The following is a 57,671-nucleotide window of genomic DNA, read 5'->3' as shown; positions in this document are numbered from 1 at the left end:
ACCAGCAACTGCGGGTATTGAAAGATATCGAGGCAGGCAAGCCCCAATTCGACAAGGTACCTGCCAAAACATTCTTTGGGTTCCTATTGAAAACCACGAAAGAGGGCTATTTCGCCGATCCCATTTATGGTGGCAATAAAGATATGGGCGGCTGGAAGATGGTGGGATTCCCTGGAGCACGCGCCGACTTTCTGGACTGGATCGACAAGCCGAACGTGAGGTATCCGTATGGGCCGGTGTCAATTTCAGGAAGGAAGGGTTGAGATGGCGATTAAAAAAGACAAAGTAGATGTTGTGCTGATCGGCTTCGGGTGGACCGGCGCGATCATGGGTATGGAATTGACGGATACCGGCATGAATGTTCTGGCGCTGGAGCGCGGCGAATTTCGCGATACGCCCACCGACGCCGCTTACCCGAAGGTCATCGACGAACTGGCGTATTCCACTCGTGGCAAGCTGTTCCAACAACTGTCCGGCGAAACCTGTACGATTCGTCACAACATGCAGTTGACCGCAGTGCCTTACCGGCAACATGGTTCTTTCCTGCTGGGTAACGGCGTGGGGGGCGCGGGTTTCCACTGGAACGGCATGATGTATCGCAATCTGCCCGAAGAACTGGAGATGAAGACGCGTTACACCGAGCGTTATGGCAAGAAGTTTGTCCCAGATGACATGTTGTTACAGGATCACGGCGTTACTTATGCCGACCTGGAGCCGTATTACGACTTCTCTGAAAAACTGATGGCGGTGTCTGGCAAGGCCGGCAACATCGACGGCAAGAAGACGGGGGCTGATGGGGGCAATCCGCTGGAAGCCCCGCGCACCGACGAATTCCCGACCGCACCGCTGCAGAAGCAATATAGCGGCATGCTGTTCGAGAAAGCCGCTCGGGAAACAGGCTTCCACCCTTACATGGCACCTGCGGCCAATGCATCAGAGCCTTATACAAACCCATATGGGGTACGGATCGGACCGTGTAACTACTGCGGTTTTTGTGAGAACTACGGGTGCTATATGTACTCGAAGGCATCTCCCCAAACAACGATCATGCCGGTGCTGCTGAAGCGCAAGAATTTCGAATTACGCACCGAATCCCACGTCCTGAAAGTGAATCTCGATAATACGGGCAAGAAAGCCACTGGCGTGACGTATATCGATTCGCAAGGGCGCGAAGTCGAGCAGCCTGCCGATCTGGTGATCCTTACCGCATTCCAGACGCATAACGTGCGACTGATGTTGTTGTCCGGTATCGGCAAGCAATACGACCCGTTGACAGGAGACGGCACGGTCGGCCGCAATTTCGCCTATCAGATGAACGGCGGTATCAATGTCATGCTGCCGAAGGGTACAGCGCTGAACCGCTTCGCCGGGACGGGCGCGGGTGCCGTCGGCATGGACGACTTGAATGGCGACCAATTCGACCATGGGCCGTTGGGTTTCGTTGGTGGTGCCAGCATCCGTACCTTGAGCACCGGTGGCCGACCAATCGGTCAGGCACCAACCGTCCCGGGCACGCCGTCGTGGGGAAGCGATTGGAAAAAGGGTGTCCAAGATGCCTACCAGCGCTATATGACCATCGGTATCTCCGGCTCCGTGATGGCTTATAAGGACCGCTATTTGGATCTCGACCCTACCTACAAGGACAAGTACGGACTTCCGCTATTGCGTATGACGTTCGACTGGCATGACAACGAGTTCGCGATGCTTGGCCATATGGGCGACGAGATGGAAAAGGTTGCAAGGGCCATTCCGAACGATGGCGTCTATCGTGCGATTCGCAAGAAGGGCGCGCATTGGGATACCCGGGTCTACCAGAGCACACACTTGACCGGTGGTGCCATCATGGGCGCGAACCCGATGGAAAGCGCTGTCAATCGCTACTGTCAGAGCTGGGACGTCTCGAACGTGTTCGTCACGGGTGCGTGCCTGTTCCCGCAAAACATGGGCTATAACCCTACCGGTCTGGTCACGGCGCTGGCGTATTGGTCGGCGAAGGCTATCCGAGAACAGTACCTGAAGAGCCCGGGTCCGCTGGTGCAGGCATAAGGGGTCGATGATGAAAAAAAATACCAAACGCGCCGCGGCACCGGTCCGTAGGATGCGCGCATCGGTCGTTCTGTCGTCATTGGTGCTCACGGCGATGATGGGATTGACCGGTGCCCCTGCCACAGTCCATGCCCAAACGGCGCAATCATCCCCGGACGGTGATCAGGCGCAACAGATCAAGCAGGGGGCGTATCTGGCGAGGGTCGGTGATTGTATTGCATGCCATACGGCCAAGGGCGGTAAGTCGTTTGCGGGAGGCCTGCCGATGGCGACACCCATCGGTACGATCTACTCGTCGAACATAACGCCGGACAAGATCAACGGCATCGGCACCTATACGCTCGAGGATTTCGATCGCGCCGTGCGACATGGCGTGGCGAAAAATGGTAATACGTTGTACCCGGCGATGCCTTATCCGTCGTACGCGAAGGTCAAGCCGGCCGATATCAAGGCGCTGTATGCCTACTTCATGAATGGTGTCGCACCGGTGGCGCAAGCCAACAAGGCACCGGATATTCCCTGGCCCATGTCAATGCGCTGGCCTTTGGCCGCCTGGCGCAAACTGTACGCGCCCGATGTCGTGACCGAGGACACGCCGATCCAAGACGCCGACCCGGTGGCACGTGGCCGTTACCTGGTCGAAGGGTTGGCACACTGCTCGGCGTGCCATACGCCACGCAAGGTAACCATGCAGGAATCCGCCTTGACTGATGACGGATCGATGTTCCTGTCAGGTGCGGTGATCGACGGCTACCTCGCGAAGAACCTGCGTGGTGATGTCAATGATGGCCTGGGGAAGTGGACCGAGGCCGATATCGTGTCATTCCTCAAGGGGGGGCGTAACGCCCATTCCGCGGCATTCGGCGGCATGGCTGAAGTGGTCGAGAACAGCACACAGTTCATGACCGACGATGATCTTGGTGCTATCGCAACGTATCTGAAGACGCTGAAGGCCGTGCATCCAGATCAGGTTCCCCTGGTCTATAACAACGCCACCGAGCAAATGTTCCATAACGGCCAGGCGAGCAGCAACGGCGCCATCCAGTTCTTGAACAACTGCGCGGCATGCCATCGAACGAATGGGCTGGGTTGGAAAGAAACGTTCCCGGCCTTGGCGCTTAGCACGACGGTCAACACCCAGGACCCGACGTCATTGATCCACATCGTGCTCGCCGGCGCTGAAATGCCGTGGACAACGTCCGCTCCGACGCATTACGCCATGCCGGCATTTGCGTCGCGTCTTGACGACCGCGATATCGCCGAGCTGCTGACCTTTGTTCGTTCCGGTTGGGGCAACGATGCGCCTGCTGTCACACCGGACATGGTCGCGAAGGTCCGCCAGACCCTGCCGGCGACGCCAACGGAAGCGGCGCAAAAACGGGTTTCTCCGGTGGCGAAACATTGATCAGCAAAACCAGAACGGCGACTTTCGGCGCCGTTCATGATCGATGTCGGAAAGGTTAATTCGTCTTACAAAACACTTTCATGCAACAGCCAGCGCGACGCATCCTGTCCAGGGTGTGCCGTGCCAATCTTTAGCCACGCCGGGCACCGAGGGAGAAAGGATTGCTCCCCGATGCGAACTCGCAGGTCCATCATGTATCATAATGTCGACGGTCATGCGCGGGCCGTGCGCGCCCGCGCTATCGGCCAATGCAAGTTCATCAGGCGGCTCATATAAAGATTGAAATGGGAAAACAACTGCAGCGCGTGCAGAGCGGCGTGCCCGGCCTGGATACCATCCTGTGCGGGGGGGTGATCGCCGGATCGTCATACATTATTCAGGGCATGCCCGGGGCAGGTAAGACGATCCTGGCCAATCAAGTGGCGTTCGGTCAGGCGCGTGCAGGAAGTAAGATCCTCTACGTTACGCTGCTGGCGGAGTCGCACGACCGGTTGTTCCAGTCCTTGTCGACGCTCGATTTCTTCGATGCTTCGGTCATCGGCACGGAACTCGTCTACATCAGCTTGTTCCAGACACTGCGCGATGAAGGATTGTCAGCGTTGGTGGCCGTGCTGCGCAAGGAACTGTCTCGCCAGCAATGCTCGATGTTGGTCATGGATGGGCTGCTGAACGCACGCGATCGGGGCGACACCGATTTGGATGTCAAATCTTTCGTAGCCGAACTGCAAGGCCACGCGGCATTTACGCATTGCACGGTGCTGTTTTTGACTAGCGCACGAATCGATGACGCCAGCCCGGAACACACAATGGTTGATGGTGTGATCCAATTGCAGAGCGAGGAAGTAGGGTCGCGTACGATTCGTCAATTGAAGGTGACGAAATCGCGCGGCAGCGATGCGATCAACGGCATGCACCAATACAACATTGCCTCGAATGGGATATCCGTCTATCCCAGGCTCGAGGCGGTGCTGGCGCGACCGAGCAATCTGGAGTCTCCCGAGTCCTTGCGTGTTCCAAGCGGTATTACCGGTCTGGACCCGTTGATTGGTGGCGGTCTGCCAGCTTCGTCGGTCACATTGTTGCTGGGGCCGTCGGGAAGTGGCAAGACGACATGCTGCCTCAATTTCCTGACAGCGGCAACGCCCGAACATCCAGCGCTGTATTTCGGCTTCTATGAGACGCGTGCGCGTCTGACGCTCAAAGCCGCGGCGTTCGGAATTGATCTGGAGGCACTGATCGCATCGGGTGCGGTTTATATCATGTGGAATCCGCTGACTGAAAACCTTCTCGATGCGCTTGGCCATCAATTGCTTGAGGCGGTGCGGCAGTTTCGGGTTCATCGTGTGGCAATCGATGGTTTTGGTGGGTTTGAGCGGGCCGCCGGAAATGGGGGGCGTCTGCCGGAGTTCCTGTCAGCGCTCAGCAACGAATTGCGCGCTCTGCGTGTGACAACGGTGGCCACACTTGAATCACGCGTGGTATCCGGGGCGGGCTATGGTGCGGCCGCACCGGCCTTGTCGTCGGTGATGGACAATCTGTTACTGATTCGACAACGTGAAACGCCGCAAGGTATCGCGCGCGCCATGATTCCTGTAAAAGTGCGCGATAGCGTATTTGACTCATCTGCGCGTAAGCTTTTCTTCAATGATCGTGGCCTGTTCGTTGATGGCCTGCTCGATTTGCCTTTCCTCGAGGGGGAGCGGAACCACGAGACGCCATCCGGCGGCCTTGACAACGCTGGAACGTGATGGCCGACTCTCTCGCGTACCGTCCGCCCAAGGCCAAGCTCGTCATCGTCGACGATGAATCGTTGATTGTCGAGTCCCTGGCGTTCGTACTGGAGGACGAAGGTTATGAGGTGTACGCCGCATCGAACGGCAGGGCCGCGCTCGACCTGATCAAGGCCGTGTTGCCTGCGCTGGTGATTACCGATTTCATGATGCCGGTGATGTCGGGTCAGGAGCTTGCGGAAGCGCTGAAATCCGATCCCTTGTTCGCTACGATTCCCGTGATCCTCGCCAGCGCGGTGCAGAGCGATCAGGCGCGCAAAAGGCAGGATCTGTTTGACGCGGTGTTCGACAAGCCCTATCGCTTGCCGTTGCTGATCGATACCGTTGCGTCCTTGTTGCAACGGCAATCCTCACACGCCACGATAGACGGCCACGTGGTAAGCGCTATCAACGATGAGGCGGCAGGGTTGTTCCCCATAGGCCAACAGGCCATCCCGGCTTTTCAGTTTTCGTTTCTGTTTCAGGGTCGGCATTACCGCGTATTAGTGACGGACGATTTTCTGAATCGTCATGCGGACGCACTGAGCGTGCTAGGTGGTCGCGATCATATACTGAGCAAATACCGAAAGACATTCGAGGCCATCGCGATCGGCAAGATTTTGCGCGGCGACGAAGAGCCGGTACGTGTTGTTGGCGATGATCTAGCACCGAAAAACGGTTCCGCGCGCTAGCCGCATGCCGGTTGAACTTGCGCTGCGTGATCGGAATCCGTGGGCATTGATCCACTGCGGAGTCATCCAGAATCGGTTGCGCAGTATGATCAGGCATGCCATGCATTTCATGTCCTATCCGGCTTACGAATGACCCGTGTCGGCGGCGTGAGCGGCGAATACAGGCCGGTGCGATCCGGATCGTCGATCTGGTGCGTGATGGATTCCCGCATCATCTCGGTAAATCGCCGGAGTTTCGCGGGGTAAAAACGCGCATAAGGATAAACCAGGTAGACCGGCAGCGGGGCCGCCTGCCATTGCGGCGCCAATTGCACCAGCGCGCCCACGGCAATGTCTTCCCCCACGACCCATGACGACGCGACACAGACACCCAGACCTTCCAGTGCCGCCGAGCGCACCGCATAAAGACTATCGGTTGTCATTCGCGGGCGAAACGTAATGTGCCTTGTCGCACCCGTCAGTGCATGCGTCAACGTCAGGTCTTTGCGATAGAATTGCTGCAACGACAGCCAGGGCAGGGCAGTCAACGCCTCCGGATCCTGCGGAATCGGGTGACCCGCCAGCACAGCTGGCGCGGCCACGATGATGCGTGGCACATGCGCCACCAGAATCGCCACCAGAGACGGGTCATGCAACTCGCCGATATGGATCGCGCAATCCACGCCTTCCGCGATGAAATCCGCGGCGCGGTCGTGCAGTAGCCATTCGATCTGCACGTGGGGATAGCGCTGCATGAAACGCGCGAGTCCTGGAATGAAGCGCTGCTGTCCGAATGCGTGCGGCGCGATGACACGCAGCAACCCGGCAGGTTCCGCATCCGCACCACGTACATCGGCTTCGAAGGTGGCCCAGTCCGCCAGCAATTGCTTTGCGCGGTCATAGCAGCGTTCGCCGTCATCGGTCAGCTTCATCGCATGGGTCGTACGCTGCAAAAGTCGCACGCCAAACGTTTTTTCCAGCCACTGCAGGCGTCGGCTCACCGTCGGTTGTGTCGTACCCAACTGCGCCGCGGCAGCCGACAGACTACCCGCCTCGACGATCCTGACGAAGGTCTGCATGATCTCGATTCGGTCGGTTGCGAGTATCGGGCGTGAGGTATGAATGTCGCGTCTGGTCATACGTCTAGCGTATAACAATTCTGCTTGCGAGGCCACTACGCAAATCACGAGAAGATTGCGACACTGCTTCCACTTCGTCGCAATCGACTTTTCGGTTTTTTTTAATCATGTCCCCCATTTCTGCTCGTTCCCATCCGACACCTTCGTCGATGTTGATCCTTTTTCTCGCGACAGGCGCCGGTCTTGCGGTCGCCGCGCTGTATTACAACCAGCCGATGCTCGGCATCCTCGGCGCCGATCTGCACGCCGACTCCCGCACGGTGGGACTCGTGCCGATGCTGACGCAGTTGGGTTATGCGTTGGGCCTTCTGCTGTTGGCGCCGTTGGGAGATCGCTATGATCGTCGCACGATCATTCTCTCGAAGGCGGTGGTATTGGCGCTGGCGCTGGCTGGGGCTGCGATCGCCCCAGGCGTCCATGCCTTGTTATTCGCCAGTCTCGTCGTAGGCTTGTCCGCCACGCTGGCGCAGGACATCGTGCCGGCGTCCGCGGCACTAGCGCCGGAGGCACGGCGAGGGCGGGTCGTCGGCACGGTGATGACCGGCTTGTTGCTGGGTATCCTGTTGTCGCGCGTCGTCAGCGGCATCATGGCCGCGAATGTCGGCTGGCGCGCGATGTTCGTGGTGGCGGCGGTCAGCATCGCGTTATTCACCGTCATCGCCTGGCGGCAACTGCCGCGCCTCGCACCAACGACGCAGTTGGGGTACCTGAAACTGCTCGCATCGTTGGTCAGCCTCTGGCACCGTCATCCGGCGCTGCGTCGAGCAGCGTTGGCGCAGGGGGCATTGCAGGTCGCATTCAGCGCATTCTGGTCGACGATGGCGATCATGTTGCATGCCGCGCCGTTTGATATCGGCAGTGCCGGCGCCGGGGCATTCGGACTGGCGGGGGCTGCCGGCGCATTGGCCGCGCCCATCGCGGGCCGGATCGCGGATAGCCGAGGCGCACATTTTGGTACCCGCCTGGGAACGTTGATCGCGACGGTGTCATTTGCCGCGATGTTCTGTATGCCGTTGTTATCCGTGCACGGACAGTTGATCCTGCTTGCGCTCAGTGCGATTGGTTTCGATCTAGGCGTGCAGGCCACGCTGGTATCGCACCAAAGTATCGTCTACGGTCTCGAACCGGCCGCGCGGAGCCGGCTAAACGCGGTGTTGTTCGTGACGATGTTCCTGGGCATGGCGCTGGGAGCCGTGCTTGGCAGTAGTCTGCTGGCAGTGGGGGGCTGGCCGGCAGTCGTGGCGCTGTCTACCTTGGGCGCGGCACTCGCTTTCGTTATCCGGATGTGGCCGGCAACGGTTGAAGCAGTCTGCTAGGAAAGGCGCACGGCGCGACAAAATGCCTGCCACACGCTGAGATGAATCGACGACAGACCCGTTCCTGGAGCCGCGATCGTTACTGCGTGCGCCGCACCGTCTCAGGAAACGATGGGCAACATCGCCAGGGTATATCGATGCGTCAGACGGCGGTCCAGTACCGGATCGGTCAGTTCCAGCACGAAACTGTCTCCATCGGTCATCGTCGCCAATTCACCATGCACGGCAAGCGTGCCGCTATACATCGCCGTATGCGCCGGCAACGCGGGAGGGGGCGTTGCCATGCGTGCGCCTGCCGCCTGACCATACATCGACCACAACGACGGTGGCTGCAAGAGGCCCGCGACAGTGCCGGATTGATAATGCCGCCGCGTGCCGTCGGCCTTGATCAGCCACGACTGCATCTGCAGTTGATCCCAATGTGCGGCAACGTCCGCGTAGCGCCATGCGGTGCGCGATATCGGCTTGGCGCATACCTGCTTGGATACCGCCACGCCATACGCCTCGATCTCGCGATCGGTATGGTCGGAGCCAATGGCGACCAGGATGCCGGCCGGGGAATCCATCAAGACACATTCGATCTCCCCGCCGGAACGCGCCCCCAACATCTGTACAACAGGCGACTGCGTCAGCAGCGTGTCGGCAACGCGATAGAAGCAGGGCGTGGACGACGGCGGCGCCACGCCGATGGCGGCGAGTTCATCGATATGCGCCTGGATCGCGACGGGGTCTCGACCAGCCCATCCGGCGATCACGAGATGATCGACTTGAACCGGTATCGGCGTGCCCCCCGTGCTCGCCGTGCCGGCGGCATGCACTTCGAACGTTAACGTGCTCATTGCAATTCCTTACTGTTCCAGGGGCTTACGGGCGGTCTCACGGGCACAGAGGAGTGCGATGATCGTGATGGCCAAGGCTGCGGTGACATAGAGGGACACCGCCACGGTCGACTGGTAATGCTTGTACAGACTGATGATGATCAGCGGCGCAAATCCGCCCCCGACGATACCGGACAAGGTATAGGTCAAGGATGAGCCGGCGTACCGGACGCGGGTGGGAAACTGCTCGGTCACGAACGATGCCTGCGGACCATACATCACCGCATGCAGTGTCAGCCCGCCGACGACAGCGAGTGCGATCAGCGCCGGGTGCGCGCTATCCAGTAGCACGAAGAAGCCATACGCCCAGATCACCGCACCAATCGCCCCGCACAGATACACCGGCTTGCGGCCGAATCGATCCGACAACGCACCAAAGAAGGGGACGACGGCGGCGTTGACGGCGGTACCGAGTAAAACAGCCGTCAAGGCAACGCTACGGGGCAGCTTCAGAACCGTGGTGACATATGTCAGGGTGAAGACAACCATCAACGCGTACAGGACATCCGAACCGACGCGCGCCGCACCGGCCACCAGCAGGCGTCGCCAGTAATGGGAGAGCACCTCGGCGACCGGGACCTTCACGACTTCATGGGCCTGTGTCAGCTTTTCGAATGCAGGTGTCTCGGACACCCCGCGACGAATCCAGAAGCCGAATCCAACCAGCAGCAGGCTGGTCAGAAAGGGCACACGCCAGCCCCAGGCGAGGAAATCATCCGATGATACGGACAGATTCAACAGCGCGATCAGTCCGGTGCCGAGCAGCGTCCCGAACGACGGGCCCATCTGTGTCCACGATGCGTTCAAGCCACGTTTCTTTTGGTCCCCATGCTCTACCGCAAGGAGTACCGCGCCTGCCCACTCTCCACCGAGGGCAATGCCTTGAACGAACCGCAATGCGACAAGCAGGATCGGGCTGGCAATGCCGATGGACGCATACGTCGGCAGCGCGCCCATCAATGCCGTGCACACGCCCATCAAGATCAATGTCAGCATCAGCACCGCGCGTCGGCCAATCTTGTCACCCAGATTACCGAAGAAAAAACCGCCCAGCGGACGCGAGACATAGCCCACGGCGTAGGTTGAAAACGCCAGAATCGTGCCGGCGAGCGGATCGACGGACGGGAAAAACAGCTTGTTGAACACCAATGCCGACAAGGTGTTGTAAATGGTGAAGTCGTACCATTCAAGCGAGGTGCCGATCATGCTGGCGCCTGCAAGGCGGCCACGCCCAACGCGCGGCGCGGCGTGCGCCGGGCGGGCCGCGGCAGTAGTATCGGGCGGCAGGGCTGTATTCATCGGGTTCTCCAGTTTCCGCAGGATGCAAATGGGTGCAAACGCCAGTGTTACGGCGGACCCGGATACGGTCCAACTAGAAAAAAAATTCGGAACAAAAAGATTTGCTTATTGCCAAACCATGGAAGCGCGATTCCTTACCAACACGGGCGGCGTCGGTCAATGCGCATAGTGGCTGGCGATTTCACGACTCAGCTCGGCGATGCGCTCGGCAATTGGATGGCTTCGGGTGCGATAGGCCGCAAGTAACGGTAGCGGTGGAAACGGGGCATCGACGTCGAGCACCACCAACATGCCGTCACGCAACTCACGCTGGATGATCGCTGGCGGCAGCGCGGCGACGCCGAAACCATCGGCCACGAGCCGGATCATCGCCGCAACGGAGGTAATGCAATTGATTCGCGCCGGACGTTCGACCGCGCTTGCGAATAACTGCTCGATGGCGGCGTGCGGCCCGGAATGACGCGAGAAACTGACGATAGGATAGGCGGCGAGGTCGGCCAGCGTCAATGTCCGGGAGGGAAAGGCAAGCGCCGGGCTGGCAACCCATCGAACCGGAAATTCCAGTAAGGGCAAGCTGGTGAATTCCGGCGGCGGTAGGCGATCGGTCTGGAGGATCAGGTCGACCGCATCGGCATGCAGCAAGCGTGCGAGATGGATGGTCGTGTCGCTAGTGACTTCTATTTCAAGGCGTGGATAGCGGCTCCGAATCGCGGACATCAGCGCCGGGAAAAAACTGTGGACGATCGATTCGATCACGCCGATGCGCAGTAGCCCCGCGCCTTCGTCTGCGTCGTCCGCTTCGCGACGCATCTCATCGTGGAGTCGGACGATCCGCTCCGCATACGCCAGCATGCGCCGGCCTGCGGGCGTCAGGTTCGCCGCCCGGGAGTTTCGATCGAACAGGCGCACATCGAAATTCTCTTCGAGTGCGGCAATACGGCTTGATATCGCGGCCTGGGTGGTGTGCAACTTCTCCGCGGTCGCGCGGAAATTCTGCAGCTTTGCGAGCCAGACGAAGGTTTCCAGGAAACGAATATTCATGCGGGATGGGTAAGGTCGGCCAGGCAGTTGGCGTAGGTGCCACAACGTGAACAAGCAGTGTGATTGGCGTGGGCCGGTACCGGTGGAGGGTGGTCAGGACGACATCATAGTGCGCCTTAATAAGGCGCACCCGATTTCGAGGCCGGTCATGCTGTCGCACGGCCGATGGCCGTCCAAAGATAGCGGATCGATCTGTGGACGACTGGATTGCCGCTGAGCCGCGATGGATCGGTCACTACGCGAATCACGCACTGCCCCCGACCGTAAAGAGTCAACAATCATATTTGATTGATTCAATCAAAATGAGGTCGGCCGGCATGTTGGTTGGGGCTAAATTTGATTGATTTATGCGTATCCAGGGTTTTTACTGATCCTTTCGTTCTTGCTAACTGTTTAGAATGATTGAAACGAGCAAATTGATGCTCTATTTTGATCGATCCAGACAGTGACTGCCACCTCGCCACGGCCACGCAGGCAGGCCACCCGGTGCTGACAGGAGAACAATATGCAGCGCTTTTCCCCCGCATCGCCGCTTCATACCGCAGCATCCGACCTTGGTGGCGGCGGCGCGGCTATCTCGGCCAAGCAGCCCTTCATGCCTCGCGGTATCGTGCCCGCGCTGATTACACCGATGACGGCGACGGAAGACGTCGATGAAGAGGCCCTGCGGCTGCTCGTGGAGCGCTTGATCGAGAAAGGGGTGCACGCCATCTTCGTGCTGGGCACCAATGGGGAATTCATATCGCTGAACGAGCGCGAGAAGTTGCGCATTGCCGCAATTGCCGTAGAGCAAGCGCGTGGGCGTGTTCCGGTGATCGCGGGCACCGGTGCCTACGCCACCCGCGAGGTCATTACGTTGACGCAGCAGATGCAGGACGTCGGCGTGGATGCGGCGTCGGTCATAACGCCGTATTTCAACGGCGCATCCCAGTCAGAATTGGTTGCTCATTATACGAAGATCGCGCGATCCACTTCGTTGCCGTTGATGCTTTATACGATCCCGGCCAAGACGGGCGTGCAGTTATCGATCGATTCTGTGCGCCGCCTGTCGGAGTTGCCGACGATCCGCGGGGTCAAGGATAGTGGCGGCGATTTCGATCGCTTGCTGCAATTAATCGGTTTGCGCCGCGACGACTTCGCCGTGCTGACCGGCACCGATTCGATGATTCTATGGACGTTGATCGCCGGTGGCGATGGGGCAGTGGCCGCGACGACGAACGCCGTGCCGGATGTGGTCATGGCGATCTGGCAGCAATTCCAGGCCGGCAATATTCCGGCGGCGCGGCGCGCGCAAGAAGCGCTACGGCCGCTGCGCGACGCGTTTGGCTGGGCAACGATGCCGGTCGTGTTGAAGACCGCCGCGGGTCTGCTCGGCATGCCATCCGGTCCTGCCCGTGCGCCCGCATTGCCGCTCGATCCACAGACGCGTGAAAAGCTCGCCATTGCCCTGGAGGTCTACCGCGACTGGAGGGTCGAGGCAACTGCGCCATTGCACAAGGGAGGCGTCGCATGAGCCAGACCATGCCATCGCAAGCCGCAAACGCCGTCATCCGTCACGTTGTCACCGCACCGCATCTGGTGCATGGTTGCGGCAGTCTTGACAAGTTGCTCGATTATCTGCCGTTGCTGAATCGCCCAATCCGTTGCATCACGGTGATTACGCAGCCCTCGATGGATCGCCTAGGTGTGACGGAGCGTGTCGTATCGATGCTGCAAGGCGCCGATATCCAGACGACTGTCGTTCGCGGCGTGATGCCGGAGCCGACGATCGACAATATCGAAGCCGTGTTCCAGGAGGACATCGCACCGGCGCGACCGGACGCGATTCTGGCCGTGGGCGGCGGCAGCGTGCTCGACGCGGCCAAGCTATTTGCCGTGCGCCTGACGAATGGGCAGGTTGGCGAGACCACGCCATTGCGGGACTGGCTGGGTATCGACAAGATTGCCGTTCCGGGCGTGCCGCTGATTGCGGTACCGACGACCGCGGGCACTGGCTCCGAAGTCACGCCGAATGCGATCGTGACGTTGCCCGATGAAGCACTGAAAGTCGGCATCGTTAGCCAGCACCTGATGCCGTACCTGGTCCTGCTGGACGCAACGCTGACCGTCAGCGTCCCGAAAGCGATCACGGCCGCTACCGGCATGGATGCGTTCGTGCATGCACTGGAATCGTTTATCTCGACAAAGGCGAACCCGGTCAGCGATATGTACGCGATGGCGTCAATGCGATTGATTGGCGCGAACCTGGTACAAGCCTACGAGGACGGCTGCAACCTCGCCGCGCGCGAAGCAATGCTGCTTGGCTCGACGTACGGTGGCATGGCACTGACGGCTGCCGGTACAGCAGCGGTACACGCATTGGCCTATCCGCTGGGTGGCATGTTCGACGTGACGCATGGCGTGGCGAACGCGATGCTGCTGCCGCATGTGATGGCGTTCAACCTGGATGCGATCGAACCGCGTCTCGCGGAGGTCGCACGTGCGCTGACGTTGTCCGCGACATCGGACAGCGATACAGACGCGGCACGAAAGTTGATGGAGCAGATCGTGTCGTGGACCGCCGCGTTACAGATTCCCCAGGACCTTACCGCCTATGGCGTACGCGACGAGCATGTTGACGCGCTGGCGGTGGCCGCTTCGAAAGTGACGCGGCTGCTTGGTAACAATCCGAAGACATTGACGCTCGAGGATATGCGGGCGATCTATCGCCGCCTGCTGCCATGATTGCCTTGTTCGATGCGGTGCAACCCGCCGATCCAGACCGTGCGCATCGCATGCCGAAAGAAATCGGATTGGTGCAATCCACATCGTTACTGATCCTCGCCGACGACCTCTCCGGCGCTGCTGACTGTGCCGCCACGGCGGTGCGATATGGCGCTCACGCGCAGGTGGTATTGGCGTCGCCTGCCGCGCCACCCGCATTGTCACGGCTATCTGGCGATACCGGGGCAGCGCCGCGTACCGTGCCCCACGTGCTGGCGATCGATCTGGATTCGCGTCGGATGACCCCATCCGAGGCCGCACGGATACATCGCGACGCAGTCATGCGAGGCAATAGCGGCGTCAACGCGTGCGCATCCGACAATGCAGGTGCACCGGGAATTTTCAAGAAAGTTGACTCGACATTGCGAGGACATCTCGCTGCCGAGGTTGCCGCACTCGCGCCGCTACTCGGTCTGGCGATTGTCGCGCCGGCGCTGCCGGAAGCCGGTCGCACCACGGAAGGCGGCCGTCAACTGCTGCACGGCATCCCGGTCGAGGACACCGAGGTATGGCGTAACGAGCGTTTGTCGGGTACCGGCGATCTGGTTGTGATGCTGAGCGCCACGGGCTTGCGCGTGCGGCATCAGCCGGTTTCCTCGTCTCGAGCGAATGCGCGCGATGCATGGCGGCATGCGGTTCACGCAGCACGTGTCGACGGCATGCAGGCCCTGGTGTGCGACGCGGTCTCTTTGGATGATCTCGATGCCATCGCAAACGCCACGGCTTCGATGCGCGATGTCTTCTGGGTGGGCTCCGCAGGTCTGGCGCGATCCCTGACGCGGGCTTTGGGCGAGGCAGGGGTGTTCAGCAGGGTAGTCGGAAAGGCAGCAGACGCGGATGCATCGATCAGCGCTGATACCGCCCGCGCGACGGCACGTACGAGGCAGGGCGCATTGTTCGTCGTCGGCAGCATGTCTAGCGTGTCACATGGACAAATCGCCGACTTGCAGGAAACGGCCGGTGCCGGATTGGTTCATGTCGCAATCGAGGTGTCCGCGTTGTTGGATACCGCGCAAACGGACGATGCGGCGTCATTGCGTCGTTCCGTCCTGGCGCGCGTGTCGGATACGCTATGCGCCGGCCACGACGTGGTGGTGTCGCTCGCACAGCAAGACCGGTCACGCGTTGGCGACGGATATCGGCTGGCGCAGGCGTTTGGCGCATGGCTGGCGCCAATCGTGACCGACGCGTCTGCGATATTCGCAACCGGGGGGGAAACTGCTCGCGCGTTGCTGTGGGCGGCAGGCATCACCGCATTTACATTGGAGCAGGAAATTGCGCCTGGCGTGCCGGTTTCCTGGACCACCACCACGACCCGTGATCCGTGCACGTCGCGGCGCTTGCCCATTGTCACGAAGGCCGGCGCCTTTGGTGATCAAGGAACGCTGGTGCGGGTCTGGCGTCATCTGAAAAAGAACAGGCAGGATTCTTGAAGCAAAAAACGCATCGCGTCCGGAATGACCATCGACTGGCATTTTCATCCCGCACGGCATCGTGCCCTGCGGTGAACAACAAGCAATAAACGCGCATAGAGGAGTGACCGTCATGACCTACCGTCCGGTGATTGGTATCACGATGGGGGATGCGGCAGGCGTCGGCCCCGAGATCATCATGAAAAGCCTCGCGCACGCGAGCGTCTACGAACAATGCCGCCCGTTAGTGATCGGCGATGCGGGACGTCTGCGCGACGCCGCCCGCCTTGCTGGCGTCACGCTGGACGTGCGCACCATTTCACGTCCAGCCGAGGCGCGGTTCACGCAAGGGGTGGTCGATTGCATCGACCTCGGCCTGATTCCGGCGGACCTGCCATACGGCACGTTGTCGTCCGTCGCGGGCGACGCGGCTTATCAATTCATCGCGAAAACCGTCGAGCTCACCTCGGCCGGTGAACTCGATGCGATCTGTACCGCGCCCTTGAACAAGGAAGCACTGCATGCGGGCGGCCACATTTTCCCAGGCCACACGGAAATGCTCGCGCATCTGACCGGTATCGACGAAGTGTCGATGATGCTGGTTGCACCAAAGCTCCGCGTCATTCACGTAACCACGCATATCGGCCTGCTCGACGCGATTCGCAAGATCGAACCGGGCCTCGTGCAACGCACCATCGAACGCGGACATCAGACGCTGGTCCGTGCCGGGATCGCCAACCCGCGCATTGGTGTCTGCGGCATCAATCCCCATGCGGGTGAGAACGGATTGTTCGGCTATGGCGAGGAAGAAGAGAAGATCATCCCGGCAGTTCAGGTGGTGCGCTCGCGTGGATGGCACGTGGAAGGTCCGTTGCCCGCTGACACCCTGTTTTTTCGCGCCGGTCGCGGGGACTTCGACCTGGTTGTCGCCATGTATCACGATCAAGGCCATGGCCCGGTCAAGGTGATGGGTCTCGAAGCAGGCGTCAATGTGACCGTCGGCTTGCCGGTGATTAGAACGTCGGTGGACCATGGTACGGCTTTCGACATCGCCGGTTCCGGCGTGGCTGACGAAGGCAGCATGCTGGAGGCGTTAAGGCAGGCGCAGGAACTCGCCACGCGACGCTCGGCGGAGAAAATGACGGAGCAGGGACAGCCGCGGTTGAATGCGTTGTCCTCATAAGCCGGCAATAAAAAAATAAACGTGATCCGGTAACGCCGATCTCGGCCCGCCGGGCGATCTGAATCCGTGAGCCACCACCACGAGGCGTGCCACGGTATCGCACAAGGAGACAGGAATGGACACGTCGAACCTGGGTACCACCACGCTGATCATCGGCATGGTGGCCGTTTATATCGTTATCACGAGTATCGTCAGCGTGCGATTGCGTAGCCGCAATGCGTCACAATTCATGGTGGCGGGCCGCTCGATGCCGGTGCTGCTGGTGGCCTTCCTGATGATGTCCGAGTTTATCGGCGCCAAATCAACGGTGGGTACCTCGCAGGAAGCGTTTAACGTGGGCATTGCCGCATCGTGGTCGACGATTGCCGCATCCATCGGATTCCTGCTCTTCGGGCTGTTCATGGCCCGCCGGTTCTACAACTCCGGCGAATTCACGATCTCCGGGTTCATCGCCAATAAATACGGCCGCACGGCCAAGACGATCGTCTCGGCAATCATGATCTATGCGCTATTCCTTGTGAACGTCGGAAACTATGTCAGCGGCGCGGCGGCGATATCCACCGTACTGAAGACAAATCTGGCCACCGCCGCAATCATCACGGCCATCGTGAGTACGATTTACTTCGCATGGGGCGGCCTAAAAAGCGTCGCTTACATGACCGTTGTTCATAGCGCGTTCAAGCTGCTGGGTATTTCGATCCTCGTGGTCGTGGCATGGAGGATGACCGGCGGCATCGCACCGATGCGCGCGGCCATGCCCGAGCACTACTTCACCTGGCAAGGTTCACTGAAGGTCGGTACGATCGGTGCCTGGGTCATTGGTACCGCCGGTGCCATTTTCTCGACACAGTTCATCCTCCAAGCAATTTCTGCGACACGCACTGCCTCCGCCGCACGGGCGTCGGCATTGTGGTGCGCGTTGCTGTGTATTCCGATCGCGCTGTCGCTCGGTTTTCTCGGCGTTGCTGCAAAGTTCCTGTTCCCAGGGATCAAGAGCCTGTACGCACTGCCGACTTTCCTCGAGCATATGTCGCCGATCATGGCGGCCGTCGTCACCACGTCGCTGGTGGCATCGAACTTCGTGAGTGTCAGCACTGTCGCGCTGTCGATCTCGTCGTTGGTCGTCAAGGATTTCTACGTACCGCGCTACAACCCAACGCCGGAACGGGAATTTCAGATGTCGCGCTGGATCTCGGTGGTCGTCGGCATTATCCCGCTGGTGTTCGTGCTGTTCGTCCCGCAAATCCTGGCACTGTCATTCTTCACGCGCGCATTGCGCTTGACGGTTTCGGTCGTGGCATTGATCGGTATTTATTTGCCGTTTTATAACAGCGCGCGCGGTGCCTGCCTCGGCATGATCACGGCGACCATCGCCACCACGGTCTGGTACCTGCTGGGCAATCCATTCGGCATCGATAACATGTATATCGCCCTGGCCGTCCCGGCAGTCGTGATCGTCGTCGAACGCTTGCTGTTCCCGTCGAGCAGCAAGTCCGCCAACGCGAACATGTCCGGCAATACCGCGGGAGCCTCGCGGTTGGCACGCCATGACGCGCACTGAACAACTGAAGGAGCCGCAAATGGGAGTTGCATTGTCCAATACCGACGCACGCGCGATCGACGCCACGGATGCCGATGTCCGACCACTGACTGGTGCGCCGCGTTGGGACGGCACCGAACTGGCGACGCATTTCGCAGACTCGGGTCGTATCGAAGCATTCCTACCTAGCGCCTGCGTCCAGAATCACGCCGCAAATCTCCACCGGCTGGCGAATGGTGATCTGCTCTGTGTGTGGTTTGGCGGGACCCAGGAGGGTATTCCCGACGTGTCGATCTACGCATCGCGACTGGCGGCAGGTACGACACGATGGAGCGAGGCCGTCAAGCTATCGGACGATCCGACCCGATCAGAGCAGAACCCGGTGCTGTTCACGGCCCCGGGCGGTGCGTTATGGCTGTTGTACACCGCGCAGAAGTCCGGTAACCAGAACACCTCGATTGTTCGGCGACGTATCTCCCGTGATCATGGCACGACGTGGGGCCCGATCGAGACCCTGTTCGAGCGGGCAGGCACCTTCGTGCGGCAGCCGCTGTTGGTGTTGGCCGATGGCAGTTGGCTTTGCCCCGTTTTCTTCTGCCGCAGCGCACCGGGTGAGCGTTGGAGCGGCAATGACGATATCAGCGCGGTCATGGTGTCGCGTGATGGCGGTGTGAGTTGGAGCACCCATGAGGTACCAGATAGTACCGGTTGCGTACATATGAACGTGCAACAATTAGCCGACGGTACGCTACTGGCCCTGTATCGCAGCCGCTGGGCGGACACGATCTACGCAAGCCGCTCGACGAATGGTCGCGACTGGAGCGCCCCGGAACCGACGACTTTGCCCAACAACAACGCGTCCGTGCAGTTCGTCGTGTTACGCAACGGTCATCTGGCGCTTGTCTACAATCACAGTGACGCATCAAATGCGACCGGCCGGCGAAAGTCACTGTATGACGACATCGAGGACACCGAAGAGGACCCGAACGCGCCATTGCGCGATCAATCCGCTTCCACCCGCGGCACGGCATTTTGGGGCGCACCCCGCGCGCCGATGTCGCTCGCGATTTCGACGGATAATGGCAAGACGTGGCGGACCCGCCATCTCGAACTCGGTGACGGATTCTGCTTGACCAACGACTCGAAAGGCCAGCGCAACCGCGAATACTCATACCCCTCCATCATCGAGGCGCCGGATGGTTCCCTCGATATCGCTTATACGTTCTTCCGCCAACGGATCAAGTACGTCAATGTTTCAGAGGCGTGGATCGGTGGCTGACGGTGATGTCGCGGTACCATGGCGCTGGAGGGCGCGGACGTGTGCAATAAGCATGCAGAGACAGCGGGGAAGCTTGCCGATGGTATGAGAGGGGAGGCGTAGACAGGCAGATGAAAGTGGCAAAGCGCCGTGAGGCGATGTTGGAAGCGGTCCTTGGCGGGATGACCGATGTCGGCACCTTATGTGCTCATTTCGGGATGTCGGAGGCCACGGTACGCCGCGATCTTCGCGCGTTGGCCGATGATCGGCTGATACTGCGCACCTATGGCGGCGCTGCAGTCGTGGAAACACACGAGCCGGAAGCGACGCTGGCCGAGCGCGTGGACAGCGGGCGCGACCAGAAGGATTGGATCGGTCGCGCCGCCGCACGACATGTCAGCGCCGGGGACACGGTTTTTCTCGATGGCGGCACGACAACGGCAGCGCTCGCGCGACATCTCGCCGGGCATGCCGACTTGCACGTTGTCACCAACAATTTGCTGGTGGTATCGGCGCTTGCGGCGACGGATTGCAGGTTGACGCTGATTGGCGGCGATATTCGTCCATCGAGCATGAGTACCCTCGGGCCGTTGGCGCAACTGGCGCTCAGCAGGATCACTGTCGACAAGGCGTTCCTGGGTGCCGATGGCGTGGTTGCGCAACGCGGTCTTTGCGAAGCCAGTGCGGAACAGGCCTATTTAAAGGAGTGTGTCACTCGGCAGGCGGCACACGTTTTTGTGCTCGTGACCGCCGACAAGCTCGGCCGGGCCAGCCAGCAACACTGGACGCCGATGGAGCGTCAATGGACACTGCTGACTGATGCCGGAGCAACGACAACGGCGCTGTCGATGTTTAACCGCGTACCCGGCGTGGCCATCGAGGTGGCCGCCCGGGAGAGTCGTATCGCAACACCGCCCCAGATCGTGCAGTGATCAGCATGCTTTCCCCTTTTCTTTTGGAACGCACCCCGTGACTTCCAATATTCGACATGCGGCAACGACCGTCGCCAGCGCGGTACCGGGTGCATTGTCCCAGGTTACTGGCGCTCCGGACGCGGGTGATGCACACGCACCGGAAGACCGCGGAACCTCCGATAGGCAGCATGCGGTGGTGAGTGGCGTATCGTCCGGAATCGGCCTGGCAATCGCGCAGCGGTTGCTGAACGACGGTTGGCGTGTCACTGGTCTGTGCCGCTCCAAACACATCGCGGCATTAGCCGACCATGAGGCAGCGGGCCGTCTTTCCATCGTGCCGGTCGATCTGGGCAATCCAATACAGCGCCGTGAAGTGGCGGCAACGCTGGCGCCTGCCGACGCTTTAGTGCATGCGGCCGGCCTGATGCGCACCGCACCGGCTGGCGAACTCGATCCCGCCGCGTTGGCCTCGATGTGGGAAGTGCATGTCGCCGCTGCCGCGGATCTGGCCGATGCGCTGCTGCCACGGATGATACCCGGCGGTCGCGTGGTATTGATCGGCAGCCGAACCGCGAATGGCGCGGCCGGACGCAGCCAATATGCGGCGACCAAGGCAGCGTTGGTGGGAATGGCTCGGTCCTGGGCTGGCGAGGCGATAACGCGTGGTATCACCGTCAACGTGGTTGCGCCTGGTGCAACCGATACGCCCTTTCTGAATGGCGCAGGGCGCTCCGGGACCCCACCCAGGATGCCGCCACTCGGCCGCTTTGTGCATCCCGACGAAGTGGCTGCTCTCACCGCGTTCCTGCTGGGTGATGCAGCTGCGGCGATTACAGGACAACAAATCGTCATGTGCGGTGGCGCATCCTTGTAAAACCCGCGCGTGTCAGCCCAATGTGAACCGATCACTTGTCCTCACATACAGCGAAGCGCCAAAACGACCAACAGGCTGGTAGTCTTCCAGCCGGACTCGCCATTGGTCTTCGTCGACGAGCCCCTCCCTTGCATGCAGGCATTGCACCTCGCCGATGAAAATAAGGCGGCTGGCGGTTTCGAGTGTTTGCCATAGTTTGCATTCGAATGCCACCGGTGCCTCGATAATGCGTGGCGTGCGAATGGTCGTGGACGGCGCAGACGTCAACCCGGCGTGCTCCAGTTCGCTTTGCTCCGCGGGAAGTCGATCTCCGCAACGATGCATCTTTTCCGCGATGGCCTCGTCGCTGATATGCACGACAAACTCTTTCTCCCGTGTGATATTGACGGCGGTGTCCTTGAGCGCGCCCGTGTCATGGGCATTGACGCTGATCATCAATATCGGCGGATCTTCACCGAGCATATTGAACATGGAGAACGGTGCCGCGTTGATCACGCCGTGTTCGCCAAGTGTGGTGACCAATGCGATTGGCCTTGGAACGATCAGGCTTGCCATCAGTTTATAGCGTTGATGGCTGGTCAATGCATCGAACGGAATCAGCGTTGTCATGAAGGAAAGCATCCAAGAAAAGAATGAGGTCAGACGATGCCAAGCATCTGCGCCAGCGTTTTTTCGCCCTGGCGACGACGCATGTCAATACGTTGCTCGATGTCCGTCAAATGCGCTGCCATCAAGGTGATTGCGCCTGCGCTATCCTTGTCGGCCAGGCACGCCACGATTGCGGCGTGCTCGTCGTGTTCGCAAGGTGCATTGCCGGGGGCTTCGTAGAGACCCACGATCAACGAGCAACGGGAAACGAGTTCCTTCAGGTAACGTAACAGAATGGGGTTGCCTGCCAACGCTGCGACCTGCAGGTGGAAGTCGCTGGCCAACCGTGCCCAGGCCGGTTGATCGAATCGGTGAACGGCTTCATGCTCACGGGCCAGTTGACGGCGCAGCAGCGTTACATCCTTCGGCGTGGCGCGCGCGACGGCGAGTTCCACCAGCACGCCCTCGATCGCCCGACGTGCTTCAAAAATTTGCCGTGTTTCCGCCGGAGTGGGTTCGCTGATGGAGGCGCCCTTATTCGGGCGGATCGTTACGATGCCTTCATGGGCAAGCCGTTCGAGAACCCGACGCACCACCGCCCGCCCTACGCCGAACAGATCGCAGAGTTCCGGCTCCGGCAGCTTCGTTCCAGGGAGTAGACGATGATGCATGACACCATCGTAGATCGCCTGATAGATGACGCGATCGGTACCCGCCTCGACATTATCGATTGATTCCGTCCCGGTGGCGGCGATTTTCGAGTCGACGTTCGATGCGTCGTTGTCATCGAGCCCCCGCTTGACCGATTTTTTGGTCGGCACCGCCCGAGAAACCGCGGCGGCCGTGATGCGACGTTGCGCGCTTACGCGTTCCTTCATTTCCCGTCCATATGCTGTGCGATGGCGCCCGGCGTCGTAAGCCAGACATCGCCGTCGTCCCGTGCCGCGGCGATGTGCCGTAATGCCCGCCGTAAATGTCTCAACCGATAAGGCTGTCCAACAAGATAGGGATGCAACGCGATGCCCATCACGAGGGCTTGCGGCTGCACCGCACCCGCGCTCGCCTGAGCGGTCGACTCGTCGACGATCGTCGCGCCGCCATGCGCTTGGCGTCGTCGCGGGCGAGCCAACTGCTCCCGCATTTCATTGAACTGATCGATAATCATGTCAGCGAAATCCCGGCCATCCATCTTGCGACCAACGATCATCGGAATATCGTTCAATTCCTGCGGATACGGAATCGACCATAGCGGACCATGCGTCGTACGCATCTGCGTGGGACGATCGTCGTGGCACCAATTCAACGTGTACGTATAGCCCGTTTCGCGAAGCAGATCAGGCGTGTCGTGGGTTTCCGATATCCATGGGGACAGCCATCCCGTTGGCGTGGTGCCGCTCTCGGCCGTGATACGCGCACGACAATGTGCAAGCAACGCGCGTTCTCCGGCGCGATCCAAGTCGCTTTGGCGTGTCGCATTCGTATGCCCGTGGCCGATCAATTCATCCCCACGAGCGGCAAAAGCGGCAATCAATTCGGGGCAGTGATCATACAGCGCCGTGTTCAGCAACACGCCTGCTGGAAAAGACACATCATCAAACAAATCCAGGCAACGCCACGCGCCGACCCGGTTGCCATATTCGCGCCAGCTGTAATTCAATACATCGGGTTCCGGCGAAACGGGGCCGAGTGCGGCCCCCATGCCGCCGCCAAACGCAAAGTGTTCGATATTGAAACCGAGATACACCGCCAGTGAACGCCCCTCGGGCCATTGAAGGGGCGGGCCGTCGTCTATGCCACGGTAGGCAAATCGATTGTGCGATGCCAGTGGTGTGGTCCATCCGGCGATCAATGCATCATCGCTGGTTGCAGGCGCACCGTCGGCAAAGGAGGGCGAAACGGAAGTCATGATGTAAGGAAATCCAGAAAAAGAAGGATATGGTCGGACCGGTGCCTGTGCACGACGCCCCATCCATGCGCATCACTGCACCACGATCGTGCCGATATCTCATAAAACGCCCGCATACATCGCATCATTTCAATCGTCAGCAATTTACATGCGAGATCGTCGACGATTGAAAATGCAGTCGCACAATCCTCGTGAATACAAGGCTTTACCGCAAGTATTTGCGGTAAAAGAGGGAGCAACGGCAACGGTGGCATATGTCTTGCGTTTGCTGGCCGACATTCCATGATGCCTGCACCGGCACCTCCATGCCGACGCTTTTTGGGGAGCGATCGATGCAACACGCCGCACCGGCCGATATCGAATTGGTCAGCGTCACGAAGCAATATGGCGACGCCGTTGCCGTCAAGGCCATCGACCTGCGTATCCCCGGCGACCAGTACTGCTGTCTGCTGGGGCCTTCGGGCTGCGGAAAAACATCGACGTTACGCATGATCGCCGGACACGAGGCAGTCAGCGATGGCGACATCCTGATCGGTAATCGCAACGTCACCGACGCCCCGCCTACCGCCCGCGGCACCGCGATGGTGTTCCAGAGCTACGCGCTGTTTCCCCATCTTGATGCATTGGACAACGTGGCGTTCAGCCTTCGCATGCGCGGTGTGGAGAAAGCCGCACGCCGTAAGCGCGCGGCCGAGCTGCTGGATCTGGTCTCGATGAGCCCGTATGCGCACCGGCTGCCGGCGCAGTTATCGGGCGGCCAGCAGCAGCGGGTCGCACTGGCGCGGGCCCTGCTCAACCAGCCACGCGTACTTTTGTTGGACGAACCGCTATCCGCGCTGGATCCATTCCTGCGCGTGCAGATGCGAGCCGAACTGAAGCGTTGGCAGAAAGAATTGGGGATCACGTTCGTACACGTAACGCACTCCCAGGAAGAGGCACTGGCGCTTGCCGACCTCGTGGTTGTGATGAATCACGGCGTGATTGAACAATTCGGCACCGCGCAGGCCGTTTTCAATCGACCGCGCACCGCGTTCGTCGCGCGATTTTTGGGGGGCCACAATGTGGTGGCACGCGAGGGCCGTCACTGGACGGTGCGTGCGGACCATATACGCGTGACGCCGTCGGCTCCGGACGGTACCGGTGAAAGTGTATCCGCACCCGGCCTGAACTGCGCCATTCGTGATATTGAATACCAAGGCACCCATCTGCGCATGACGCTTTCCCCAACGGCGTCATTGGCAGACGCCTCGTCGCCGATGGTGGACCGTGACTCGGATTCAGAGCTGATCGCACTGCTTCCGGACGATGCGTTCGACGCCAGCGCTTTCACGATCGGTGCGCCGGTCACGGCGTGGTGGCATCCGCAACATGCGCATCCGTTGGAATCGGCAAGCGCTTAGGGCGTGCCAATGCGATGTCGCGGTGATGATGCATTCGGATTGTATTGATTTTTGTTGATTTCTTCGCTGATCCCCTCGTTTGGAGAACGTAATGACGCAACGCCATACGCCGTCCCTCGAATCGCCCGCCGTATCGGGCGCGATCTCGGACAGTCCCGCTGCCGGGACGGCACGTGAACAAGGTGCGGCGCATCCGGGGCAGGCCGGTGCCGGCGGCCTGTCGCGCCGTACGTTCCTGAAGGGCGCCGCTGCCGGCGCAGGCATCATCGGCTTCCCCTACGTGCATGCACAGGAAAAAGTGACGCTGCGCTACGTTGGCACCGCCGTCAATCAAAGCGCCGACATCGCCAAGAAGTTCCAGCAGGATACGGGTATCACCATCCAATATATTTCGCTGACTTCCGATGACGTGACGAAACGCATCATCACGCAACCGAACTCCTTTGACATTTGCGATACCGAATACTTTTCGCTGCCCAAGCTGATTCCGGCGGGTGTCCTGCAAGGAATGGATGTCAAGAAAATCAAGAGCGCCGATCAAATCGCGACGGTGCTGACGCGTGGTGAAGTCGCCGGCAAGGCAGTGGGTGAGCAGGGTACGGCACCCAAGAAAGTGATGTTCCTGGAAGGACAACGCAGTACCACGTTATCCAAGTCGCCCACCGAATGGATGACATTGATTCCGACCACCTATAATGCCGATACGCTTGGCATCCGGCCAGACCTGATAAAGCGGCCGATTAACAGTTGGGCGGAATTGCTGAATCCCGAGTTCAAAGGCCGGGCGGCACTGCTGAATATCCCGTCGATCGGCATCATGGATGCGGCAATGGCGATCGAGGCGCAGGGTCATTTCAAGTATGCCGACAAAGGCAATATGACGAAGGCCGAGATCGATCAAACCATCAAGATTCTGGTCGAGGCGAAGCGTGCCGGTCAATTCCGGGCGTTCTGGAAGGACTTCAACGAAAGCGTCAACCTGATGGCCTCGGGCGAGGTGGTAATCCAGTCGATGTGGTCGCCCGCGGTGACGAAGGTCAGAACAATGGGCGTCGCCTGCGTCTTCCAACCCTTGAAGGAGGGCTATCGCGGCTGGGCGTCGGGTTTTGGTCTGCCGAAGACGTTGCAAGGCCGCAAGCTCGACGCTGCCTATGAGTTCATCAATTGGTTCCAGGATGGCTGGGCAGGCGCCTACCTGATGCGGCAGGGTTATTATCCCGGCGTCACGAACACCGCCCGCAAGTTCATGCAGCCCTATGAATGGGATTACTGGATGGAAGGCAAGCCGGCAACGCAGGACATTCATGCGCCCGACGGTCAATTGCTTGAAAAAGCCGGTACGGTACGCGACGGTGGCAGCTATGACAAGCGTCTGGGAGCAGTAGCGTGCTGGAATGCCGTAATGGACCAGAACATTTATCTGGTGCAGAAATGGAATGAGTTCATCTCCGCATGAGTGAAGCCGCATCCACTGGGACGCAGGGGTCAGGTGCCGGAGCGCCTGACCCGGTCCACACCGCAAAGATGGCCGACAGGTACGGGGTTACGGGCCGTAGAGCGGCAGCCTGGTTGCAAGTGACACCCCTCACGCTGGTATTCGTCGTGTTTTTCCTGGTGCCGCTGGTGATCACATTGGTTGTCAGTTTCTGGGACTACAATGAATACCAGATCATCCCGGCGTTCACCCTCAAGAATTACGCAACCGTTTTCGACAACTGCTTTTCGGGAAATGTGTGCGTCACACTCCGCACCTACTGGTCCACCTTAAGCCTGACCGCCATTACGTGGTTCATTACGCTGGTATTAGGTTTTACAATCGCCTACTTTCTGGCGTTTCACGTCCGCACCGTTGCCATGCAGACGGTCCTGTTCCTGCTTTGCACGATTCCATTCTGGACGTCGAACGTGATTCGGATGATCTCCTGGATTCCGTTACTAGGCCGGAACGGCTTGGTGAATGACGCGCTGATCGGATTGCACATCGTCAATCAACCAGTGGAATGGCTGTTGTACTCACGGTTTTCCGTTGTTCTTGCGTTCGTGCACCTTTACACGTTCTTCATGATCGTGCCGATCTTCAACGCGATGATGCGTATCGATCGCGGTTTGCTCGAAGCCGCACGCGATGGAGGGGCATCCCCCTGGCAGGTAGTGCGGCATGTGGTGGTGCCTTTGTCACGTACCGGCATCGTCATCGGATCGATCTTCGTGATCACGATCGCGATGGGCGACTTCCTGACGGTCGGCGTGATGGGAGGGCAGCAAGTGGCATCTGTCGGCAAGATGATTCAGGTACAGACCGGCGATTTGCAATTCCCACTAGCGGCAGCGAACGCCATCGTGTTGCTGATTGTCGTGCTGATGATGGTATGGGGGTTGACCCGCGCCGTCGATATCCGAAAGGAGTTGTGAGATGAAATCCCGCGTCGCGCCGGTCCGTGAACGCCGGCCCGCCAGTTTCTATGGGCTCGCCGCCATTTTCGCGCTGTTCGTGCTGTTCCTGTATGGGCCGGTCATCACGATCTTCATCTTGTCGTTCCAGGGGCCGGAAGGGGGGCTGACATTCCCGATGCGGGGGATGTCACTGCATTGGTTCAGTTCCTTGGCAAATGGTCTCGGCGGCGTGGATATCTGGGGTGCCTTCGGCCGATCGATGCGCTTGGCACTCGTAGTGACCGCGCTGACCGTGTTGTGCTCGGTCTGTGCGGGGCTGGCCTTCCGCAAAGTTTTCCGCGGCGCGGGGGCAGTGTTCTATCTGTCGATATCAAGCCTCATCATGCCGTCGATCATCGTTTCACTCGGTATCGGCCTGATGTTTCGCCTGATCGATCTTGGTGTGAAATCGACGGCCACCGCGTTGGGCTTTCAAAACTTCGCCGATAACTACACCACGGCCATGGGCCTATACACCTCGGCCCTGGGCGCGCATCTAACCTGGACCTTACCTTTCGGGTTGTTGGTCATGTTCGCTGTTTTCAATCGATTCAACCCGGCCTTCGAAGAGGCAGCGCGCGACCTCGGCGCCACACCGTGGCAAAGCTTCCGCCATGTGGTGCTGCCGATCATCGGACCCGCCGTCATCGGCGTCGGCATGTTCGGCTTCACACTGTCCTGGGATGAGATCGCGCGGACGTCACAAGCCATCGGCGACTTGAACACCTTACCGCTCGAATTACAAGGGCTGACGACGTCCGTCACGACACCAGCCATTTATGCATTGGGAACGATGACCACAGTCCTTTCGCTGACAGTAATGATAGGAGGACTGTTTGTGGTGCGCGCGTTGGGAGTACGTCGACAAAAAACGGCTTAATGATGTGTTGCGCGCGCGTGCCGCTTTTGCATGCGATAGCGTGCCCGCGATTGGTCACCGCGAGGTTTTTAAGATACTCTTTGCCATTGATCGCGTCCCTGACGTCCTGATTCCCCGCATCGCTTCGGCACGGGAGCTTTTCGCGCCTCGCGCCTGTCACCATGCTTGCCGTATTTCACGCACTGTCTCCCATCGTTTTGTTGATTGCCGTCGGCTATTTGGCCGGACGGGTAGGGTGGGTCAAGTCCACCTCGCTTGGGGATTTCTCGAATATCGTCTTTTGCGTCCTCGCGCCGGCGCTTCTTTTCCGGACAATGAGCAAGGTGCATGTGGCGGAACTGGATTTCCGTCCGGTGGCAATGTATTTTTTTGCCATGTGGGTTGTTTTCTTTGCCGTGTTTCTGCAGCAAGGCCGCAATCGTCGTGGCGCAGTGATGGGGCTAGCAAGTACGTTTTCGAATACCTTGATGATCGGCGTGCCGTTGGTCAATATCGCGTTCGGCGACGCAGGCCTGGTTACGTTGTTCGCCCTCATCTCGGTACACGCTTTCATCATGCTGACGATGGTCACGGTCGTGCTGGAGTTCGTCGTCGTCAACGAACGATCCGCGCTTGCGATCGCGGCAGGCGCTACCGTACCTATTGGAGTCGCGCGCTGGCGGCATTTGATGCGTACGGTTGCCAAGGCGATGAAGGGTTCGATCCTTCACCCGATTCCGCTGCCCATTTTGTGCGGAATTGCGTATGGCCTTACCGGATTACCGGTGCCCACGCTGGTCGACGAGCCACTTAAGATTCTCGGTAACGCATTTTCCCCAATGGCATTGGTTTTGGTAGGGGTTACCCTGGCGTCCAGTCCCGTCACATCCGGGCTGAAAGCCGCATTCACGCTTGCCGTGATGAAAAATCTCGTGCATCCCGCCGTATTCATTGTCACCGGCTTGCTGCTCGGACTGACCGGTCTACCCTTCAAGGTCATGGCCGTTGTTGCTTCATTACCCATAGGGGCGAATGTCTACCTCTTCGCGGTTCGCTACCGTACCGCAGAAACCGAGGTGACCGCCAGCGTGGCCCTGTCGACAATTCTAGGCGTCGCAACCACGGCCTTGTCGATGGGTATCGCGCAGTGGTTACCGAATTGACGACATGATGGTCGTGTCGATCGACACGTATGCGCCAGCGTGAGTGCGACTGCCGTGTTGCAACCTGGTTATCGACAAAACAATCTATTTCGTGATCGTCGACGATACCGCAGGCTTGCATGAAGGCGTAAACGATTGTCGGACCGACAAATTTGAAGCCACGCTTCTTCAGAGACTTGGAAATGGTCTCGGAAAGAGGGGTGGTAACGTATCGGGTGACGCCATTTCCGCGCAGAATCTTGCCGTCGGTAAAAGACCAGATGAAATCGGCGAACTCCTCACCGTTTTTCTGCATTTCGCAATAAATGCGTGCGCCGTGGATGGTCGCCTCTATCTTTGCCCGTGAGCGGATGATACTGGCGTTGCCGAGCATGCGCACGATATCGGCTTCACCGAAGCGCGCAACTTTCTTCGGATCAAAACCGGCGAATGCCGCGCGAAATGCCTCACGTTTGTGCAATACCGTGACCCATGCAAGTCCCGCCTGAAACCCCTCCAACATCAGCAACTCCCAGAGCGCGCGACTGTCACGCAGTGGCTTGCCCCATTCGGTATCGTGATAGGCCTGCATCTGCGGGTCCGTTCCGGCCCAAACACATCGCGTTCGCGCAGGCGTGGCTTTCTTTGCAGCGGTTTTGGCTATCATGAGGATGCGATGTCAAACGACTGAAGAAACCGTAGTGCCAGGATGGTGCCACCACGTGGCGAGCATTTTTAGTAAAAGCGGCAAGACCGAAATCGTCACCATATTGCGAACGATGTTGTCGCTCAACGATGCATCGGCGGACGGAGTCACAAGGGGGCCGGCGGTGACTATTTACCGTGACGCCGCCGTTCGGTATCGAATCGATCAGGCAGTCCGCGGTGAAAGAGGCGAGCGTGCGCTCTCTGCCTGACGTTGCCGCCTGAATTGCAGAATCGTGTGCCCGAAATCAACGACCGCTTGTTGCAGCACGAATTTTCTCGTCTGTTTTGTATTGGCTCAACGCATAAACAGACCAGATTGCGGCAGGTATCCAACCAATCACGGTAATTTGCAGTAGGAGGCAAATCAGGCCTGCGAAAGGGCGTCCGATCGTGAAGAACTGCAACCACGGGAGAATCAAGGCAAGCAGCAAGCGCATGGCGAACAGGCACGAGGCCGAAGTAGTATAGTCAGCTGGTAGCATAGCAAATCGTAAGCGACATCAGGCAGATTTCCGACCAGATCCGCTATACGGGACGGTCGAGGATGGGTGTGTTCGGGCATGTTCGAGCAAACCTGAGCGGTATCCGACATCACTACCTGCCGCAGATCGGAGAAGCGGATGTTAATACACGGTAAAATTCCGGTTGACCTTCCACTTTTACGGTATCGCATGCCTGACATCGCTCCGCAGCATCCAACGCTCGACCGCGCCTACGACGCGTTTCTTTTCGATATGGACGGGACGCTGATCAACAGCATTCCCGCCACGCTACGGATCTGGACGGCCTGGTGCCAGAAAATGGGCTTGGACGCTGAATCAGTGATACCGCATATTCATGGCGTGCGGGCAATCGACACAGTCAAGCGTTTCGCCCCCACCTGTGCTGATCCCGAAAAAGAGGCGGCATGGCTGAACGCGGCGGAAATCGCCGATCTCGACGGCGTCACCGCGTTGCCAGGCGTCTTGCGCTTCCTTAATAGCCTGCCGCCTACTAGGTGGGCCATCGTTACCTCAGCAAGCGAGGCGCTGGCGCTGGCGCGCCTGGATGCAGCCGGGATCGCCGTCCCACCCGTACTGGTGACTGCCGAGCAGATTCAGCACGGAAAGCCAGCCCCCGATCCCTACTTACATGGCGCAAGACGCCTGGGTTTCACTGCGCCGAACTGCCTGGTCTGGGAAGATGCGCCTGCCGGCGTCCGCTCCGGCGAGGCTGCTGGTAGCAACGTCGTGGTCATCACGGCAACGCACGACCATCCGGTCAATACGCCCCACCTGGCTGTGCCGGATTATGCAAACCTCGCGATTCAGTCTGAACCAGGCGGCATGTTGCGGCTACGCGTCGTTGCTGGCTGACCCGTCTCACTAGCCGGACGACTTGCCGGCACGCTTTTGCTAAAGCGCAAGTGGCTTTTGGATCGGTTCATTGATAGATGAAAAAGCGTTGAATGACGTTCCGGCGCCAAGGGACGGGCGCTACCAGGTGCTATCGGCGGCGCGCGCGTCAATATTGTTACGCATGACCTTGGCTTCCGCTTCAATGTACTCGATGAAAGTCTGAGTAAGCGGTGATAGTTTTCCTGTTTTACGAATGAGGCAAGCAATCTTGCGCGACCATCGCAGATCAGGCGCCGGTATGACCGCGAGGCCCAATTGCTCCGCGATAGGCCGATGCTGGGCGCTGCAGACCCCGATCATGTCGCTATTCGCGATCAGCGTGAACACGCCGACCGGTGATCCATAGGTACTTTCTACTTGCACATTGGGTCCGTCCAATGCGTGTTTCCTAAAATAGCCATCGATTCGTTGACGCGCCGAGACGTGCGTCGAGGGCAGGATCCATGTCCAAGCCGCTATTTCCACCGGGGTTACCGCATCCCTTGCCGCACACAGAGGATGCCCTTTTCTGCAGACAATGGATGTTGGTTCATCAAATAGTATTCGAGCACGTATCTCGTCTGGCAGTTGACTAGGAAGGGGAGAAACGGCAATGTCGATATCCCCATCGATCAAGGAGCGCAGCAATCCATCGGACAATTGCACCTTGATTTCCATGCGCATTGCAGCACGTTTTCTCAAGAGTGCCAAAAAAGCCCGACCCACTAACGGCTCGGCGGCAGGGGCCGCCCCCACGCGTACTTTTGCAAGTTGTCCCGCGTGTAATTCTTCGATTTGATTCAGGGACTGCTGAAAGCCCGCCACCAGACCGCGCGCGTGTTCTTGAAAAGCCGTACCGAATTGCGTCAAACGCATTCCTTTGGGAGTACGGTCAAACAGCGGAACATGCAACTGTGCCTCAAGCCGGCGTATCGCCTTGGTAAGCGCCGGCTGACTCATACCCACTTCCGACGCCGCCCTGTGTAGCAAGCCCGTTTCGGCGACAGCGATGAAATAGCGAAGGTCGGCGAGGTTCATGTGATTACCAAAAGTAATTGAGTTTCAATAAAGCATGCTTGCTCGGATAATTTTCGCTGTCAATACTTGATTCATCACCGACATATAGGTAAATGGTTCTCGCGATTCTCTTGAAACGCGTGTGGACATTTTCGGCAAGTACATCAAGATGAGCGCGATGCTCATCACCTGGTAAATCGAAAAAAAGGACGGAAAATGGCAAAGATGAAAATCGAAGGATCATTCGTTGCACTAATTACCCCTTTCAATCGAGATGGATCGATTGACTTCGAAGCGTTTCGAACGCTACTAAAATTTCAAGAAGATAACGGTACAAAAGCCATCCTTTTCATGGGTTCGACAGGCGAAGCATCCATGCTGACGCCGGATGAGCGTAAGCAACTGATTGCCGAAACGGCAAAGATGAAGACCGGGAAAATGGCCTTCTTCTATGGGTGTACGGGCGGCAACACCGATATGACAATCGCCAATATCAAATTCGCGAAAGATGCCGGGGCAGATGGCGCGATCCTCGCCGCGCCGGCTTATATTTGTGCCCCAGAAACAGACGGTGAGTCGTTTTTCCTGGAAGTGGCCGATGCGACCGATCTGCCGCTAGGTATCTATAACAATCCGCCGCGTGTAAAAACTGATCTACATTGGGACAGCTTGATCCGCATATTCAAGCACCCAAATTATGTGGTTCATAAGGAATCGACTACCCGTGTAGGACAGGTTGCGCAAATGCTCGCGGCGAACACGGATGTATCCATCATGTGCTGCGACTCACCGAACCTGGGATTGGTCGTGCCTACCATGAGTCTGGGTGGGCATGGTACCGCAAATATGACGGGCAACATTGCACCCGCTGAGATTGCAACGATTTCTACGCCCTGGAAAACACCTGAGCAAGCAGAAATATTCAAGGCGACCTACCTTCGCATGCTGCCCATCCTTCACTACACGTATTCCGCGATAAATCCCGTTGCAGTGAAATGCTTGATGAAAGCGGTTGGATTGCCCGCTGGCGATTTGCGCCGTCCTTTGCGTGGCTTGGAAGGCGAGGCGCTCGAACGCGGGCTACGCGCGGTACGTCATCTAGGCCTGGACAAACAATATGACTTCCCAATGCGGCCTCTCGAACGCTAAACAGCGCGCGAAAAGGGAAAAAGAATATGGATCTTCAGATCAGCGGCCGACGCGCGCTTGTTTTTGGCGGTAGCCGAGGTATGGGACGTGCATGTGCGCTGCAACTGTCGATGGAAGGCGTGCAAGTGACCATTGCCGCGCGCACCTTGGCCACGTTGCGGAGCGCAGCGGAAGAAATCGAGGCGATCAGCGGGCATTTCGTGGATGTCGTGGTAGCAGATATTGCGACGGAAGCAGGACGCGATGCCGCTTTAACAAGTTGTCCGGCACCTGACATCTTGATCAATAACGGTGACGGACCATTGCCGGGAGACTTCAGGAATTGGCGTCGTGACGATTGGATACAAGCGATCGACCAGATGATGTTCGGGCCGATCGAAATGATCCGGCGCACGGTTGACGGGATGATGGATCGGAAATTTGGCCGGATCGTCAATATTGTGTCCCGCAGCGTAAAAATACCGCAAAGTGAATTGGGCCTGTCGAACGGTGCGCGGTCGGGATTGGTAGGTTTCGTTGGCGGATTGGCCAGGCAGACGGTAGCCCACAACGTCACGATCAACAACCTCTTGCCTGGCGTCTTTGCCACTGACGCGCAAGTTCGCCACATTCGTAACATGCCGAATGTCACGGATGAAAATTTTCAAGCGATCTGGGACGCGCGGCAGCAATCGACACCGGCCAAGCGCTATGGCGCCGCCGAGGAGATTGGACAGTACTGCGCCTTTCTCTGTTCTGCAAATGCAGGATATATCACCGGACAAAATCTGTTGGTCGATGGCGGCAGTTATCCGGGCACGTTCTGACAGAGGCGTTATACCGGGGAATATCCAGTTTTTGTGAAAATGGTTGCATGGCGTGGCTTGCCGCTGTCACTTCAGTCCAGTCTTGGATTGGCGCCGCATGACGTCACCATTACTGATGCGCAAGCACACTACAAAACGGGGTTACAGAATGTCTAATCGACGTACGTTTTTGTTACAGACAGGCGGCTTGATTAGTGCGAGCTTTTTCGCTCATGAAACGTGGGCACAGCCTTCGTTCGGAAACACGCTTGAACGAGTGCAAAAGACCAAAATCCTGCGTATCGGTGCCGTTCGTGGTGGTACCCCTTACTACTACAAAAATATCGTCAGCAATCAATGGGAAGGCTGCATGATTGATATGGCCTCGGACCTCGCGAAAAGTCTGGGCGCAACTACTCAGATTAACGAAACAACATGGGGTAACGCGGTATTGGATCTACAGGCCGGTAAGATAGATGTATTTTTTGGTTTGTTTCCCACGGAGCAACGACGCGAAGCGGTCGCGTTTTCCGATCCGCTTTTTCATAACGCCAATTCATTGGTGGCCCGTCCTGGCTTTAACCCAACAACTTGGGAGTCGCTTAACAAGAAAGGCGTACGAATCGCGGTGGATCTCGGATCGTCCTACGATGCCCTGGTGACCAAGACTTGCCCGGAGGCCACCATCATGCGATTCGACAAGACGAATGACGCAACGTTGGCAGTACAGGCCGGCCGGGCCGATTGCCAGGTAACCGTCATCATTCTCGCATTGACAATGCTGAAGAAAAATCCGTCGATGGGACACCTTATCGTGCCTCTACCGATGGCGTCTACCACCACCAATGCGGCACTGCCCAAGGAAGAAAGCGATGCGTGGCAGGGGTACTTCAATAAGTGGTTGGCAGGCATGCATCAGAGCGGAAAAATCAAGCAGATCATGTTGAGTAATCTAGAGAAGCTGGTGGGGGTGAAGCCCAGTGATATTCCATCGCAAGTCAACTTTTAAGTTACGGGGGCGACGTGTATCACTGGAATTTTTCTGACATTCTGCCTTACTGGCAGCTTTTCATGGTGGGTATTGGCTACACATTGCGATACACCCTTATCACAATAGTGGCAGGTATGGGCGTAGGGCTTTTAGTCGGTCTGGGACGTTTATCAACGGCCCGTTGGATTGCCGGGCCTTTCCGTTTTTATGTCGAAATATTTCGCTGCTCTCCCGTTCTGGTGCAACTGATCTGGTTTTACTATGCACTTCCGGTATTGACCGGCGTGCAAATGTCAGCAGCCACGGCATCCGTGCTGGCACTGACATTGTATGGCGGTGCTTTTTATTCGGAACTCGTCCGTGGTGGCGTGCTTTCCATTGACAGGGGCCAGGCGGAGGCGGCCAAGGCATTGGGAATGCGCCGCCATCTGATTATGTTACGCATCATATTGCCGCAAGCTTGTCGCCGGATGATACCGGCGCTCATGAATCAATCGATCATGCAGTTGAAGAACACATCGCTGCTATCGGTTCTCGCTTTGCCTGATGTCTTGTATCAAGGACAAACCATCGCACACGAAACGTTCCGCCCGCTAGAGTCCTATTCCATCGTCGCTTTGGTTTATCTCGCCTTGCTTTTACCCGCGACATTTGCGTCTCGGCGTATCGAGAGCAGCTTTGGTACCGTATCGGCACATTGATGAATGATATGGAAAACATGATAGAAGTCAATCACGTAAGCAAGGCGTTCGGTGATAATCTGGTCCTGCGCGACATCTCCTTGAACGTAAGGAAAGGGGAAGTGGTGGCTCTGATCGGTCCTTCCGGCTCCGGGAAGTCAACGTTGTTACGCAGCATCAATCTACTGACGATTCCTGACACCGGTTCCATTCGTGTTGGACGTACGTTGCAATCTTTCGACCGCGCTAAAACGCGTCTTCCAGGAGATAAAGTCCTATCGGAATTCCGCGCCCGCACCGGGATGGTATTTCAGCACTTTAATCTGTTTCCGCACTTGAGCGTACTCCAAAATGTGATGGAGGGCATGTTATCCGTATTACATACGCCAAAAACAGAGGCCAGGACTCAAGCGTTGGCCTTGCTGGCTAAGGTAGGACTGGAAGATAAAGCGGCCATGTATCCGGATCGTCTGTCGGGGGGACAAAAGCAACGCGTGGCGATCGCCCGTGCCTTGGCGATGCGCCCCGAGGTAATGCTGTTTGATGAGGCTACATCTGCTCTCGATCCCGAATTAGTCGGCGAAGTTCTGAATGTGATAAGAGCCCTTGCAAATGAAGGCATGACGATGCTTTTGGTCACGCATGAAATGAACTTCGCTCGCGACGTCGCTGATCAGGTGGTGTTCATGCGAGATGGTGTGGTCGTGGAAATCGGTCCGGCACGACAGGTATTAGACGTACCATCGCACCCTCTCACACAAGCGTTCCTAGCGCGATATCATTCGCCGGAATTACAAACCTTGACACAGACGCAGCACGTTTCATGAATAACGGGTAAATCGCTAGTTTCTTTCTTAACTGCATTTATATTTTAAATATAGGACCACGAATGAAAAAATACATAAGCAAAAGATTCATCGGGACTGCGCAAGAGAAAGGAGAATGTCGACATCTGTTGGTGTTTTTCGGTGTTCGTATGGGGCTGTGCGCAGCGTTGGGCGCAAACGCGATGCAAGCCCTTGCACAAAGTAGCGTGACGCTTTACGGCATCGCCGACGGTGGGGTGACGTACACCAATAACGCGGGTGGAAAAAGTGCTTTCCAAGCCACCAGCGGGGGGCGTGGAAGCAGCCGCTGGGGCCTCAGAAGCACCGAGGATCTTGGCGGGGGTACGTCGGCGTTATTCCAGTTGGAGAACGGCTTTAATATGATGACAGGGGCCAACCTGCAGAATTCTAGAGAATTCGGGCGTATGGCCATCGTTGGGCTGAAGAATCGCTTTGGGCAAGTCACGCTAGGGCGTCAAGATGATGTCATGGTCACCTATTTAGGCGCATACAGTGCGTCCGTTCTGTTCGGTGGGTCCATGGCGGCGCATGCGGGGGATCTCGATAACACCTTCGCGGACTACAAGTTTAATAACACCATAAAATTTTCTTCGCAAAGCTATCATGGGTTGAGCGTGGGCGGTTTGTATGGTGTCGGTGGGATTGCCGGTTCAATAGGCACGAACCAAGTGTGGGGTTTGGGCACGCAATATTTAGCAGGCCCCGTTTCCCTAGGTGCCGTTTTTCATCATATTAACAATCCTGCCGTAACGTATTTTGACGCGAGCACGTCAGCCGTTGCCAACACGACCTTCACGAACCCTGTCACGAATCCCATATTCAAAGGTTATACGTCGGCGGCAAGTATCGACACCTATGGTATTGGCGGCGCGTATGTCTTGGGACGCGCAACCCTGGCCGCGACATTGACACGGACGCAATTCAACGCCGTAAAGAAAACCACGACTACGCCTGTCGGTGGCATCAACCCAGTACTTACTAGTGCAGAACTGATTTACAAATTCAAGCTGACCCCTTCGTTGGCACTGGCCTCGTCATTTGCTTATACCAAAGCGGAAGCGGCGAAATATGAGCAGCTCACCTTGGGTTCTCAATATGCGTTGTCAAAATCAACGAGCCTCTATGTAATCGGTGCCTGGCAACATGCGTCGGGAACGAACTCGATGGGGCAAAAAGCCGTCGCGAACTTAAATTTGCTCACGGCATCGACGACAGCCAATCAGCTAGCCGTTCGCGTCGGTCTGCAGCAATCGTTCTAGCCACGCCAACATCTTGATGAGACTGTCTGGAAGACGTTACATCAGGATTTCCAATGTTTTCCATCAACGGGCACCTATTCATGGCGAGTCATCTCCAGGACGAAACGCGCGTCGTCCACGTTGGACGGCATCCAGAGCGATTTAACGGCGTGGTTAATACCCCGATCATTCGCGGTTCCACGATCTTGTCATCGTCACTTGCGGAATGGCAAGAAAAGAAAAAAGCGCAACGCTCAGGTGCTGTCGGCACGTATTATGGTCGTTTTGGCACACCTACCACGCATGCGTTTCAGGAAGCGATTGCCACACTTGAGGGGGGATATCGTGCGTTGGTCTATCCATCGGGTCTTGCCGCCTGCAGCGGCGCATTGCTCTCCTTTGTCGCCGCCGGCGACCACGTGCTGATGACGGACAGTGCTTATTCTCCTACACGGAGTTTCGCGATTCGCCTACTCAAGCGGATGGGTGTGGAAACGACGTTTTACGTGCCTTCCGCCGGCGAATCGATCGAAGCGTTGATCCGGCCGAACACACGGGTGCTATATATCGAATCCCCAGGTTCCGAGACGCTGGAAATGCAAGATGTTCCAACCCTGTCACGTATCGCACATCGTCACGATCTTACGGTGATCGCGGACAATACCTGGGGAACACCGCTTTACTTCAAGCCATTCGAACATGGTGTGGACGTTTCGATTCAAGCCGCTACCAAGTATATCGTCGGGCACTCGGACGCGATGTTGGGCGTAGTGACATCCAATTCGTCCGCCTGGCCGCAAATCAAACAAACAACGCAGGATCTAGGTTATACCGCGGGGCCAGACGATATTTATCTCGCGCTGCGTGGTATACGGACGATGTCGGTACGCTTGAAGCAACACTTTGCCAGTGGCGTGCGCGTGGCGACGTGGTTGTCCACTCGCCCCGAAGTGCATACGGTTCTTCATCCTGCACTGCCTTCGCATCCAGGCCATAGTCTCTGGAAACGTGATTATCGCGGGGCGAGCGGATTGTTCAGTATTGTGTTGCAGCCCGCACCGGTTGCCGCAACGACGGCTTTTATTGACGCGCTAAAATTGTTCGGCCTCGGTGCCTCGTGGGGCGGTTACGAAAGCCTTATCGTACCGTTCAATCCGGACGGCGAACGCGAGGTCGCTCCCTGGCCGTATGCGGGACAAGCGTACCGGTTACATGTTGGACTCGAGGATGTCGAGGATCTGATTGCAGATCTGTCGCAAGCCTTCGACGCCATGAAAATGTATCGCTAGTCTGAAAAAATATTGGCGGCGACAAAGGAAAACCATGGCTAGCAAAACGTACGAGACCGCTGGCGATTCGCAAGGCAATGGCGATAGTGAGTTTGACCTCAATCATGACGGTCGCGAGAAGCGTTTCCCTTCCTTGTCGCATTGGGGCGCATTTGAAGCCATTGTTCGTGAAGGGCGATTAATCCGTTGTGATCCTTTTAAAAAGGATCCGGCTCCTTCCCGACTTCTGAAAGCAATTGTGGAACAGGTGTATTCACCGTTACGGGTAAAGCGTCCAGCAGTGCGGCGGGGATGGCTTGCCGCTCGAGAGCGATCGGATCGTTCCGCTCGCGGCGTGGAAGGGTATGTGGAAGTATCGTGGGACGTGGCCCTGGATCTCGTTGCGGGTGAGCTGCAGCGGGTTAGGGCGCAACATGGCGCGCAAGGTCTATTTGGGGGCTCCTATGGATGGTCCTCGGCGGGGCGTCTACATCATGCGCGCACCTTGACGCATCGATTTCTGTATTCTGGTGGCGGCTGTATCGATCAACAAGGTAATTACAGCTGGGGCGCCGCGCAGTTTCTTCTGCCGCATGTGATTGGTACGTATGCGCCCGTCAGTGGCCGTGTTACGGACTGGAACAGCATCATTGCCAATACAGGTCTAATCATTGCATTTGGCGGACTCGCCTTGAAGAATGGCGACATTACGTCTGGCGGTGCAGGCGAACACGTAATGGGTCAGTGGCTAAACGAAGCATACTGCGCGGGAATTCAATTTGTTTCGGTGAGCCCGTTTCGTGCCGACACCCCGGAAAACATCAATGCCGAATGGATTGGCTTGCGCCCCAATACAGACACGGCCTTGATGATGGGAATGGCTCATACATTGTTGATTGAAGGACTGCATGACGCGGCCTTTCTGGATCGATACTGCGAAGGGTTCGACGCGTTTGCCCAATATTTATTGGGCAAATCGGATGGCGTTGTCAAAAGTGCCGCATGGGCGGAGGCACTGACCGGTATTCCCGAAAAGCACATCATCAACTTGGCAAGGCGCGCTGCGTCTTCTCGATGTTTAATAACGGTCGCATGGTCTCTACAACGCGGGCATCATGGGGAACAGCCTTATTGGACGGCGGTCACATTGGCTGCGATGCTGGGCCAGATCGGCTTGCCCGGCGGCGGCTTCGCGTTTGGGCACGGCTCGATGAATGGGGTAGGGAACCCTCGTGGCGATTTCCCAGGGCTTGAAATGCCAACTGGAAAAAACCCATTGGGTAAAGGCATCCCCGTTGCCAGACTGACAGACATGCTTTTATCGCCAGGGCAGCAATATGACTTCAATGGCAAGACGCAGACCTATCCAGACATTCGTATGGTGTATTGGGCCGGTGGAAATCCGTTCCATCATCATCAGGACTTGAATCGATTGATGCGGGCGTGGGAAAAGCCAGAGACCATCGTGGTCCATGAAGCATGGTGGACGCCAACGGCTCGCCGGGCCGACATTGTGTTGCCAGCAACTACCACATTGGAGCGGAACGATATCGGTGGCTCATCACGCGATCGCTTTATATTAGCGATGCATCGTGCGATTTCGCCAGTGGGCGATGCGCGGAACGATTTTGATATTTACCGCGATCTAGCCGCGCGTGCGGACCACGAAGTGGCGTTTAGCGACGGCTTGAACGAGCGCGGCTGGCTGCAGCGCATTTATCAGGATGTTGTCGATGGCACCGCTAAACAAGGAATGGCACTACCGGATTTCGATGCATTTTGGCAATCGGGTCATATTGAATTTCCTCCTCCCGAAAAGCATTTCGTCCTGTTCGAGGCGTTCAGAAGCGACCCATTAGCGTGTCCCTTGAACACGCCCTCGGGAAAAATAGAAGTCTACTCAAAGACCATCGCCCAGTTTGCTTACGACGACTGTCCGCCGCATGCTAGTTGGCTAGCGCCCAAAGAATGGCTTGGTAGCAATACGACGGCAATTTCACCCCTACACTTGATCACGAATCAACCGGCTGACAAGCTGCACTCCCAAATGGATGCCGGTAGTGTTTCATTGGCTGAAAAAATACAAGGTCGGGCACCCATTTTCCTTCACCCGGAAGATGCGCGCACACGAGGTATTCGTGACGGGGACGTCGTACGCGTGTTCAACGAGCGAGGTGCATGTTTAGCGGGAGCAGTCGTAACCACCGACTTGGTCAGGCAAGTTGTCATAATGCCCACTGGCGCATGGTTCGATCCGGAGAGCGCCACACTGGAGCGGCATGGCAACCCGAACGTGCTGACGCTGGATGCCGGAACGTCGAGGCTGGCGCAAGCCCCCAGCGCGTTATCGGCACTGGTTGAAGTAGCGTTGTGGCATGGCGTGGTACCACCTATGAAGGCTCATCAACTCCCCGAGATCTGTGCGCTTGAACGGGAAAATCCAATTCAATGAAATCACTTGATGTCGTGGTCGTCGGTGCCGGGTTAGTGGGGACGGCATTGGCTTATGGTTTGGCAAAACAGGGGCAAACGGTGACTGTGTTGGATGCCGACGATACCAGCCATCGTGCCGCCCATGGAAACTTTGGTTTGGTGTGGGTCCAAAATAAAGGTTATGGCTCGGGTTCCTATGCGCGCTGGACCCGCATTGCAGCCGAAGAGTGGAAAAATTTCGCGTCGTCTCTTTTCGATGAAACCGGCGTAGATTCGAAACTGGAGCAGCGGGGCGGTTTTCACCTATGTTTCGACGACTTGGAATTAGCCAAACGCCAGGCGCGATTGGAAAGCATCCGTACGTCGGTGGGCGGCAACTATCCGTTCCGGATGCTTGAAAGGTCGGCGCTTGAATCATTCCTGCCGGGTATTGGCCCCAGTGTGGCTGGCGCGAGTTTTACTGAGATGGATGGACATGTAAACCCATTATTGCTGCTTCGTGCTTTATACGCCGCATGTAGGCAACGGGGTGTTTCTATACAAGGCAAGCAGCGCGTGGAATCGATTGCCTATGTGAGCGACGCGGGCTTTGCGATCAAGACCGCCGCTAAAACATTTCACGCCGCCCGGGTCGTTCTATCCGCCGGCTTGGGAAATGCGGCTCTGTCAAGTCATGTTGGCCTGCAAGCGCCAGTGCGCCCCAATCGAGGCCAGATACTGATCACAGAACGCGTTGAACGCTTTCTGGAATACCCCACTTCCTATGTTCGCCAGACCGATAACAGCACCCTACAATTAGGCGACTCAATGGAAGACGTTGGTTGGGATGACGGAACCACTCCCGACATGCTGGTGTCCATAGCAGCACGCGCCGTTCGCTGTTTTCCTTTGTTGGCCAATGTAAAACTCGTGCGCGCATGGGGCGCGTTGCGTGTGATGAGTCCCGATGGATTTCCGATATATGCGGAATCGCCAACGTATCCTGGCGCGTTCGTTGTAACGTGTCACAGCGGCGTCACGCTGGCACCATTGCATGCGGGTCGCATTGCTCGATGGATAGCGGGACACGGTCAACCTGAAGGCATTGACGAATTTCGATGTGATCGGTTTGCCAGGGAGTCTGGTTTTCACGAGCATTAACGTGCTGGAGAAATGATTCATGTCGCCATGTGAATCGGATGACCAGTTCGTGTCACCCGTCCCTCGGCTGGGCAGGAGCGCGCTTGCGCATCTCGCTGGCGAGTGGATACGCCATCACCGACGACAGGGCAGGTGAAAGCTTGATACATAGACCTATTTCCCCTAAGCATCTAAATATAGCCAAAGATGTTTAGCAAGACGCACTCAACGACTTATTATTAAATATAAGTTAAATTATTTGTCTAGCACACAAAAATTATGCTAGCCAAAGATTTTAAAAAACGTTGCGCAACCACAATGTGTAATATATTTTTTGCCTTGACACAATATTCATATTATTAGATATCACAAAACCAAGTCAGCATGACTGATATTAACATTTAATAATTATTAATTGATCAACACATGCATCTAAAACGTACGTATTGCCTTAAATTTACAAAATGAAAGAATTTCATTGTGTCAGTCAGGGTCGTCACTTTTTTTAGCGCCGAAAGACAGTCCCGGGACAGCTGCTCTTAATTCGCTATATCAAACGCATGCCCACCGATACGTCTTACGCAAACGTTTTACAGATGCCTGACGATAGTACCCGATCGAACGTACGCTGACATGCTTGAAGCCATTGTGAAAAGAATGACGCGTTTAGAGGTCCGCACCCATTGTCCAGGTTGAATTGATAGTCATGTATGGATATGTCACACGGTACTTTTCGTGTGCGGCATAAATGCGACGAAAAACCTTGGTTTTGCCATAATTTTTACATCATTCCGCATGATACCTTACAACGAAAATCATCTTCTATAATTAATTGTGCAACTAAATCGTTCATATCGACGGAACACTTTGAAAGCCTAAAATTTCAAAAATAATAACCAGCAACATTCAAAAGGCATGGCAATAAAAATCTTGAGTTTTATCGGGTGATACCCTATGCTGACCATACGATGTAACGTTTATTACCGAGTACAACCTTTCCTGTTCTTATAACCATCCATTGCTGGAAGCGGCGTCGGATAAATGCGCTAACGCAGGCGCTTCAACGCGCCTTGCCCAATAATACTGCGTTGTATTAATCTCACCATAACGGGTGTCACATGTTCGTTGAAAGAACCGTGGTCCAAGTACCGTCCTCGCTCAACCTTCACGTCGAAAACCATATTTTCGACGTTGATCGAGAGAGTGTGATACTGGTGAATGGCGCATTGTCCACCACCGCTTCATTCCGCAAGACAGTAAAGTATCTCAGCGCACGATATAATGTTATTTGTTTCGACTTGCCATACGCGGGGCAATCTCGCCCGTTGAATGGCGATACCAATTTCTTGCTGACGAAGGAGGATGAAGTCGACATCCTTCTACACTTGATTCATCGCTTCAAGCCGAAATTTTTGTACTCCGTTTCGTGGGGTGGCTTGGCATCTCTGCTCGCGTTGGCCCGCGAGCCCAGCAGCATCAAGCGCGCGGTTATCGGCTCTTTTTCTCCGTTCCTGAATCCAGCCATGGTCGACTATGTGACGCGGGCTCGCGCACATATTCATGCCGGCGAAAACCTGCAAGCCGCGCAATTGTTAAACGATACGGTTGGCAAGCATCTGCCGCGCATGCTGAAGCACACCAATTACATGTATTTGACAAGTCTGCCCGAAACGGAACAAAAACAGGTCGCGTTCCACGTCGAGCAAATCCTTGCGTTGCAACCCGAGAGTTACATGCATTGTCTGTCGAGCATTCAAAGCAAGGTCAAGTTTATCAATGGCGACCTCGACGAATACACGACCTCGGCCGATATTCGAACACTGGGACGATACATCCCGGATGCCGAATTCGAGACTGTAGCCAATACCGGACACTTTCTGGAGCTGGAAGGGCGCGAACAGGCTGCGGCAATGCAGGAAGCACTCATGGATTTCTTCGGTGGTGGCCAGCGCTGGGATCATCCAGTTATGCCTCAACCGATCGTTACCCCTGCATTGATGCGTTCAGCCGCTGTTGCCAACTACGAAGCGGTTCAATAAACAGGCTTATTTACACCCCTGCCTATAACGCGTGCACGGCCCGTACCATTCGTGACGGCTGGTTGGACCATGTATTACCTGTGCAGGCGAAAAACGTCAATGCGCAGATCCTGCCACGCCGGTTGACCTTGCAAGTAAATTCATCATGTCCCAGATCGTCATTACGGCAATCGGTTCGGCAGGCGACGTCCATCCGCTGCTTGGCATCGGCCGTGCATTGGCACGCCGCGGCCACCGCGTGGTCTTTTGTTCGCATCCGCCGTTCGAGGAATTGGCATTAAAAGAAGGGTTCCGTTTTGTCCCGATCGGCACGCGCGCCGAGTACGAAAGCGCGATCAACAATCCTGCGTTGTGGCATCCGCGCACCTCGTTTCGTACGTTATGGAATGTGATCGCACCATCCATTCGTCCACATTACGATGCATTGTGCACACTCGTCGATGACGACACCGTATTGGTGGGAACGTTGTGGGCATTCGCCGCCCGCTTGATGCAAGAGCTCCATCAGGTACCGTACATCTCGGTACAGATCTCGCCATCGACGTTGTTGTCGGCGATCGCACCACCAACGCACAAGCGGATGAACCTGCCTACGTGGTTGCCTTTGCCTGTGAAGAAACAATGCTTGGCTTTCCTCGAAAAAAAGATGCTCGACAAGACATGCGGACCTGCATTGAATCAGGTTCGCGCGTCTCTTGGCTTACCCCCTGCGACGCGCATTCTGGGGCGGTGGATGCATTCGACCGACAGCGTTCTCTGCCTGTTTCCCGCTTGGTTTGCGACACCTCAGGCGGATTGGCCAACGAATCACTGGATGTCTGGTTTTCCGCTATTTGACGACGTTGCGGCGCAGCGGCTCGACGGCGAGGTGACGGGATTTCTTGCCACCGGCAATGCGCCTGTTGTATTTACTCCGGGATCAACCGGTATCGACGCGCATACGTATTTCGGTGCTGTTGATAAAGCGATCCGAAACACCGGTATGCGCGCGATCGTACTCGCTCGTAACACGGGCGATCGGTGGCGTGATCGTCCGGACGTTCTGGTGCGGGAGTTCGTGCCCATGAGCGCGTTGTTGCCACGCTGTGCCGGGATTGTTCACCACGGCGGCATCGGAACCGCAGCATTGGCGTATGCGGCGGGCGTTCCACAAATCGTGACACCGTTCGCCCATGACCAATTCGACAATGCGCAACGTATCGTAAAAAGTGGCTGCGGCGTGCGTCTTGACAGCCCTATCGATGGCGCTGTATTGACGGAGGCGCTGAAGTCGGTGATACGCAATCCCGAGATGGCATCCCGTTGCGCGGAAGCCGCGCAACGTGTGCTGCAAGCGGGCGACTGCTGCGATGCCGCCGCCCAACATATCGAAGGGTTTGCAAGTCGCGCGGCCAGGGTGGAGAAAAAAGCGGCCTGAACAACATGAGATGCTCGCCGCCCCGAGGACAGGCTAGCGGCGATTCTCCGTCGTTTGGAATGCGCGGTAGCGTGCGAAACGCGAGGCCATGCATCGATCGATGCTACCCGATGCGCTACTGCTGGATCTATGCACTATGCGCAGGGATCCAGATGTCAGTGATAGCACCACCGCGCGTATCGCAATCGCATCGATCACGAATGGCATTTCCGGCGTCAGATAGACGCCGGTAGGCTATCGATGAGGTCTGCCCGGGCGTTGGTTTCCTCAAGCTCAGTCGAGTGCTTTTTGCCCCGTTTCCTCGAGCATCGATACAGCGATCAAGGAAATTATTACACAAACAATCATGTACCAGGCCGGTGCCATGGTGTTTCCCGTCACTCGAATCAACCAGGCGACCATCAATTGCGCCGTCCCACCGAACACCGAAACGGCGACTGCGTAAGCACTGGCGAGGTACCCCGCGCGAACATGCTTAGGAAAATTCTCAGGCATCAAGGCGTAGGCCGGGGCAGAACCCATCGTATAAAAGAACATCAGCAATACGATCAGTGCCGTCACCACCCCAGCAGAAGGGAAGTGGTTCATCAACCAGAATGCAGGGTAGAGCAGGAGGATCAACACGATTCGACCTAGCATCGTCAGTGGCTTGCGCGCATTCATCCTGTCCGACAGCGCGCCCCAGAGCGGACACATCAGAAGCGATACCAGCGGTGCGGCCGTGGCCACGAGTGTGCTGATCTTCCTGGGCAAATGCAGGTATTGGATTGCGTACGTTGGGATGTAATACATCATCACGTAGGTTGCCACCGTCATGCCCATGATCGCGAAGACGGTCAGGACCCATTTTTTCACCAATGCCTGCTCACGCGCCAAACGCGCGCGCGATGCTGGGGCCACTGGCTCCTCGACGATATGGCGGCGCAGATAGATGCCAACCGGCATGATGAGTGTACCCAGCAGGAAAGGAACGCGCCAACCCCACGCCAGCAGCGCATCGTTGCTTAACTGATAAGTGAGGATCGCGGCAAGTCCGGAACCCATCAAGGCAGCAGCACCTTGACTTGCGAGTTGCCAACTGGCCCGAAACCCCCGGCTGCTGGCCGCGCCGGTCTCCAATAGCGTCGCCGTCGCGGCACCGAATTCACCGCCCTGCGCAAAACCTTGCAGCAATCTCGCGCAGACGATGGTGACCGGTGCCGCCAGACCAACACTCGCGTAAGTCGGCGTGAGGCCGATAATGGCGGAGCCTAGTCCCATCAATAAAATGGTCAGGGTGAGGGCGGCGCGGCGGCCTCGTCGATCGGCGTAACGTCCGAGCACAAAGCCGCCAACCGGACGTGCCACGAATCCAATAGCAAAGGCTGACAGTGACAACAAGGTTGAAACCACCGCGTCCGTTGTTGGGAAAAACAATTTTCCGATCAACAGTGCGAAGTAACTGTAAACGGTGAAATCAAAGAACTCGAGCAGGTTTCCCGCGACGGCAGCCGCTACGATGCGACGCTGCGAAGTCGTGGTTGAGCGAGGCGCGTGATGAGCAGACGCGGCATCGGGGTGATGATTATCTGATAGGGTTTTCATGGGGAAATTCAATGCATGGCCGATCGGGGCGGGGTGGACTCAATTCGCCAAAAAGCGTTCCACGAGTCGCGTCCAATAGGCAGCGCCGATTGTCAGGTTTTCGTCGTTAAAATCGTAGGCGGCGTTGTGCAGCATGGGCGCGTTTGCGCCATTTCCCAGTCGCAAAAAACATCCGGGCTTCTTTTGCAGGTAGTACGCGAAATCTTCACTTCCCGCGATGGCGCCAAAATGGTCATTTACACGGTCCGCGCCTACAAGCTCGCATGCCACCTGTGCGGCAAGTTTGGTTTCCGCGGCGCTGTTGACCACCACCGGATAGCCCATGACGTACTCCATTTCCATCCGCGCGCCGTAGCCCTGTACATGATGCTCGGCGAGTGCCCGGATGCGTTGCTCCAGCAATTTCCGCACGTCGGGGTCGAACGAGCGGATACTCAGTTCAAGGGTAGCGCTCTCCGGAATCACATTGGCGGTATGGCCCGCTTGAAACACGCCGACGGTAACCACCGCTGTGTGCATGGGATCAACATTGCGTGCCACCACGGTTTGCAGGGCCATGACCAGACTGCTACCGATGACTACGGGATCGAGAGAGAGCTGGGGCCGTGCGGCGTGACCGCCTCGTCCATGAATCGTGATCTTCGCCTTGTCGCTCGCCGCCATGAAAGCGCCTTCGCGAAACATGAACGTTCCCGCGGGATATCCGGGGTGATTGTGAAGGCCAAAAATCGCCTCACAGGGAAAGCGCTCGAACAAGCCATCGGCGATCATCCTCTCCGCGCCACTGTCCGCACCGATCTCCTCGGCTGGCTGAAAGACCAGATGTACCGTGCCGTTAAAGCGGCGCGTGCGAGCAAGGTGTCGCGCGGCGCCCAGCACCATCGTCGTGTGACCGTCATGACCGCAGGCGTGCATCAAGCCCGCGTGCTTGCTGGCGTAGGGAAGGCCGGTTTCCTCCGCGATAGGCAACGCATCCATGTCAGCACGCACCATCACGGCCCTATGCCCCTCGCCGGCACGCAGCGAGGCAACCATGCCGGTGCCGCCGAGCCCGCGGCTTACCGTATAGCCCCATGTTTCGAGCAGTCCCGCGACCTTATCCGACGTGCGGAACTCGCCGTAGGCCAGTTCAGGATGTGCGTGTAGATCGCGCCGGATTTCGCACAACTCGCCATGTAGATCGATCGTCTCGGAAAGATCGCAAAATTGCCCTTCGGTAACCATGAACACGCTCCAAACACTCAAAATAACGGGTCGAGTATCCCATCGCAAAAAACAGCCAAAAATGACTTATCGAGGCCCATAATGTTGCCTTGATAGGCAACATTATGGGAGCGGAGTCATGTCCGATTGGCCAAGCGATACACGTGTCGAAAAACTCAGCACGCGCGGCATGCATTACCTGCACACGATCGAACGCCACGGTGGTATCCGTGCGGCCGCTGATGCGCTGGGAATCAATCCCTCCGCCATTAGCCGTAAAATTGCACAGATGGAAACCGCTTTTGATGTCGTCCTATTGCAACGGCGCGGCCGTGGCGTGGTCGTTAGCGACGTCGGTATGAGTGTGATCGAGTATTTTCGTGACCGCCAACGCCGCGAAAACGGTATTGTCATGCAACTTGAGGCCTACCGGGGGCTGCGACAAGGACGAGTCACGATCGCCGTTGGCGAGGGTTTCGTGGAAAATCTGTTGGCCGGCGCGCTGTCCCGCTTCAGTGGGGAGTATCCGGATATTGTCGTCGACTTGCGTGCTGGTGCAACCGCGCAAGTATTGGCGATGGTCCGCGATGACGTGGCGGATCTGGGTTTATGCGCGGGAGCAAGCCGCGAACCGGCAATTCGTGCTCGCGCGTTCAAGGGCGCACCGATCTGCGCCTTGGTGAGTCCTGACCATGACCTGGCCAAACAGGAAGTGCCGCTTCGCGTGGCTGATCTGGCTGCTCATCGCTTGATCTTCATGCCGGAACACTTTGCGATTCAGCAGTATGTTGATGCGATGGCCAGGGCAGAGGGAATGACCTTGTCCGCCGCCGTACGATGTGATCTCTTTTCCGCCGCGCAAGCCATTGCGGCAGCTGGCCTGGGCGTGGCCTTCATGTCACGACAAACGGCGCGCCTGTACGTTAATGCGGGGTTGCTGGTCGCATTAGACATTGATCACCCCATCGCACGAGATTTCTCGCGCCAACTCGTCCGGCGTGTAGGTCGGCGCGCCTCGCCTGCGGCGGCCTATCTCTGGCGACAACTGGGCGAGGCCTTACTGGGAGGAGCGGTAGGGATTTGAATGAAGTAGTCTGGTTGTTACCTTTGGATTTTTTATGCTTTAACCGACATCGCTTATCTCGCACCGGACCCTGTGCTTCTTAATGTCAGTGGCCGGATTAAACGTCAGTCAGTCGTGCTTCCACATCACCAACTCCGGCGCCAGCACCAGGCCAACATCGAACGTGTTGCGCAGGATTGCGAGACCGAGTTTGGTCAGATCGAACTAGCCCTTGCGAATGCGATACATCAATTCGATGCCCGAGATCGTTGCCGCGGCATCTCTGAACCGTTTGAAGCCGAGTATCACGTGCGTTCTGGGCTTGATGTTTCGTTGGTCCTGCTCAACCATATTGTTCAGACACGTCGAGCATCGGACCTTCGTGTCTTCGGGCAGCAGGCCATCGGCCTTCATCTCCCGCAACGCGCGGTGCGAGGCAGCGTAACCATCGAGCGTGTAGTCTCTGGTGGCTAGCCCTGGTGCATGATCGCCTTGCGAAAAAAGGCTTTGGCTGCAGCCACGGCGCTTTTGGCCCTGAGTAAGAAGTTCACTGTATGGCCATCTCGATCAACCGCCTGGTACAGGTAGACCCATCTGCCGCGAATCCTCATATCGGTCTCATCGACCCGCCACGAGCGACCCGAAGGGATCACGAATCGGTTCCAGCGTTTAACGAACTCCGGGGTAAAGCGCTTCACCCAGCGCATGATCGTGGTGTGAGCCAGCGATAAACCGCGCTCAGCCATCATTTCCACCAGATCGCGCAGGCTGAGCTTGTAGCGAAGGTACCAGCGCAAGCACAGCACGATGATTTTTCGATCAAAATGTCGACCATCAAATAGCCCCGGCTGGTCTTTGCGCTTGCTCATCAGCATTCACCCGATTGTTGGGCTCGATACTTTAACCGACTCGCACCGCCTATTTGCACCAGAGCCATTTATCGATAGATAGACATGACGGCGATTTTAGATATTATTTCGGTGCGATATCGCGGCGCACACGATGAATGTGCTGCTCCACGTAGAACGCTGCGGCATCCGCGTCGCCAACGACGATGGCCTCATAGATCAAGCGGTGTTCGGCGACATAAAGGCGAATGCGATTGGGGTCGTAAATGCCATCGTCCTTGATACGCTTCCATAAGGGTTGATCCATCGTCCGCGCAATTTCTTCGGCAATTTTCACGAGTAGCGCATCGCCGGTCATTGCAGAAAGTTGTCTATGAAATAGCCGATCACTGTTATTCCACAGCGCTCGCTGTGCCGGGTCGTTGATATCGGTGACCGTTTCCATCTGATCGAGGTAACGTTCCGCTTGATTGTCGCGTTGGGCTCCCGCCGCAGCACGGCGTGCGATGGCGGGCTCCAGAATCAAACGTACATCCAATGTTGCGCTTGGGCTGAAGTCGGAGGGTGCCTGTTCGACGTTACTCGCGGCATCGCTTAGGCTGCGGTTCGCGGCGTTTGCCAGCACTTCCGCCGCCATCGGCGCAACGTAAGTGCCTGAATTCGGCTTGGTGAGCACAAGACCTTCATTTTGCAAGGCACCGATGGCTTCTCGGACGGCCGGTCGCCCCACGCCGAAGCGCGCGGCTAATTCACGCTCCGATGGCAATCGCGTATCTGCGCTGAAGTGACCCGAGCGTATCCCTTCACGGATTTTCTCGGAGACTTGTTCATAGATCTGCAGCGGCCGAAACTCTCCCTCGAATGCCAGTCTCGTGGCTGTCATCGCTTAACCTCAACGGAAAATTGGTTTTTAATATACCACACAAGAAATCTAGCAACGCTTTGAAAGTGTCAGAAAAGCATAGGTAACGCGGTATTTTGGTACATTCTGAGTCCAGCTTCGCTGAGGACGAATTTATTCTGGTTTATTTTGCGCCAATATTGGTATAGATTCGCACAAAATAGGGCGACCTGAAAACGGCTAGCCATTTGCCGCAGCTCGACTTCCCCTTTTCCGTTATCGTCACGATTTTGCTTATATGACCACTCAGACCTTTGACGCGACCGGCACGGCGGCCTTACTCGATTACGTCGAACTGGTCGCTGCCTTACGCGTAGCGATCACGCAATATGCGGGCGCGGAGATCGTCAGCCCGGAGCGACTGGTCGTACCGTTACAGGCGGGTGGCGTGATGTTGTCTATGCCGTCGAGTGCAGCCGACATGGCGATTCACAAGCTAGTGAATGTGTGTCCCCAAAACGGCACGAAGGCACTACCGACCATCCATGGGCAAGTGATTGCTTGCGACGCAGTGACGGGGGAAATGCTGTTTGTGTTGGATGGCCCGACCGTGACAGGGCGGCGTACTGCCGCGGTCACGATGTTAGGGATTCAGACCTTCTATAAGTCGATCCCGAATAATGTGTTGATCGTCGGCACAGGCACGCAGGCGGTACACCATGTACACGCACTGGCAGCCGCATTCCCGCAGACACGGATTTACATCAAGGGCCGGTCACAGGATAGTGCGCGGCATTTTGTGCGCAAACACGTTGTGGACGTTCCGGAACTCCGCGCACTTGAGAGCGATGTTATTCCGGACGAAATGGACGTGGTAGTGACGGTTACAACCAGCAAGTCGCCGGTCTACACAAGCCCGGCACGCGTCGGCCGTCTTGTAATAGGCGTAGGGGCGTTCACGCCGGATGCCGCGGAGTTAGGGCAGTGTACGGTGGACTCCAGCTACGTAGTGGTAGACGATCCATTGGGCGCGCGTCACGAGGCGGGCGATTTGATTCAGGCCGGCATCGATTGGACGACGGTTGCCTCTATGGCGCAGGCGCTGGATGGAACACTCGACATCACTGCTCCGGTCTTGCTGAAGACAGTAGGGTGCGCCGCCTGGGATCTGGCTGCCTGCCGCGTCGCAAAGAAAACCATCACGGCGCGGATTGGTCAATAAGCGCTTGTCCAACGCAGTACATCAAACGGCGAAAGTTGTCCTCGGGGAGAATGCAATGCAAGTCGTAAGCGACGGGTTGAAAAAAACGGTCAAGCGCCTGTGCAAAAATGGTTACAAAGGAAACTCCAAACACGCGTTGAACGTGGCTGCATCGGCGCTCGTTCTGGGGTTTGCCTGCAATGCCAGCGTGGCACACGCCGATGAATTATCCGATGTCAAAGCCAGCGGCGTGATGCGTTGCGGCGTGTTGGGTGCTTTCGAGCCCTTCGGTTTCGTTGGCGCAGATCGCCAGTTGCAGGGGTATGACGTGGATATGTGTCAGGCCGTTGCGAAACGACTGGGTGTCAAAGCCGAGGTCAAGCCAGTGACGATCGAAGCACGCATTCCCGAACTGCAAGCCGGTCGCGCCGATATCATGGCGGCTGGACTGGGGTATTCACCGGCACGTGCGCAGCAAGTCGATTTCTCCGACGGCTATTACGTCAGCGAACATAAATTGACTGTGCGCGCCGATCGAGGCTACACCTCATTGGCTTCCCTGTCGGGCAAACGCATCAGTTTCACTAAAGGGGGCATCACGGAAGGCTTCGTGAAGCATGCCGTACCGGGTGCGGTGTTGGTGGGCTTTGAAGATACACCGACTGCCTTCGCTGCCATGGTGCAGGGCAAGGCCGATGCCTTCAGCGTTTCCGAGGTAGTGGCAAGTCGACTGGTTAGCAAGTTGGGTGCGCAAGCGGACAATTATAAGATAATCGATACCCCCGTCGGCGAAGAAACATGGGGCTTCGGCGTTCGCAAAAACGAGGGCACGATGCTCAAGGCGGTGAACGATGCATTGGTCGACATCGAGACATCCGGCGAAGCGCAAAAAAATCTTCGACAAATGGATGGGACCGAGCACGATTTATAAAATGAAGCGCTCCTTCAAGATCGAGCCGATCAAGGGCTGATGGCAACCCACGTAGTCACCGCATAGCCGGGTCGAATAAAACACCATGGGTTCGCTCTCAAGCCATCTGTCGATTCTGACGCCCGATAATATCCGTTTGTTGGCGACGGGTCTGCTCGGGACGATCCTGCTGTCCCTCGGCAGTTGGCTGCTTGCTTTTCTGTTTGGCATTGCGCTTGCGACGATCCGGATGAGTAAGATCCGGATCGTCGCGTTCCTGGTCGTCTGCTTTATCGAATATCAGCGGAATGTGCCCCCTTTGGTGCATATCTTCCTTTGGTACTTCGGCGTATCCAATGTGATGCCCCAATCCATTCAAGATTGGGCAAATGCCAATCACAGCGAATATTTTTTCACCGCTATCGCAATTGGACTTTACTACAGCGCCTATCTTGCCGAAGACATCCGCAGTGGTCTCCGAGGTGTTTCGCTGGGGCAACGTCAGGCAGCAAAAGCGCTGGGACTTAGTTACCTTGGCACGATGCGCTACGTCATCCTGCCGCAGGCAATGAGGAAGGCATTGCCGCCTTTGATCAGCGGGAGTGTTTTACTGGTCAAAACGTCGAGTCTTGCCATGATTGTGGGCGCCATCGAATTGACGTACGCGACAAAAGAAATTGCCAGCAATACCTTTCAGACGCTGGATATTTATGGCGTTAGCACGGTCCTTTATGTCGTTCTTGCGCTGACTCTGATGGGCGTTGGGGCTTGGCTGTCGCGGCGTTTCAGTATTGTTTCGAGGTAGGCAGATGCTGGAGATCATTCGCGACAACTGGCTGTTGATGTTGATAGGCACCTATCCCAATGGTCCTTTGGGCGGCATTGCTGCCACGCTTATTCTTTCGATAGTCGGCATTGGCCTGGCCTTTCCCCTCAGTGTGCTTATCGCACTCGCGCAGTTGAGCGCGATAGGATGGATCCGTCGGCCGGCGACATTGCTGCGCTACCTTGTCCGAAGCATCCCGCTGGTGATGCTGATTTTCAGTATTTATTTCCTATTGCCAATCGTGATCGGGCGCCCGCTGAGTGGCTTTACCGCTATGGTCTGCACATTGGTGATATTCGAAGCCATGTATCTAGCGGAAGTGGTCCGGGCGGGCATCGAAGCCTTGCCGAATGGGCAGGTGCAGGCAGCCGCAGCCTTGGGCTTGAACTACGTCGACCGGATGCGTTACGTCATCCTGCCGCAGGCGCTATACAATATGCTGCCTAGCATGGTCGGGGTATTCGTCACCACTATCAAGGACACGTCTCTCGGTTATGTGATCGGCGTGCAAGAACTGACGTATGCTGCAAATCAAGTTAATAACAGTCTATTGACACAGCCGTTCCAGGTGTTCTTTTTGCTTTCGCTGGGTTATTTTGCGATATGTTTCTCGCTCACACGTTTCGCTAGTTATCTTGAAAAGCGCATTCATCGCAAACGCACCGCAGCACAATCGCATCTGTCGGTAAGCACCGTAGCGTGATGCACGGCACCCAAGCAGCGCGATGAAAATTGCCAAAGTCACGGTATTAGCGTTTTCTCGCCAGCTCGATGGCAGGGCGTGGAATCCTGTTTTTCGCTGGCATGAACGGCGTGCTCCATTATTGCTGATAGAAATGGCATCCGGTGAGGTGGGCGTGGGAGAGGGCTGGTCCCAATACACCAATTGCGAAGCCGTCTTGGCGCTTCTGGCAGAGCAGGTGGCACCGCGGTTGATCGGACGTTGCATCGAGTCACCAAGAGATGCAGCCGCTGCACTAATGCAGGAAATCTCATCGGATATGCCGTGGGCAGTCTCGGCTGCCGTCAGCGCTGTTGATATCGCGCTTTGGGACGCTGTTGCAAAAGGGCAACGCTTACCATTATGGCGCTATCTGGGCGGTGTTTCCGAGAGCGCCCCGGTCTATGCGAGCGGCGGTTTATATCGCGATACGTATTCCCTCGACGATCTGCGCACGGAGTTTCGCGCGTATCGAAATGCGGGATTTACCGCTTATAAAATGAAGATCGCAGGTCTGACGCTGCAGGAGGATCTCGCACGGGTAAGCGCGGTCCGGGAGACGATAGGCGACAGTGCGACGCTCTGGGTTGATGCGGTGAACCAGTTAAGCGATGGCTCTGTAGAGACGTGGACCAAGGCACTTGCCGCGTTCAAGCCTGCCGCCATTCAAGCACCGGTCGGGACCGACGATGTTCAAACCATGTCGCGTATCAATGAGACGATGTTGCCGGTGATCGGCAACGAGGGAGAGTTTCGTTTCAGCGCGTTTGAGGGTTTGGTTAACACAAAGGCTGTGGGTTACCTCCAGTATTGTCTGCCGTTATGTGGCGGTTTCAGCGGCGGCATCTCACTGGACGACCTCGCAGTGCGTGCGCAGCTCAGATCTACGCCACAGTGTTTTTCCACTGCGATTGCACAAGCCGCGACCTTGCACTTTGCCGCGGCCCGGCAGAACGTGATTTCTGCAGAGTTTCACTGTTACCACGATCATTTGCAGTTTCTGTACCGAGATGGCTGTGCAGAGATCCGCATCGGCTATGCCAGTGCAGGTCACGGAGCCGGCCTGGGGGTGGCAATACCGCAATTGGGTGTGCAGCAGGACGGCAGCGTGATTACGCTTTATCGTGAAGTCGCCCGATAACATCGATCACGAAAGTGGAAACCGTCGCCTGAATCGACCGCGTCGCCCCAACTTTGTGTGATAGCTGGGAAATTCTCATATGTAGATATTTTATTTAACATAATATAAATTATCAACCAATCGTGTGTAGAAACTTTTTAGATGGAATGGCCGCCTCCCGCCAATCCCAGGTGCCAACCTAACGAATCGACAGCGCCACAGTGCTAGCATGACCTGACCCGCATAAGAAGCCTTTCACTAGGAGATGCAAAATGAACGAGATTATCGCAATCGATTTGGCGAAGACGGTGTTCCAGTTGCATTTCGTGGAGGGCTCACCGAGCGTCATCCAGCGCAAGGTCTTGAAGCGGCAGCAGATATTGACTTTCTTCTCGAATCGCACACCTTGCCGCGTCGTCATGGAGGCGTGTGGTAGCAGTCACTATTGAG

The 57,671-nt window shown here is 57.1% G+C and carries 50 protein-coding genes and 2 pseudogenes (1 of these 52 running past the window's edge); 38 read left to right on the top strand and 14 right to left on the bottom strand.

Annotated elements, in window-relative coordinates:
* From WM40_RS19180 to WM40_RS28900, 5 genes are all read left to right on the top strand, one after another.
* Nucleotides 1-263, top strand: partial view of a gluconate 2-dehydrogenase subunit 3 family protein gene (locus tag WM40_RS19180; protein WP_024904376.1) — the end only. Its footprint begins 484 nt before the window's first position; the window shows 263 of its 747 coding nt (coding positions 485-747); its start codon lies beyond the left edge, outside the window; the stop codon is at nt 261-263.
* Nucleotide 264: 1 nt separating this feature from the next.
* Nucleotides 265-2,046 carry a GMC family oxidoreductase gene (locus tag WM40_RS19175; protein ID WP_046153663.1) on the top strand — a complete coding sequence of 594 codons (1,782 nt, stop codon included), beginning with the start codon at nt 265-267 and terminating at the stop codon, nt 2,044-2,046.
* Between the two features lie 7 nt (nt 2,047-2,053).
* On the top strand, nt 2,054-3,451 hold the full coding sequence (locus tag WM40_RS19170) for a c-type cytochrome (RefSeq protein WP_390174016.1): 1,398 nt from the start codon (nt 2,054-2,056) through the stop codon (nt 3,449-3,451).
* Nucleotides 3,452-3,735: 284 nt separating this feature from the next.
* Nucleotides 3,736-5,199, top strand: coding sequence for an RAD55 family ATPase (locus WM40_RS19165; protein ID WP_024904373.1), 1,464 nt, complete (start codon nt 3,736-3,738; stop codon nt 5,197-5,199).
* Entirely contained in the window at nt 5,199-5,912 is a 714-nt protein-coding gene (locus WM40_RS28900) for a response regulator (RefSeq protein ID WP_024904372.1), read from the top strand. The genes WM40_RS19165 and WM40_RS28900 overlap by 1 nt, the downstream gene beginning before the upstream one ends.
* Before the next feature lie 107 nt (nt 5,913-6,019).
* Here the strand turns inward: WM40_RS28900 and WM40_RS19155 are convergent, their stop codons facing one another.
* Complete coding sequence (locus tag WM40_RS19155) at nt 6,020-7,030, bottom strand: LysR family transcriptional regulator (RefSeq protein ID WP_082102971.1); 1,011 nt, start codon at nt 7,028-7,030, stop codon at nt 6,020-6,022.
* Between the two features lie 107 nt (nt 7,031-7,137).
* Between WM40_RS19155 and WM40_RS19150 the strand changes: the two genes are divergently transcribed.
* Complete coding sequence (locus tag WM40_RS19150; RefSeq protein ID WP_036011147.1) at nt 7,138-8,346, top strand: MFS transporter; 1,209 nt, start codon at nt 7,138-7,140, stop codon at nt 8,344-8,346.
* Between the two features lie 101 nt (nt 8,347-8,447).
* Here WM40_RS19150 and WM40_RS19145 read toward each other — a convergent pair whose 3' ends face one another.
* From WM40_RS19145 to WM40_RS19135, 3 genes are all read right to left on the bottom strand, one after another.
* Nucleotides 8,448-9,185: a DUF2848 domain-containing protein gene (locus WM40_RS19145; protein ID WP_046153662.1), complete on the bottom strand. Its 738-nt coding sequence runs from the start codon at nt 9,183-9,185 to the stop codon at nt 8,448-8,450.
* Between the two features lie 9 nt (nt 9,186-9,194).
* Nucleotides 9,195-10,523, bottom strand: coding sequence for an MFS transporter (locus WM40_RS19140; protein ID WP_024904368.1), 1,329 nt, complete (start codon nt 10,521-10,523; stop codon nt 9,195-9,197).
* 156 nt (nt 10,524-10,679) lie between these two features.
* Complete coding sequence (locus WM40_RS19135; protein ID WP_046153661.1) at nt 10,680-11,564, bottom strand: LysR family transcriptional regulator; 885 nt, start codon at nt 11,562-11,564, stop codon at nt 10,680-10,682.
* A gap of 595 nt (nt 11,565-12,159) precedes the next feature.
* On the opposite strand from WM40_RS19135, the gene dapA reads away from it, so the two are divergent.
* The 8 genes from dapA to WM40_RS19095 all read left to right on the top strand — a co-directional run bounded on the left by dapA (nt 12,160) and on the right by WM40_RS19095 (nt 21,508).
* On the top strand, nt 12,160-13,077 hold the full coding sequence (gene dapA, locus WM40_RS19130) for a 4-hydroxy-tetrahydrodipicolinate synthase (RefSeq protein ID WP_046153680.1): 918 nt from the start codon (nt 12,160-12,162) through the stop codon (nt 13,075-13,077).
* On the top strand, nt 13,074-14,288 hold the full coding sequence (locus WM40_RS19125; RefSeq protein ID WP_413783815.1) for an iron-containing alcohol dehydrogenase: 1,215 nt from the start codon (nt 13,074-13,076) through the stop codon (nt 14,286-14,288). Before dapA ends, WM40_RS19125 begins: the two co-directional genes overlap by 4 nt.
* The gene (locus WM40_RS32550; RefSeq protein ID WP_052738413.1) at nt 14,285-15,760 is read left to right on the top strand and encodes a four-carbon acid sugar kinase family protein; all 1,476 of its coding nucleotides are present in this window, start codon (nt 14,285-14,287) and stop codon (nt 15,758-15,760) included. Before WM40_RS19125 ends, WM40_RS32550 begins: the two co-directional genes overlap by 4 nt.
* A gap of 112 nt (nt 15,761-15,872) precedes the next feature.
* Nucleotides 15,873-16,922 (top strand): 4-hydroxythreonine-4-phosphate dehydrogenase PdxA, encoded by a 1,050-nt coding sequence (gene pdxA, locus WM40_RS32545; RefSeq protein WP_046153660.1) that lies wholly within the window; start codon nt 15,873-15,875, stop codon nt 16,920-16,922.
* A gap of 115 nt (nt 16,923-17,037) precedes the next feature.
* Nucleotides 17,038-18,483, top strand: coding sequence for a sodium:solute symporter family protein (locus WM40_RS19110; RefSeq protein WP_046153659.1), 1,446 nt, complete (start codon nt 17,038-17,040; stop codon nt 18,481-18,483).
* Complete coding sequence (locus WM40_RS19105) at nt 18,470-19,741, top strand: sialidase family protein (protein ID WP_236693596.1); 1,272 nt, start codon at nt 18,470-18,472, stop codon at nt 19,739-19,741. The genes WM40_RS19110 and WM40_RS19105 overlap by 14 nt, the downstream gene beginning before the upstream one ends.
* Before the next feature lie 110 nt (nt 19,742-19,851).
* Entirely contained in the window at nt 19,852-20,652 is an 801-nt protein-coding gene (locus WM40_RS19100) for a DeoR/GlpR family DNA-binding transcription regulator (RefSeq protein ID WP_024904359.1), read from the top strand.
* Nucleotides 20,653-20,827: 175 nt separating this feature from the next.
* Nucleotides 20,828-21,508 carry an SDR family NAD(P)-dependent oxidoreductase gene (locus WM40_RS19095; protein WP_046153676.1) on the top strand — a complete coding sequence of 227 codons (681 nt, stop codon included), beginning with the start codon at nt 20,828-20,830 and terminating at the stop codon, nt 21,506-21,508.
* Nucleotides 21,509-21,520: 12 nt separating this feature from the next.
* On the opposite strand, the gene WM40_RS19090 is transcribed toward WM40_RS19095, so the two are convergent.
* The 3 genes from WM40_RS19090 to WM40_RS19080 are packed head-to-tail and all read right to left on the bottom strand — an operon-like array spanning nt 21,521 to nt 24,002.
* Nucleotides 21,521-22,117 (bottom strand): flavin reductase family protein, encoded by a 597-nt coding sequence (locus tag WM40_RS19090; RefSeq protein ID WP_046153658.1) that lies wholly within the window; start codon nt 22,115-22,117, stop codon nt 21,521-21,523.
* Between the two features lie 29 nt (nt 22,118-22,146).
* Entirely contained in the window at nt 22,147-22,974 is an 828-nt protein-coding gene (locus WM40_RS19085) for a GntR family transcriptional regulator (RefSeq protein ID WP_082102966.1), read from the bottom strand.
* Nucleotides 22,971-24,002: a polysaccharide deacetylase family protein gene (locus WM40_RS19080; protein ID WP_081765017.1), complete on the bottom strand. Its 1,032-nt coding sequence runs from the start codon at nt 24,000-24,002 to the stop codon at nt 22,971-22,973. The genes WM40_RS19085 and WM40_RS19080 overlap by 4 nt, the downstream gene beginning before the upstream one ends.
* A gap of 332 nt (nt 24,003-24,334) precedes the next feature.
* Between WM40_RS19080 and WM40_RS19075 the strand changes: the two genes are divergently transcribed.
* The 5 genes from WM40_RS19075 (at nt 24,335) to WM40_RS19055 (ending at nt 29,857) form a co-directional block, all read left to right on the top strand.
* Nucleotides 24,335-25,402, top strand: coding sequence for an ABC transporter ATP-binding protein (locus WM40_RS19075; RefSeq protein ID WP_046153657.1), 1,068 nt, complete (start codon nt 24,335-24,337; stop codon nt 25,400-25,402).
* Between the two features lie 91 nt (nt 25,403-25,493).
* Complete coding sequence (locus WM40_RS19070; protein WP_024904354.1) at nt 25,494-26,858, top strand: ABC transporter substrate-binding protein; 1,365 nt, start codon at nt 25,494-25,496, stop codon at nt 26,856-26,858.
* Nucleotides 26,859-26,926: 68 nt separating this feature from the next.
* The gene (locus tag WM40_RS19065) at nt 26,927-27,814 is read left to right on the top strand and encodes an ABC transporter permease (protein WP_024904353.1); all 888 of its coding nucleotides are present in this window, start codon (nt 26,927-26,929) and stop codon (nt 27,812-27,814) included.
* 1 nt (nt 27,815) lies between these two features.
* Entirely contained in the window at nt 27,816-28,715 is a 900-nt protein-coding gene (locus WM40_RS19060) for an ABC transporter permease (RefSeq protein ID WP_024904352.1), read from the top strand.
* Nucleotides 28,716-28,876: 161 nt separating this feature from the next.
* Nucleotides 28,877-29,857, top strand: coding sequence for an AEC family transporter (locus WM40_RS19055; protein WP_024904351.1), 981 nt, complete (start codon nt 28,877-28,879; stop codon nt 29,855-29,857).
* A gap of 136 nt (nt 29,858-29,993) precedes the next feature.
* On the opposite strand, the pseudogene WM40_RS28895 reads toward WM40_RS19055, so the two are convergent.
* Both WM40_RS28895 and WM40_RS19045 read right to left on the bottom strand, forming a co-directional pair.
* Nucleotides 29,994-30,428: pseudogene (locus WM40_RS28895) on the bottom strand (DNA-3-methyladenine glycosylase I); the annotation flags it as partial.
* A 361-nt stretch (nt 30,429-30,789) separates the two neighbouring features.
* On the bottom strand, nt 30,790-30,981 hold the full coding sequence (locus WM40_RS19045) for a YqaE/Pmp3 family membrane protein (protein ID WP_024904348.1): 192 nt from the start codon (nt 30,979-30,981) through the stop codon (nt 30,790-30,792).
* Nucleotides 30,982-31,215: 234 nt separating this feature from the next.
* Between WM40_RS19045 and WM40_RS19040 the strand changes: the two genes are divergently transcribed.
* Complete coding sequence (locus tag WM40_RS19040) at nt 31,216-31,899, top strand: HAD-IA family hydrolase (RefSeq protein ID WP_046153655.1); 684 nt, start codon at nt 31,216-31,218, stop codon at nt 31,897-31,899.
* Nucleotides 31,900-32,019: 120 nt separating this feature from the next.
* Here the strand turns inward: WM40_RS19040 and WM40_RS19035 are convergent, their stop codons facing one another.
* On the bottom strand, nt 32,020-32,958 hold the full coding sequence (locus tag WM40_RS19035; RefSeq protein WP_024904346.1) for a LysR family transcriptional regulator: 939 nt from the start codon (nt 32,956-32,958) through the stop codon (nt 32,020-32,022).
* Between the two features lie 195 nt (nt 32,959-33,153).
* Here WM40_RS19035 and WM40_RS19030 point away from each other — a divergent pair, with 195 nt between their 5' ends.
* The 11 genes from WM40_RS19030 to WM40_RS18980 all read left to right on the top strand — a co-directional run bounded on the left by WM40_RS19030 (nt 33,154) and on the right by WM40_RS18980 (nt 46,904).
* Nucleotides 33,154-34,086: a 4-hydroxy-tetrahydrodipicolinate synthase family protein gene (locus WM40_RS19030; RefSeq protein WP_024904345.1), complete on the top strand. Its 933-nt coding sequence runs from the start codon at nt 33,154-33,156 to the stop codon at nt 34,084-34,086.
* Between the two features lie 26 nt (nt 34,087-34,112).
* Nucleotides 34,113-34,892, top strand: a complete 780-nt coding sequence (locus tag WM40_RS19025) for an SDR family oxidoreductase (protein WP_024904344.1) — start codon at nt 34,113-34,115, stop codon at nt 34,890-34,892.
* 256 nt (nt 34,893-35,148) lie between these two features.
* On the top strand, nt 35,149-35,880 hold the full coding sequence (locus tag WM40_RS19020) for a transporter substrate-binding domain-containing protein (protein ID WP_236693595.1): 732 nt from the start codon (nt 35,149-35,151) through the stop codon (nt 35,878-35,880).
* 14 nt (nt 35,881-35,894) lie between these two features.
* Complete coding sequence (locus tag WM40_RS19015) at nt 35,895-36,563, top strand: amino acid ABC transporter permease (protein WP_024904342.1); 669 nt, start codon at nt 35,895-35,897, stop codon at nt 36,561-36,563.
* Entirely contained in the window at nt 36,563-37,369 is an 807-nt protein-coding gene (locus tag WM40_RS19010; protein WP_024904341.1) for an amino acid ABC transporter ATP-binding protein, read from the top strand. Before WM40_RS19015 ends, WM40_RS19010 begins: the two co-directional genes overlap by 1 nt.
* A 62-nt stretch (nt 37,370-37,431) precedes the next feature.
* Nucleotides 37,432-38,649: a porin gene (locus WM40_RS19005; RefSeq protein ID WP_052738411.1), complete on the top strand. Its 1,218-nt coding sequence runs from the start codon at nt 37,432-37,434 to the stop codon at nt 38,647-38,649.
* Between the two features lie 53 nt (nt 38,650-38,702).
* The gene (metC, locus tag WM40_RS19000; protein WP_236693594.1) at nt 38,703-39,917 is read left to right on the top strand and encodes a cystathionine beta-lyase; all 1,215 of its coding nucleotides are present in this window, start codon (nt 38,703-38,705) and stop codon (nt 39,915-39,917) included.
* A gap of 34 nt (nt 39,918-39,951) precedes the next feature.
* A complete protein-coding gene (locus WM40_RS18995) occupies nt 39,952-42,348 on the top strand; it encodes a molybdopterin-dependent oxidoreductase (protein ID WP_082102964.1) in 2,397 nt (798 codons plus the stop codon).
* Nucleotides 42,345-43,469: an NAD(P)/FAD-dependent oxidoreductase gene (locus WM40_RS18990; RefSeq protein ID WP_024904337.1), complete on the top strand. Its 1,125-nt coding sequence runs from the start codon at nt 42,345-42,347 to the stop codon at nt 43,467-43,469. The genes WM40_RS18995 and WM40_RS18990 overlap by 4 nt, the downstream gene beginning before the upstream one ends.
* A 1,097-nt stretch (nt 43,470-44,566) precedes the next feature.
* Nucleotides 44,567-45,487 carry an alpha/beta fold hydrolase gene (locus WM40_RS18985; RefSeq protein WP_024904336.1) on the top strand — a complete coding sequence of 307 codons (921 nt, stop codon included), beginning with the start codon at nt 44,567-44,569 and terminating at the stop codon, nt 45,485-45,487.
* A gap of 145 nt (nt 45,488-45,632) precedes the next feature.
* Complete coding sequence (locus WM40_RS18980; protein ID WP_024904335.1) at nt 45,633-46,904, top strand: glycosyltransferase; 1,272 nt, start codon at nt 45,633-45,635, stop codon at nt 46,902-46,904.
* Between the two features lie 273 nt (nt 46,905-47,177).
* Here WM40_RS18980 and WM40_RS18975 read toward each other — a convergent pair whose 3' ends face one another.
* Both WM40_RS18975 and WM40_RS18970 read right to left on the bottom strand, forming a co-directional pair.
* Nucleotides 47,178-48,488, bottom strand: coding sequence for an MFS transporter (locus WM40_RS18975; protein ID WP_024904334.1), 1,311 nt, complete (start codon nt 48,486-48,488; stop codon nt 47,178-47,180).
* A gap of 39 nt (nt 48,489-48,527) precedes the next feature.
* On the bottom strand, nt 48,528-49,712 hold the full coding sequence (locus tag WM40_RS18970) for a M20 aminoacylase family protein (protein ID WP_024904333.1): 1,185 nt from the start codon (nt 49,710-49,712) through the stop codon (nt 48,528-48,530).
* 118 nt (nt 49,713-49,830) lie between these two features.
* Here WM40_RS18970 and WM40_RS18965 point away from each other — a divergent pair, with 118 nt between their 5' ends.
* Entirely contained in the window at nt 49,831-50,775 is a 945-nt protein-coding gene (locus tag WM40_RS18965; protein ID WP_024904332.1) for a LysR family transcriptional regulator, read from the top strand.
* Nucleotides 50,776-50,979: 204 nt separating this feature from the next.
* On the opposite strand, the pseudogene WM40_RS18960 reads toward WM40_RS18965, so the two are convergent.
* Nucleotides 50,980-51,623 (bottom strand): annotated as a pseudogene (locus WM40_RS18960) (IS6 family transposase).
* 103 nt (nt 51,624-51,726) lie between these two features.
* Nucleotides 51,727-52,485, bottom strand: coding sequence for a FadR/GntR family transcriptional regulator (locus tag WM40_RS18955; protein ID WP_024906216.1), 759 nt, complete (start codon nt 52,483-52,485; stop codon nt 51,727-51,729).
* A gap of 256 nt (nt 52,486-52,741) precedes the next feature.
* On the opposite strand from WM40_RS18955, the gene lhpI reads away from it, so the two are divergent.
* The 6 genes from lhpI (at nt 52,742) to WM40_RS30245 (ending at nt 57,670) form a co-directional block, all read left to right on the top strand.
* Nucleotides 52,742-53,665, top strand: a complete 924-nt coding sequence (gene lhpI / locus WM40_RS18950) for a bifunctional Delta(1)-pyrroline-2-carboxylate/Delta(1)-piperideine-2-carboxylate reductase (protein ID WP_024906217.1) — start codon at nt 52,742-52,744, stop codon at nt 53,663-53,665.
* 55 nt (nt 53,666-53,720) lie between these two features.
* Nucleotides 53,721-54,575 (top strand): transporter substrate-binding domain-containing protein, encoded by an 855-nt coding sequence (locus WM40_RS18945; protein ID WP_236693592.1) that lies wholly within the window; start codon nt 53,721-53,723, stop codon nt 54,573-54,575.
* A gap of 85 nt (nt 54,576-54,660) precedes the next feature.
* On the top strand, nt 54,661-55,359 hold the full coding sequence (locus WM40_RS18940; protein WP_024906219.1) for an amino acid ABC transporter permease: 699 nt from the start codon (nt 54,661-54,663) through the stop codon (nt 55,357-55,359).
* 4 nt (nt 55,360-55,363) lie between these two features.
* On the top strand, nt 55,364-56,083 hold the full coding sequence (locus tag WM40_RS18935) for an amino acid ABC transporter permease (RefSeq protein WP_024906220.1): 720 nt from the start codon (nt 55,364-55,366) through the stop codon (nt 56,081-56,083).
* Between the two features lie 22 nt (nt 56,084-56,105).
* Nucleotides 56,106-57,242: a mandelate racemase/muconate lactonizing enzyme family protein gene (locus WM40_RS28085; protein ID WP_024906221.1), complete on the top strand. Its 1,137-nt coding sequence runs from the start codon at nt 56,106-56,108 to the stop codon at nt 57,240-57,242.
* 251 nt (nt 57,243-57,493) lie between these two features.
* Nucleotides 57,494-57,670 (top strand): hypothetical protein, encoded by a 177-nt coding sequence (locus WM40_RS30245; protein ID WP_046153671.1) that lies wholly within the window; start codon nt 57,494-57,496, stop codon nt 57,668-57,670.
* The last annotated feature ends 1 nt before the right edge of the window (nt 57,671 follow it).

Origin of the sequence: Robbsia andropogonis (assembly GCF_000970345.1) — a bacterium.
GTDB lineage: Bacteria > Pseudomonadota > Gammaproteobacteria > Burkholderiales > Burkholderiaceae > Robbsia > Robbsia andropogonis.
Note: the sequence above shows the minus strand (reverse complement) of the source record. Positions and strands in the feature narration are given on the sequence as shown.

Excerpts from the sequence above, each read along its gene's own strand:
- WM40_RS28900 (WP_024904372.1), top strand. The coding sequence starts at position 5,199 with ATGGCCGACTCTCTCGCGTACCGTCCGCCCAAGGCCAAGCTCGTCATC.
- WM40_RS19080 (WP_081765017.1), bottom strand. The coding sequence starts at position 24,002 with ATGACTTCCGTTTCGCCCTCCTTTGCCGACGGTGCGCCTGCAACCAGC.
- WM40_RS19070 (WP_024904354.1), top strand. The coding sequence starts at position 25,494 with ATGACGCAACGCCATACGCCGTCCCTCGAATCGCCCGCCGTATCGGGC.
- WM40_RS19045 (WP_024904348.1), bottom strand. The coding sequence starts at position 30,981 with ATGCGCTTGCTGCTTGCCTTGATTCTCCCGTGGTTGCAGTTCTTCACG.
- WM40_RS19085 (WP_082102966.1), bottom strand. The coding sequence starts at position 22,974 with ATGAAGGAACGCGTAAGCGCGCAACGTCGCATCACGGCCGCCGCGGTT.
- WM40_RS18945 (WP_236693592.1), top strand. The coding sequence starts at position 53,721 with ATGCAAGTCGTAAGCGACGGGTTGAAAAAAACGGTCAAGCGCCTGTGC.
- WM40_RS32550 (WP_052738413.1), top strand. The coding sequence starts at position 14,285 with ATGATTGCCTTGTTCGATGCGGTGCAACCCGCCGATCCAGACCGTGCG.
- WM40_RS18970 (WP_024904333.1), bottom strand. The coding sequence starts at position 49,712 with ATGGTTACCGAAGGGCAATTTTGCGATCTTTCCGAGACGATCGATCTA.
- WM40_RS19170 (WP_390174016.1), top strand. The coding sequence starts at position 2,054 with ATGATGAAAAAAAATACCAAACGCGCCGCGGCACCGGTCCGTAGGATG.
- WM40_RS19005 (WP_052738411.1), top strand. The coding sequence starts at position 37,432 with ATGAAAAAATACATAAGCAAAAGATTCATCGGGACTGCGCAAGAGAAA.
- WM40_RS19025 (WP_024904344.1), top strand. The coding sequence starts at position 34,113 with ATGGATCTTCAGATCAGCGGCCGACGCGCGCTTGTTTTTGGCGGTAGC.
- WM40_RS19175 (WP_046153663.1), top strand. The coding sequence starts at position 265 with ATGGCGATTAAAAAAGACAAAGTAGATGTTGTGCTGATCGGCTTCGGG.
- WM40_RS30245 (WP_046153671.1), top strand. The coding sequence starts at position 57,494 with ATGAACGAGATTATCGCAATCGATTTGGCGAAGACGGTGTTCCAGTTG.
- WM40_RS18955 (WP_024906216.1), bottom strand. The coding sequence starts at position 52,485 with ATGACAGCCACGAGACTGGCATTCGAGGGAGAGTTTCGGCCGCTGCAG.
- WM40_RS19135 (WP_046153661.1), bottom strand. The coding sequence starts at position 11,564 with ATGAATATTCGTTTCCTGGAAACCTTCGTCTGGCTCGCAAAGCTGCAG.
- WM40_RS19105 (WP_236693596.1), top strand. The coding sequence starts at position 18,470 with ATGACGCGCACTGAACAACTGAAGGAGCCGCAAATGGGAGTTGCATTG.
- WM40_RS19055 (WP_024904351.1), top strand. The coding sequence starts at position 28,877 with ATGCTTGCCGTATTTCACGCACTGTCTCCCATCGTTTTGTTGATTGCC.
- WM40_RS18975 (WP_024904334.1), bottom strand. The coding sequence starts at position 48,488 with ATGAAAACCCTATCAGATAATCATCACCCCGATGCCGCGTCTGCTCAT.
- WM40_RS19110 (WP_046153659.1), top strand. The coding sequence starts at position 17,038 with ATGGACACGTCGAACCTGGGTACCACCACGCTGATCATCGGCATGGTG.
- dapA (WP_046153680.1), top strand. The coding sequence starts at position 12,160 with ATGCCTCGCGGTATCGTGCCCGCGCTGATTACACCGATGACGGCGACG.
- WM40_RS18995 (WP_082102964.1), top strand. The coding sequence starts at position 39,952 with ATGGCTAGCAAAACGTACGAGACCGCTGGCGATTCGCAAGGCAATGGC.
- lhpI (WP_024906217.1), top strand. The coding sequence starts at position 52,742 with ATGACCACTCAGACCTTTGACGCGACCGGCACGGCGGCCTTACTCGAT.
- WM40_RS18990 (WP_024904337.1), top strand. The coding sequence starts at position 42,345 with ATGAAATCACTTGATGTCGTGGTCGTCGGTGCCGGGTTAGTGGGGACG.
- WM40_RS19125 (WP_413783815.1), top strand. The coding sequence starts at position 13,074 with ATGAGCCAGACCATGCCATCGCAAGCCGCAAACGCCGTCATCCGTCAC.
- WM40_RS19100 (WP_024904359.1), top strand. The coding sequence starts at position 19,852 with ATGAAAGTGGCAAAGCGCCGTGAGGCGATGTTGGAAGCGGTCCTTGGC.
- WM40_RS18980 (WP_024904335.1), top strand. The coding sequence starts at position 45,633 with ATGTCCCAGATCGTCATTACGGCAATCGGTTCGGCAGGCGACGTCCAT.
- WM40_RS19165 (WP_024904373.1), top strand. The coding sequence starts at position 3,736 with ATGGGAAAACAACTGCAGCGCGTGCAGAGCGGCGTGCCCGGCCTGGAT.
- WM40_RS19035 (WP_024904346.1), bottom strand. The coding sequence starts at position 32,958 with ATGAACCTCGCCGACCTTCGCTATTTCATCGCTGTCGCCGAAACGGGC.
- WM40_RS18935 (WP_024906220.1), top strand. The coding sequence starts at position 55,364 with ATGCTGGAGATCATTCGCGACAACTGGCTGTTGATGTTGATAGGCACC.
- metC (WP_236693594.1), top strand. The coding sequence starts at position 38,703 with ATGTTTTCCATCAACGGGCACCTATTCATGGCGAGTCATCTCCAGGAC.
- WM40_RS28085 (WP_024906221.1), top strand. The coding sequence starts at position 56,106 with ATGAAAATTGCCAAAGTCACGGTATTAGCGTTTTCTCGCCAGCTCGAT.
- WM40_RS19150 (WP_036011147.1), top strand. The coding sequence starts at position 7,138 with ATGTCCCCCATTTCTGCTCGTTCCCATCCGACACCTTCGTCGATGTTG.
- WM40_RS19075 (WP_046153657.1), top strand. The coding sequence starts at position 24,335 with ATGCAACACGCCGCACCGGCCGATATCGAATTGGTCAGCGTCACGAAG.
- WM40_RS19010 (WP_024904341.1), top strand. The coding sequence starts at position 36,563 with ATGAATGATATGGAAAACATGATAGAAGTCAATCACGTAAGCAAGGCG.
- WM40_RS18940 (WP_024906219.1), top strand. The coding sequence starts at position 54,661 with ATGGGTTCGCTCTCAAGCCATCTGTCGATTCTGACGCCCGATAATATC.
- WM40_RS19060 (WP_024904352.1), top strand. The coding sequence starts at position 27,816 with ATGAAATCCCGCGTCGCGCCGGTCCGTGAACGCCGGCCCGCCAGTTTC.
- WM40_RS19140 (WP_024904368.1), bottom strand. The coding sequence starts at position 10,523 with ATGAATACAGCCCTGCCGCCCGATACTACTGCCGCGGCCCGCCCGGCG.
- WM40_RS18985 (WP_024904336.1), top strand. The coding sequence starts at position 44,567 with ATGTTCGTTGAAAGAACCGTGGTCCAAGTACCGTCCTCGCTCAACCTT.
- WM40_RS19155 (WP_082102971.1), bottom strand. The coding sequence starts at position 7,030 with ATGACCAGACGCGACATTCATACCTCACGCCCGATACTCGCAACCGAC.
- WM40_RS19065 (WP_024904353.1), top strand. The coding sequence starts at position 26,927 with ATGGCCGACAGGTACGGGGTTACGGGCCGTAGAGCGGCAGCCTGGTTG.
- WM40_RS19040 (WP_046153655.1), top strand. The coding sequence starts at position 31,216 with ATGCCTGACATCGCTCCGCAGCATCCAACGCTCGACCGCGCCTACGAC.
- WM40_RS19030 (WP_024904345.1), top strand. The coding sequence starts at position 33,154 with ATGGCAAAGATGAAAATCGAAGGATCATTCGTTGCACTAATTACCCCT.
- pdxA (WP_046153660.1), top strand. The coding sequence starts at position 15,873 with ATGACCTACCGTCCGGTGATTGGTATCACGATGGGGGATGCGGCAGGC.
- WM40_RS19090 (WP_046153658.1), bottom strand. The coding sequence starts at position 22,117 with ATGACAACGCTGATTCCGTTCGATGCATTGACCAGCCATCAACGCTAT.
- WM40_RS19145 (WP_046153662.1), bottom strand. The coding sequence starts at position 9,185 with ATGAGCACGTTAACGTTCGAAGTGCATGCCGCCGGCACGGCGAGCACG.
- WM40_RS18965 (WP_024904332.1), top strand. The coding sequence starts at position 49,831 with ATGTCCGATTGGCCAAGCGATACACGTGTCGAAAAACTCAGCACGCGC.